Source organism: Allomuricauda sp. ARW1Y1 (genome assembly GCF_013407935.1).
Taxonomy (GTDB): domain Bacteria; phylum Bacteroidota; class Bacteroidia; order Flavobacteriales; family Flavobacteriaceae; genus Flagellimonas.
The window spans coordinates 57672-115342 of the sequence record NZ_JACBZU010000006.1; the positions used below are offsets into that span (position 1 = coordinate 57672).

Below are 57671 nucleotides of genomic sequence, written 5' to 3' on the forward strand. Positions count from 1 at the left end.
TAGATTGTCTGCAAAAGGCTATGGTGAGTCGCAATTGATCAACAACTGTTCCAATGGAGTAAACTGCTCCCAAGAGGAACACCAATTAAACCGAAGATCCATGTTCATAATAAAATAGACGATAATTTTCTGTAGTCATGATTACTGAAAATCAGCGTGTTACAATTTGTGGCACGCTGATTGTGTTATACAAGGTGGATGTAAATAGTTGCATCTAGAACTTAAAACCTTGTAGTATGAAAAAGTTAGTACTCCTTTTAGCAGCGGTTGTTCTTGGAATACCGAGTATCCAAGCCGAAACAATCAACCATGTAGCTACCACAACAAACTTTAGACATGGAAATTCATTCATTTTTGTGGAAGGTGGTGTAACGTTCTCCGTTTACCCCGATGGTGAGTTCGACTTCTACATGGATAATAGAGTAAATGTAGGCGTAGGTGCGCAAATAGGTAATGTTGGAGTCACATTTAACTCTGGATTCAATTATAACCCATTTGTACAATATGATGACTATGGAGCTGTAATTCAAATAGAGAACATCCCTATATTTTATGATTTCTATGGTCGTGTCTCACAAATTGGCGATGTAGATATCTGGTACAACAATGGAAGACTTCGTAGAATCGGTGGAATGCACATATTCTACAATAGAGGCGTCTTTAGTCACTATACAGGATTTATCAATGTGTACAACAGAAGATATGTATATAGACCCTTCCATAGATTCTTTGTAAGACCGGCAGTTGGTTTCTGTAATGTCTATGCAAGACCTTATAGAAGGTATTACACACCTGTAAGATATACGTACTACGCTCCTTACCGACACAACACAAGAAGGGCATATGCCAGCTTGGGCAGGGTGTATCGAAACGATAATAGATATAGAAGAGAGCATATCTATCGTAACGACAGAAGAGTATCCGTTAGGGACAATAACGTTAGAAGAGCTGATTATGGCCGAAGCAATGCAAGGGTTTCCAGAAATGATTCCCGAAGAGGAAATAGCATGGCGAACCGTTCCAGCAATTCGGTACAAAGACAAAGAGTTGAATCTCGAAATGATAGAAGCAATTCTTATAGAAAGTCAAATAATAATGTAACTAGACCGGGAAGAGCAACGGCTTCCAATAACAGAGCGAACCGTTCCTCTTACGAGAGAAGTTCCAACTCCAGAAAAGTGAGTCCAGCTGCCACGGGAAGAACTATCAAACGTTCCGAACAGAGCACCTATAGAAAACCAAAGACCGTATCGAGAACAACTAATAGGTCTGCGGTGAAAAGGGACAACTCTTCGAGAAGGGAAGTTGCCAGAAGTTCAAGGCTCAGTACAAGAAAAAGTACCGCAAGCCGTAAAGAAAGTTCTAGGGCAACCGTAAGCAGAAGCTCCAACGCTCGAAAAAGCAGTGCGAGAACATCGAGCTCAAGAGGTTCTTCCCGAAGAAATAATTAGATCGTTTTTTTAGGTTGGTTAGTTGTTTTACCCCGTAGTTGATTTATTCGCTACGGGGTATTTTTTTTAAGCCATTTGGATAAAAATCCCGTAACGTCCTCAGATATATTAAAGCGGTATAAAATCCCCACATACATCAGCACCACCAAAAAAGACTTGAATGCAATGTTCAGAATGGGATGGAACTGGAACTGGACCAAATCAAACAATACGGCCAACAAAACCAAAGTGGCAAATACCTTAAAGGTAGCCGAAGTAAAAGGCAAAATACCAAATTTCATTTTCACAAAAACCACCTTTACCGTATTAAAAATAAAAATGGAGATAAAACTGGCAGCCGCTGCGCCTTCCAGGCCCCATTTGGGAATCAACAGATAATTCAGGAAAATGGTCAGTGCCGCCAAACAGACCCCAAAGACTAGTACCGTTTTGTAATACTGTGAATTGTATAAAATAGAATTGATATTGCCCAACAGGGAGTCCATCACCTTGGCCAACCCGATCAAAAACACAATCGTAAAGCCGTTTCGATAATTTTCGGGCAACATCAAATACAAATCGTTCAGATTTAGAATGATGAGTACAAACAAAATACCCGATGCAATAAAAAGCGTCAGCGATGTTTTTTTATACAAATTATCCAATCCCACACTGTTTTGGGTATTGAGCAATTCGGCCGTAAGTGGATAGGTAATCTGGTGCATGGCCCGTGATGGCACAATAATCACCGTAGCGATGTAAACCGATACCCCATAATAGGCCACATTCTCTATGCTAATGAACTGATTGAGCATCACCTTATCGATCTCCAACAAAATCAAGGCGGCCGAACCTCCTAAAATAATCAGGAAAGAATAGGACAAAATTTCTTTGGTATATGGTGGAAATGTAAAAACCAATCGGGGCATTCGCAGTCGGAATGCATACAGTTTGATGATAAGAGTCCGTAACAGATAGAGTCCCACCAAGCATTTAAAAAACAGGTCCAGCGAAATCAATTCAAAATAGAAGAGAATCAATAATATGGAAACTCCAATACGGGCAAACACCTCCTTCATAAAATTCCCGAAAACCGATTTGAGATGTACCTTGGCCCACGAATAAAATACCTCAAAATAGCCCATCGCCAGCCCTACAAAGAACACATACCAAAGGTAATCCTTCACCATGGGGTTTACTTGGGACACCCAATTCCCGATAGGTTCGTACCATATCAGTCCAATGAGGGCCACAGGCAGTATTCCCAACAACGGAATCAACAGCATCAAAGTAAAGAACCCATCCTTTTCCGTTTCCAAGTGATTACTGTAATACTTCACCATCGTATTGTGCACCCCGAAAGCCATCAAAGGCATCAAAATAGCACCTGAGGCCAAAATGAAGGTAACCAGTCCATAATATTCATCTGGAAGGATTTTCGTGTACAAAAACAAGGTGTTGATGGCTCCAAAAAAGAACCCCAAATAGGTCACCACCGTATTTTGTATGGATTGTTTTAGTACAACGCCCATTAGATAAATTTAGCCAAAGATTCCGTTAACGCCCTTCGGTGGTAGTGCTCCACTCCTACTGAGTCACAGTTCAAATTCCCTTTTTCATATTTTTGAAATGCCTCCAAAACTACACGTTTTAAGGACGCTACATCCTGGTGCAGGCACATATGCCCAGCTTGGTGCTCCTCTACCATATTACCAGCTTCCCATCCTTTGGGCCCGATGGCCAAAATAGGACGCTTGGTGTTCAGGTATTCAAATAACTTGCCCGGAATAATGCCCCGGGTCTCTTCGGAATCGATTTCCAAAAGCAATAATAATTGTGATTTTTGCTGGGTTTCCAAAACTTTATCATGCGAAAGATACCCCATCTGTCGTACGCAATCCATAAGCCCAAAATCTTCAATGGATTGCAGCACTTCCTCCCCCACTACTCCAGCCAATTGTATCTTGAGTGACTTTTTGAAGCTTTCGTTTTCGGCAATCAATTCCTGTAACGCTTGCCACAACCCCAAGGGATTTCTACCGGTCAACAACGAACCTATATGGGAAACGGTGAAATCGGTATCCAGTTCCATGGGCTGCAGTTCATCATCAAAACCATTGGTAATGACCTTAATGGGTTTGGGCGTTATGGCTTCAAATTCTGATTTTGTGGTATTACTGGTCACCACAATTTTATCCGCTTTCACCAATACGGACCTTTCAAGGGCTTCGTGTTTTAAGCGGGATGATTCGGTCAATCGTAGCTTTTTGTGATATCCAATCGAAGTCCACGGATCTCGAAAATCCGCAATCCATTGAATGTTGTATTTCTTTTTGAGTCCCAGTCCGATCAAATGCAGACTGTGTGGTGGTCCCGTAGTAATGATGGTCTCAATACCCTCGTCCGCAATCACCTTGGCCAAATAGGAAATGGATGGTTTTACCCAAAGTTTGCGAGCGTCCGGAATGAAAAAGTTCCCCCGAATCCACAACAGGAGCTTTTCCATAAAGGAAGGATTCTTTTCCTTGATGATTCCAGCACTGATGGTCTCGGTCTTTTTTTTGGATAACAGCGAAGCCCACCCATAGGGCTCTTTGATGGGCTGTTTCAGAATTTTGATGTCCGCTGGAACCTCATCTACCAATTTGTCATCCACCAATGGATAACTTGGATTTTCAGGAACATACACGATGGGCTGGATACCGAAATCTGGGAGGTATTTGGTGAACTTTAGCCAACGCTGTACCCCTGGTCCCCCTGCTGGTGGCCAATAGTACGCTATGACCAACACGTTACGCATCTGACTTTTCCTTTTTTCTGCGGAACAGGGTGAAACCAAGTCCCCCAACAATAATCAGACCGAGCAATGCATTCGCAGCCAGCGTAATTTGGCTTCCTGTTTCCACCACTTCGGGCTCAAACCTGAACTCGATGTTATGCTGACCTGCTGGAACCTTCATGCCGCGAAGGGCATAATCCACGCGATAATGCTCCTGTGGCGCACCATCTATAAACGCTTGCCAACCCGAAGGATAATGCATTTCGGAAAAGACCGCAAAACCATCATTTGGGTTGTTGGTGGCATAGGTAATATTGTTCGGGCGATAATCCACCAAATCGATACGGGCAGAAGAATCCACTGAATACCGAAGTTTGGTCAATTCGGGATATTCCGAAGTATTCACCACGGCCTGCGTTTTGGAATTGAAATCTTTTAGCTTCAGAATTTCTTCGTTGGCGGAAGAAACCGGTATCAATTGGTCCACAAACCATGCATTGCCGTTGGCATCGGGGTTAACAGCGGGATAGCTGTTTCCCTCCTCATCTTGCTGAATGATGTATTTGACGTTCAGCATGTTCAACACCTGAAGGTTGTTCTGATACAAATGATACTCGAACAAATTTTGCAGCGCCCTTGGTTTGGCGGCATGATAGCCTCCAATGGATTTATGGAAATAGGATGTACGCGCCCCATTAATACCTTCTTGTGGGTCGAACACCCGGTAAATGGAATCGTCCTGCTGGATCATTTGGTCGATTTGATTGGCCTGGAATGGTTGGTTGACCTGTCGCTGGCGTACAAAATCCCCCTCATTCACATACCTCAGGTCCACACCTACCAAATCAAAAAGAATCAAGGCGCCCAAGGCAAAAACCAGTATATTTTTATTGATTTTATCTTTGATAAAGAACCAAAGTACCGCCGCGGCCAATGCCACATAAATAATGGAACGGATGGTGTCGTTGATGTATACCGCTTCGCGATCCCGCTGGATCATGGTCATCAATTCGTCGCCAAAGTATCCGCGATAGGTTTCATCACGGAGTCCTTCAAAATCAAAGAAACCTTTGAGCAAGAAAATCAGAATACCAAGTCCCAAGGAAATAAAGAAGCTCAGTTTTAAAGCTTTTAGCTTTTCTTTTTTATCAACGGAAGATTTGAACAACTCGCGAATCCCCAAAATTCCCAAAACGGGCAAACAAAGTTCCAATACCACTTGAATCGAAGAAACCGCCCTGAATTTATTGTACAACGGGAAATAGTCAATCATAAAATTGGTGAGCAACGGAAAATTTTTACCCCAGGAAAGTAATAGCGATAAAATGGCGCCTGTCAACAACCACCATTTCTTTTTACCATCCACCAAGAAAGCACCCAAAACAAATAGGAAAAATACAATGGCACCCACATAGGCCGGTGCTGCCACGATGGGCTGGTCGCCCCAATACAAGGGCAGTCCACTGGAAAATTCCAGTGCTTTAGAAGGTGATAGCCCTTGGTCGGTCAAATACTCATATGCCTTGGAATCACGCCCTAAATTCTCATTGCCCGACCCGCCGAACAAGCGAGGGGCAAACAAATTGAGCGACTCGGCGATTCCATAGCTGTATTGGGTAATGTATTCGTAATCCAACCCGGTGGACACGGCTTTTTCGCTCCCATCCGGATTAATGGTGAGTTCCGATGTGCCCCGAGTACTCCAATCGGCATATTCTTTGGTTGCCATCAGACTGGTCGCATTCGTGAAAATGGATAGGGCCACGGCCAGTATCAAAATGCCCACGGAGACAAAAAAGTGCTTTAATTCCTTTTCCTTGATGGCATAAATCAGATAAACAAGGCCCATTACCAACACCAAAAGCATAAAATAATAGGTCATTTGGTAGTGGTTGGCACTGATTTCCAATGCCATGGCCAAGGCCGTCAAAATAAAACCGAGGATATATTTTTTTCGGAAAACGAGGACAATCCCCCCTAAAACCATCGGAATATAGCCCAGTGCATGTGCCTTGGCATTATGGCCCACTCCAAGAATAATGATCAAGTAGGTGGAAAAACCAAAGGCTACGGCACCCAAAGCTGCCAATCGAAAATCGACCTTCAAGCACAACAATAGGATATAGAAACCAATCAAATAGAGAAAAAGATAGTCAGCAGGCCGTGGCAAAAACCGAATCAAGCGGTCCAGTTCCTTGATGTAATTATGTGGATAATTGGCACCCAGTTGATAGGTGGGCATACCGCCAAAGGCACTATTGGTCCAATAGGACTCCTCCCCTGTCAAATCCTTGTACGCATCCCGTTCTTGGGCCATACCCTTATATTGGGCAATATCGGACTGAAAAATGGCTTTTCCCTGCAAAACCGGATAAAAATAGACCAGTGAGGCAAGGATGAACAAAGCGATAACACAAATGTGGGTGATAATGGCTTTTGGAGAAAGAGTCATGGATAGGTTTTGATTCGGCAAATATTAATCAATTTCCTCAAAATCTATGTATTCTCCAACTTTTTTTGAGGAGTTGGAACGTCGGGGCGGTTTTTTGGAAATAATGGTCTCCCCTTCCTTAGGTTGCGCAGTATCAAAATCTTGTCGGTTCCCAAACTGCTCATTAAAGCGTTCGTTGGTCTTTTTTACCGCATAATTCAAGAGTTTTGGCGCCAACCACTTCAACAGGAATTTAAGCCCGTAGTATACTAATATGACAATTAAAATCGTTTGTAATAAAACCATATAACCTCAGTTATCGAATCAAAGTTACACTGTTAGTCCCTTAAACCCATCAAACGTATCTTAAAATAGTATTAAAAACCCAGTTATATGGACCTTTCCATGATCAAAAAGTCACTTTTTCTTTTCGTTCTGTTACCCACTTTTTTATCCGCCCAATATACCGATGTCATCAATTCCAACCGACCCGGTAGGGCCGCCAGTGCCTATTCCGTTGGAAAAAACGTGATTCAGGCAGAGATTGGGATGCTCTATGAACAGCAGGACAATGCCGACCTTAACTCGGATTCCAATATTTTTGGGGCCGATTACGCCTTTAGATACGGTTTGCTTTTTGAGGAACTGGAAGTGATCGCCGAAGGATCTTTTATTACCCAGAACATTACATACCCTGATTTTGGAATTGAGGGAAAACTGACCAATTTTTCCAGAAACCGCGTAGGACTGAAATATCTGGTATACGATCCTTATAAAAACCCCGAACGTAACAAGCCCAATTTATATAGCTGGAGGGCCAATAATCTATTCCAATGGAAAAACTTGATTCCTGCCGTTTCTGTTTACGGAGGGGCCAATTTTGTGGTAGGAGACAATCCCTTTTATCCCGGCGAGCCCACGGTTTCGTACCGAGGCGGCATTCAAACACAAAGTAGGCTTTCCCCAAGGGTGGTATTAATTTCCAACATTGCGTACGACCGTATCACCACCGATTTCCCGGAATGGCGATACGCCCTATCGGTCACCCATGCTTTTCGGGACCCACGTTGGAGTGTTTTCTTTGAAGGGCAAGGTATTTCCGGAGAACGCTATTCGGATATCATTTTAAGAACAGGAGTAGCTCGTTTGATCAATCCCAATTTTCAGGCGGATTTTCATTTGGGTTCTGGCTTTAACAACGACCCTTCCCGCATTTTTGTGGTACTTGGTTTCTCCTATCGATTAGATTTCCATAAGGATGAAATGATTCCAGTTGTTGAGCAACAATCGGGCATGAACGGGAAGATTAAGAAGAACGCCAACAAGCGTAAATCCAGAAAGCGCAAAAAAAACCGCAACGGATCTATCGATTTTTAAGTTTTGTCACAACTTCATTTTTCTACTGCAAGTAATATTCATAATATTGGGGATTAATTTGCAACTATGGTTACCGTTCAGCAGGTTCAGTCCAAATCCGACCTTAAGCGCTTCGTAAAATTTCCGTTCAGCCTGTATAAAGGTTCCCCCTATTGGGTACCGCCCATCATCAAAGATGAGATGGCTTCCTTTGACAAAGATGTGAACCCGGTTTTTAAAACGGCCGAGGCCCAATTCTTTTTGGCCCTTAAAGATGGTAAGGTGGTTGGACGCGTAGCGGCTATCATTAATTGGTTGGAGGTAAAGGAACAGAGACTCAAAAAGATGCGCTTTGGATGGTTTGATTTTATTGATGACCTTGAAGTTTCCAAAGCCTTGTTGGACAAAGTCAAGGAAATTGGACAAGCCAATAATTTGGAATTTATGGAAGGTCCTGTGGGCTTTTCCAATTTGGATAAGGTCGGCGTGCTCACAGAGGGTTTTGACCACATTGGTACCATGGTGACGTGGTACAACCATCCCTATTACCAATCGCATTACGAACAGCATGGTTTTACCAAGGAAAAAGAATACCGGGAGAGCAAATTCCCTGCAGCCAATGCAGACCCAAAACTGTTCGCCAAAGCCAATCTTTTGATCAAAAAGCGATATGGCCTCCGCGAAATGAACTTTGAAAAAAGCGCTGAAATTATGCCGTGGGTGGACAAGATGTTCGACCTATTCAACGAGACCTACGCCAAATTGTCCTCTTTCGTAAAGATTACCGATATCCAAAAGGAGTATTTTAAAAAGAAATACATCAGCTTCATCAACCCGGAGTACATCAAATTTGTGGTAGATGCAGAAGATAATCTAGTGGCTTTTGCCATTGTGATGCCCTCTTTTTCCGAAGCCTTGCAAAAGGCCAACGGAAAGCTGTTCCCCTTTGGGATTTTTCACTTGCTCCACGCCCGAAAGCACAGTAAGGACGCTATTTTCTACTTGATCGGCATCCATCCTAAATACCAAAACAAAGGCGTTACCTCCATTATTTTTAATGAGTATTACCATGCTTTCAAAAAGCGCGGGGTGGTGAACTGTATCCGTACCCCGGAATTGGAGGACAATATCGCCATCCAACAAATGTGGAAGCACTTTGACCCCAAGGTCATTAAGCGTCGTAGGACGTATGTGAAGGATATTTAGGAGCCAACCTACAAACCTTTAATGTTGAGCTTACGATTTTAGTGGGGTTTTAAACTCAAGGAAACCCTCGAAAGTTATCACTGCATAAGATTTGTCAAGCTCTAGCCCATTCTCGGAAATTCCCAACCATTATGATATCGGGGCGTCAATAAGGCATCTGCTTCTGTATGGTTGAATCTATTGTTCGCGGCATCCCAAAACAAGCGTTCCCCTGTTTTGTAGGCGATATTGCCCAAATGGCTTACCATGGCGGCATCGTATCCCACTTTGATAGGAGCCTTTAAAATGGATACATCACGTTTTTTAACCGCTTCCAAAAAGTTTTGGGTATGAAGGTCAAAACCGTTCCCACCACCTGTTTGCAACGGGACAGCCTCAATTTTTGGTCCTAAATCTTGGTCCCAATTGGGACGGTCCCGCTCTGGAATCACCTCCCAGCCACCACGGTCCACCACCAAGGTTCCATTATTCCCGATAAAGGCGATACCATGATTTCGTCCGTAATTTCCACCATCAATTCCAGTAGCATGTTCCCATAACAGGGAAAATTCACCAAAATCGTACACCGTTTGCAGGGTATCGGGTGTTTCGGCTGCATCGTTGGGGTACGCAAACTTGCCTCCCATGGCCATTACGGATTTAGGGGCAGAGGCTTTCATCCCGAAAAGTGCGTAGTCAATCAAATGCACGCCCCAATCCGTCATTAAACCACCTGCATAATCCCAGAACCATCTAAAGCTAAAATGAAACCTGTTTTTATTGAAAGGTCGGTTTTCGGCAGGTCCCAGCCACATATCATAATCCACACCACTGGGCACGGGACTGTTGGGCAACACGGGTACGGACTGCATCCAACCTTGATAAGCCCAAGTCTTCACCAAACGAATCTGTCCCAATTTTCCGGAATGCACGTAGTTAATGGCATCCACAAAATGGGGTTCGCTACGTTGCCACTGCCCTATTTGAACCATCCGGTCGCTTCCTTGTACTTTAGCGAGCATGGCTTGGCTTTCCGCTACGGAGTTGGCAATCGGCTTTTCGCAATACACATCCTTGCCGGCATCAATGGCATCGATGAGCTGAAGACAGTGCCAATGATCTGGTGTACCGATAATAACGATATCGGTATCCTCCAATAATTTTCTGTAATCCGAGTACCATTTAGGCTTTTTGATGCCTGCCTTTTCTAAATCCAAGGTTCTTTCCCGAAGTACATTTTCATCCACATCGCAAAGGGCGACCACATCTACCTCACTATTTTTTAACAGGGAAGTCAAATCCGTAAAACCCATGCCCTTGCAACCGATCAAACCTACCTGTATTTTGTCGTTGGGACTTATGGTTTTTCGAATGGTGGCCAACAGCTCGGTGGGAAATACCATGGAGGCTCCCATTCCCGCTACGTACAATCCACTGCGTTTTACAAATTGTCTTCGTGTTCCCATCTTGTTCAAATTTGGGATAAGATACAAAAAAACGTCCCTTGAAGTTATTGCTCCAAGGGACGCGAATTGATTTATTTCTAAAAACGCTTACTTCTTTGTCGTAGGGGCGTTCAACTTTTGGCTCATTTCCATGGAAATGGCAGAGCGGTCGAACTTTAAACGGCCGGCCATGGTTTCGATGACACACGAAAAATCGTTGTCGTTCAATTCCACGATTTTGCCGTGAAGCCCACTTTTGGTGATGATTTTATCACCTTTTTTCAATTCTGAAGCGAATTTTTTCTCATCCTTCTGACGTTTGATCTGCGGGCGAATCATAAAGAAGTACGCCACGGCAAAAATCAAGATCAGCGGTAAAAATTGTCCTAGGTTTTCCATTGAGGTCTTTTAGTTATTTTACAGGACCTGCTGGTGTAGCTCCTGGTGCTTGCACAAATGCCTTAATTCTCAAAAGTTCGGAACCTTTGGCAGTATTTGCGGTAACGGTAATCGTTTTGGTAACCTGGTTTTGTCCAGAACCGTTGAATTTTACCAACAATTCTCCTTTTTCTCCTGGTGCAATGGGATCTTTTGGAGGATTCGGCACGGTGCATCCACAGCTACTTTTGGCATCGGTAATAATTAAAGGAGCGTTTCCTGTATTGGTAAAGGAGAAAACAGTTTCTTGCGCTTCACCTCTTTGGATGGTTCCAAAATCGTGCTCTACTCTATCAAAGGTCATTACGGGTACCATTTTGGCGGCCTCATCCCTGTTTACAGCACTTTCAACATTGTCAGCAACTATCTTTTCAGATGCTTTGTCCTTGCATGATACCCCCATGATGGCGACTACCATGATCAAACTTAAAATTGTTGTTATTCTTTTCATGATTAAAATTTGTTTTCCCAAAATTACGGAATAATTGTTTATTGCAAACCCCTTCCTATTTTTTGAAGCCTTCCATCGGCTTTATACTCCTTTGCCAACTTGTCCAACACTCCATTGATAAAGATACTGCTCTTGGGCGTGGAGTACTCCTTCGCTATCTCCAAATATTCGTTCAGGGTTACTTTTTCTGGAATTGAAGGGAAATTGAGCAGCTCGCAAATGGCCATCTTCAAAACGATGGAATCGATTTCGGCGATTCGGTCGTTGTCCCAATTGGGCGTTTTGCCCTCAATTTCCTTTTCCCATTTGGCATCATTGAGCAAGGTCTTGGTCAACAGGTTATTGGCGAAATCCATATCCTGCTGGTCCTTGAGCAGGGCCGGCAAAAAGAAACGGTCTCCAGAATCGGGCTTGGCCTTTTTGAGGCGCTTTACCAAAAAGGTGTTCACAATGGGGAAATCATCCACCCAGGTCAATTTATCGTCCTCGAAGTAATCATAGATCTTTTCGTTCGGTGCAATGATTTCCTTAAAAAGTTGAATCACCATATCCCTGTCCTCCGCATAATCACTATCTGCAGTGGACATATACTCCTTGTAGATGTCACTGGAGACCATGGCCTTATGGATAATCTTAACGTACTCGTCGTTCAAATACCAATTGTCCAACTTACGCTTGGAAAGTTCATCTTTCAACGCTTGATTGTTCACCAATTGCAATAACAATCGGTTTTTGACGAATTTTTGTGGGTCGGGATATTTGTCCTCCTCCGTGGCCACGTACTTTTTGGAGGAGTGGCTGACATGTTTTTCGGCCAAACGGTGCAATTCCGCCAAAAGGCTTAAAATTAAAAGGTACAGTACATACATGTTTTCAATACTTACCCTTAGGAATTTTTCCTGTTTTTGCAAGGAGTCGTCCTTGGATTGCACCAATGCATAAATACATTGCATCACTTTTACCCTAATGTGCCTTCTGGTTAACATGTTTAAAGAACTTTTAAAGTCATTGTTTGGCTTTCACAGCGCAAAAGTAATCTTATATTTGATTCTTACCTACCAAACTTGCTTTCTTATCAGTTTTATAACGTTTACTTTGTTTGGTATGGTATATATTTGCGGGATTGTCGGCGTATATCGCAGCAAAAACCACCTTTTTCCCCTTTTATGAAGGAACTGAAACACCTAAATAAATACTTCAAAAAATATTGGCTCAAACTGCTTTTGGGCATATTGATTACCATAATCGCCCGTGTTTTTTCCTTGGTGATGCCATCGTATGTGAACAAATCCATACAGGCAGTCGAGGATTTTATGTCTGATGTGATCACCCTTTCCGATGCCAAAGGATTGCTGCTCCAATATATTTTGATCATCATCGGGGCGGCCTTGTTATCGGGACTCTTCACTTTTTTGATGCGGCAGACCATCATCAATGTATCCCGCTACATTGAGTATGATCTAAAAAATGAGGTTTTCGACCATTATCAGTTATTGAGCCTCAATTTTTACAAAAAGAATAGGATCGGTGATTTGATGAACCGAATCAGTGAGGACATCAACCAAGTACGTTTGTACGGCGGCCCGGCCATTATGTACGGCATACAGACCTTGACGTTGTTCGTTTGTTTGGTGCCCTTGATGTTCATTAAAGCCCCTACATTGGCGGCCTACACCTTGCTCCCACTTCCCGTTTTATCGGTTTTGATCTATCAGATCAGTAAAATCATCCATAAAAGAAGTACCGAAGTGCAGGAGTTTTTATCCACACTGTCCACCTTTACACAGGAATCGTTTTCCGGGATTTCAGTCATCAAGGCGTACAGTATTGAACCTAGGATAAACGCCGAACTGCGGACGTTGGCACAAGAGGGCAAGGATACCAGTATGTCCCTAGCCAAGGTGAATGCCTGGTTTTTCCCCTTGATGCTCCTATTGATCGGTATCAGCAACGTATTCGTTATCTATATCGGAGGGCGACAGTACATCAACGGGGAGATTGAGACCATAGGAATCATTGCCGAATTTATCCTGTACGTAAACATGCTCACCTGGCCCGTTGCCGTGGTGGGTTGGTTAACTTCCATAGTACAACGTGCGGAAGCCTCCCAAAAACGAATCAATGAATTCTTGAAGGAGGAACCTTCCATACAGAATCAGGTAAAGGAACCAACGCCCATTGAAGGAGCCATTGAATTTAAGCATGTAACCTTTACCTACGAAGATACCAATATCACCGCGCTCAAAGACGTATCTTTTAAAGTGGAAGCAGGACAAACCGTAGCGATATTAGGGAAGACCGGATCGGGGAAATCGACCATTTTGGATTTAGTGGCGCGTTTGTACGATACCACATCGGGAGAAGTTTTGATAGATGGCGTTCCCGTGCAACAATTGAATTTGGACAGTCTTAGAAGCTCCATCGGGGCGGTACCGCAGGATGCCTTTTTGTTTTCCGATACCATAGAGAACAATATTCGTTTTGGCGATGAAAACGCCACCCATGAAGAGATTGTGGAAGTAGCCAAAAAAGCTGTGGTCCACAAGAATATCGAAGGCTTTGCCAAAAAATACAACACTATTCTTGGCGAAAGGGGAATCACCCTCAGTGGTGGCCAAAAGCAGCGGGTTTCCATTGCAAGGGCACTATTAAAAGATCCCAAGATCTACTTGTTCGACGATTGCCTTTCCGCAGTGGACACAGAAACGGAGGAAGAGATTTTGAACAATCTAAAACAATTATCCGAAAGCAAGACCACCTTGATTGTGAGCCATAGGGTCTCTTCGGCCAAGAATGCGGACAAGATCATTGTGCTGGAGGAAGGAAAAATCATCCAAGAAGGTACCCACGAAGAATTGAACAATACCGATGGGTATTACAAGGAGCTCTACATCAATCAGCTTTCGGGTAAAGAATCATAAAAAAGTTGCTGAATTAGCTTTTTTTTTACATTTTTGGTGACATAATTCATCATTAGCACCAAATACACTATACCATATGGGCCAGAAAGATACAATGGATCAGGAAGAGATTTATTCGAAAGTCTTAAGAGCAGGAAGAAGAACCTACTTTTTTGACGTAAGGAGCACCAAGGCCGGAGATTATTACCTCACTATCACCGAAAGCAAAAAATTCACCCACGATGACGGGTCTTTCCATTACAAAAAGCATAAAATTTATCTGTACAAAGAAGATTTTAGCGCCTTCCGCGAAATTATGGAAGAAATGATGGACTATATCATCGACGAAAAAGGCAGTGAAGTGATTTCTGAGCGCCATCAAAAAGACTTTAAAAAGGAAGAAGATAGCTTTAGTGAGAACGGAACCGCATCATCGGACAATAGCTTTACCGATGTGAGCTTTGATGATATCTAAAAGCACTTCTTTAAAAAAATAAAGCGGCCTGTATTTTTGCAGGCCGTTTTTTATTTTTATCCTTTGGAAGATGACAACCCTAAAAAAGTATAAAAATGGCGAGGACACCGAGTAATATGCTTCCCTTGGGCACCAAGGCACCAGATTTTGAACTTTTGGATACGGTTTCGGACAACACCATGGCATTACAGGAGCTTACGGGAGAAAAAGGAACCGTTGTGATGTTTATTTGCAACCACTGCCCTTTTGTGGTCCACGTTAACCCTATGATCGTAAAGCTGGCCAAGGATTACCAGGCCAAAGGCATAAACTTTGTGGCCATATCGAGCAATGATGTGGAAAATTATCCCCAGGATGCGCCGCATTTAATGAAAGAAAAGGCCAAAGAGGAAGGTTACACATTTCCGTATCTGTACGATGAGACCCAAGATGTGGCCAAAGCCTACGATGCAGCCTGCACCCCCGATTTTTATCTGTTTGATGATGAGATGGAACTGGTGTACCGCGGCCAACTGGATGATTCAAGGCCAGGAAACGGGATTCCGCTTACTGGTGCAGATCTCAAAAATGCCATGGAGGCCGTTTTGCAAGGAAAGAAAATCAGCACCGACCAAAAACCAAGTCTTGGGTGCAACATAAAATGGAAGGCCAATTAACCTCTTTTTTTTGATGGAAACTACTTTACCAAAAACTACCTTGGTCTTGGAACCGGTAACTGAATCGAATTTGGATATCTATTTGACGGTCGGGGTGCGCTCCTACTGCCAACACTATCTGCATTTATGGGAAAACAATGACCCTAACCCATATATTTCCCACGGGCTCACCAAGCAAGTTGTACAGCCGGAACTAAAAAACCCAAATGCGCTCCACTATTTGGTACAATGGGAAAATAATACAGTCGGCATCTTAAAATTGGTAAAGGATTGCGGCATTGACGAACTATCCGACCACGACACCCTAAAGGCCGAAAAAATATATTTGTTGAAGGAATATGCAGGCAAGGGTATCGGTAAAGCGGTGCTTGGTTTTGTGGAAGAAAAAGCTCGGCAACTCAACAAGAAAACCATATGGCTGGATGCGATGCAAAAAGGAAAACCTGTTCTTTTTTACCAAAAAAACGGTTTCAACATCAAGCGGGAGAGCGAAGTAACCTTGCCTAACGTCCGACCGAGCGAAAAAGCCATGTGGATTTTGACCAAGGATCTTTAAACTACCATCCTTCGCGTTTCAAAAAATTTTCGATGTGCGCGCAATGATGGTTGCTGTGCCAAGCGTAACGTGCTATATTTTCTTTAAGGGTCGTTTTCTGGTTACCATCGGGGTGGACAAAACTTCGCTGCAATTGCGCTTCGGAAAGCCCTTTCAACAAATAGACCAGTTTCGCATGGACCGCGCGTAAATGTTCCAACGATAGCTGTATGGGTGCCGTACGTGTATCAAAAAGTTCGGCCCATGCCTTTTCATTATAGGGTTTTATGGTGGGTGTATCTTCGGTAATTGCCCATTTGAAGCGAATGTAACTGTTGTGATGGCTGTCGGAAATGTGGTGCACCAATTGGCGTACGGTCCAGCCTTCGGGCCGGTAAGGCGTATCCAATTGCGCATCGGTCAATGGGCTTACCATTCGGGATAAACGCTCTGGTAGTTGCTCCAATACCATGATCCAAGCATCCATATCCTTTTCACTGATTGCTTCGGGGAGTTCAAACTTTCCGATGGGGTACCGTAGTTGTTCCAATGTATCTTTTTCCATAAGCTAAAAGTAACAAGTTTTAAGGATTAGCCATCCATCCGACCGGCTGTATTTTTAATACACTTTTAACTGATTTTCCCATATTAAACCAAATAATCTAGTAATTTTGTAGGGTATTAATTTTCAAACCTAAAAATCAGAACATATATGGCGACTTTACGATTGGGAGATACTGCTCCCGACTTTACAGCAGTGACTTCGGAAGGCACATTGAACTTTTATGAATACCTTGGCGATAGCTGGGGAGTCCTATTTTCCCACCCTGCGGATTTTACCCCGGTGTGCACAACCGAATTGGGCACAGCGGCCAAGTTTAAAGACGAGTTTGACAAACGAAACGTAAAGATGATGGCCCTCAGTGTGGACGGTGCTGCCTCTCACGTAGAATGGATCAAGGATATCAACGAAACACAGGGAACCGAAGTAAATTTTCCGATTGTGGCCGATGTGGAACGTAAGGTGTCCGACCTCTACGATATGATCCATCCCAATGCCGATGATACGCTTACCGTACGTTCCGTGTTTATCATCGACCCCAACAAAAAAATAAAGCTTACCCTTACCTATCCGGCCTCAACGGGACGTAATTTTTACGAACTGTTGCGGGTCATCGATTCGCTACAATTAACGGCCAACCACAAAGTGGCCACGCCAGCGAACTGGAAAAATGGTGAAAAAGTGGTGGTAAGCCCTGCCATTCCTACCGAAGAGGCGAAAGGCATCTTTACCAAAGGAGTGGAAGAAATCAAACCGTACCTGCGTTTGACCCCCGATCCGACTGCATAATCAATTTATTTTGAAGAAAAAAACTGATTCCCAATAAATTAAACGTACCTTTGGACTCAATTTAATTTTTTTAATTTATATTATGAGTAAAGGAACAGTAAAATTCTTCAATGATTCTAAAGGTTACGGATTTATCACTGAAGATGGTTCAAACACAGATCACTTCGTACACATTTCTGGTCTTATTGACGAAATCAGGGAAGGTGACGTTGTAGAATTCGAGCTACAACAAGGTAAAAAAGGATTGAACGCCGTTAACGTACAAGTTGCGGAATAGACGATATAAACTTTTTTTCTAGATGAGCCCGGGCAATTGCCCGGGCTTTTTTTTGGTCAATTTTTTTTACTCGCTACGCAACCCTTTTGATTTTTGTTTATCTACGAAGTGAACACTGTTTCCCCATAACCATTAAAACCGTATAAATGAACACCTTTTTTGGAGTACTTTCGTTTTTATTGATCGTTAATGCCATGCTATTGGTTTGGAGCGTTAACGGTTCCAAAAAATAATTTTAAATAACGTAAGGGCAATAGGTAGGGTTTTTTATCGTTGGATTGTTAAGCAATAAACACGTAACGACCATGACCACTTTTTTAAGCATTCTTGTTACCTTACTCGCCCTTAACGCCTGCTTATTGTTTTTGAGCGTTAACCGGGCCAAATAAAAAAAGCCTTCATTGCTGAAGGCTTTCTGTTTTTTTAACTGCGTGGGATTGTCTTATTTCACGTTCATCAGCTCCACATCAAAAATCAATGTTGCGTTGGGTGGTATAACCCCTCCGGCACCTGTGCTTCCGTAAGCCAAGTGTGATGGAATCACAAAACGGGCCTTGTCACCCACTTTCAAAAGTGAGATTCCTTCGTCCCAACCAGGAATTACCTGTCCAATTCCCAATACAAAGTCAATAGGCTGCTTTCTTTTGTAGGAAGAATCGAAAACCTGACCATTGACCAATGCGCCTTCGTAATGTACGGATACCGTTTTGCCCTTTTGCGCTTGGGTTCCATTGCCTTTTTGGATGATTTTGTACCGCAATCCGCTATTGGTCTTCTCAAAACCGGCAGCCAATTTTTCCATTTCGGCTTCTGCCCTCGCCTTCTGCTCCGCAATTCGTTTTTCACGGGCACCTTCAAAACTTCTAAACGCTTCGATGGCGTTCCATTTTTTGGCTTCATCCCCTACCCTAACGATTTCCAAGGTTTCTATGCGGTCGCCCTGTGCAATGGCATCCACCACATCTTGACCTTCCTGTACATGCCCAAATACGGTATGCTTATTGTCCAACCAAGGAGTGGCCACATGGGTGATAAAAAACTGGCTGCCATTGGTTCCCGGTCCAGCATTAGCCATGGAGAGCACTCCAGGGGTGTCATGTACTAAATCGGGATGGAATTCATCATCGAATTTATAGCCAGGGTCTCCGGTCCCTGTTCCAGTGGGGCATCCGCCCTGAATCATAAAATCGGCGATTACCCGATGGAATGTTAAGCCATCGTAATAGGGTTTTCCCTGTGGTTTAACACTGTTTTCCATATTCCCTTCGGCCAAGGCCACAAAATTCCCCACGGTACCCGGGGTTTTGTCGTGGGTAAGTTTTACCAATATGTCACCTTTGGTGGTATTGAACTTTGCATAGATTCCGTCTTGCATGGTATGTCTGTTAATCGGTTTGTAAAAACTTTTCTGGTGAAATTCCAAGACTGCAAAGATAGGCGTTTATGCGAAAGCCGGAAAGCTAGGGAATACGACCCGATTCATTTATATGTAAGCGATTTGTACCAAAACAGGGGAATACCAAAACAATACCGCTAAAAAACACTATTTTAGATAGATAACCGAAGCCAATCATTTTTTGGTACAGTGAAACACTAATCGATTTCTTATGAAAAATTATAAACTAATTGGTACAGGATTGGTCTTGATTCTGCTTACCGCATGTGCAGAAAACCTTATTACGATGGGTTGACATTTTTCAGCTTCCAGCTTCGCCCTCTCCATTTGGCCTTATCCTTTTAAAATTTAACTGTAACATATCCCAGAGGTCTGTTACTAATCCATTAGAGGTTCAACTAAAACTTTATTGAAAGATGATTCGAGATAGTTACCATCAGCTTTTCGATGGTAGAAATTTAAGCTTTACCGAATATGGAGATGCACAAGGCTTCCCCATTTTTGCTTTCCATGGATTACCCGGTTCCCGCCTTTGGTTCAACGAAAATGATGAAGTTTCCAACTCCCTTGGGATAAGATTGATTACCGTGGATAGACCTGGATTCGGGAATAGTGACCCAAAACCGAAAAGAAGCTTTCTCGACTTTAGCAAGGATATTGAAGAATTGTGCCAACAGCTCAGCATCAACAGCTATTCTGTTCTGGGTATCTCAGGGGGTGGCGTTTATGCTGCGGCATGTGCATTACAAAACTCCAAAGCAGTCCATAAATGCGGGCTAATTTCCACAGTAGCTCCATTTGAAAATGGGAAGCCGCCCAAAAACATGGCAGCCGAGAACAGGAATGTGTTTATACTAGCACGAAGGTTTCCATGGCTATTGAAACTAATGCTCAACCAACAAAAATACTTGATCAACAAAAAACCTGACCAATATATGGCGGCAATCATGTCAAACACAAAGCACCTTTGTGATTCTGACAGAAAGATTATGGAGAACAAGGAAAATGCCGAATTTATGTTGACCCACATGGGGGAAGCATTTAAAAAAGGGGTCAAAGAGACCGTTAATGAAGCTAAACTATTCTCTAAAGATTGGGGTTTTGATGTAAAGGCAATCAATGTCCCCGTTGAGATTTGGCACGGAACCGAGGATACCCTGTCCCCCATAGAACCTATACGGAAACTGGCCAACAATGTTCCTCGCTCCCAAAAAAGCTTCATTTCGGGCAAAGGTCACTTTTTAACGGAAGAAAAAGAAATCTGGGAAAAAATACTGTTGTCCCTCAAAACAGAGTAACCCTATTAGTGATTGTAGTGCTAAGGCTTCCATAAAGTGTTTACCCCATTTCAATTGCTACTACCAAGGGATTAGTTCCCATCTTCTTGTTAAATTTTAAATGGGCAATCCATATAGGGTTCAGATTAAATATTGTATTTTTCGTCATAGACGTCTACAACGATTGTGTCACTAACCAATACAGATAAATAGAATGGGGAAATCATTTTTCAATTTTAAGCACCTTAAAGGGGATTTTACGGGCGGCTTGGTGGCTGGGGTGGTAGCTTTACCGCTTGCCCTTGCGTTTGGAGTACAATCGGGAATGGGTGCTACGGCAGGTCTGTACGGTGCCATAGCCGTAGGTATTTTTGCCGCATTGTTCGGCGGTACCGAAACACAGGCCAGTGGTCCTACCGGCCCCATGACGGTGGTATCGGCGGCAGTGGTCGCCTTCGGTATTCAAATGAACGGCTCCTTGGACAATGGAATGCATATCATCCTGCTGACCTTTTTGTTGGCGGGGTTGTTTCAAGTGGTTTTCGGTTTTTTGAATATTGCCAGTTATGTAAAGTACTTCCCCTACCCTGTAATATCAGGCTTTATGAGTGGTGTGGGACTTATCATTGTAATTCTCCAGATATTTCCATTGGTCGGGCTGGATTCGGCCAAATCCACCTGGGCGGTTATTCAAGATGTGCCCCGCCTTTTTGAAGAAGCAAATCTATCTGCATTGCTCTTGGGCGCTATAACGATTGTCATTTATTTCCTGTTCCCAAAAATAACCAAGGCCATTCCAAGTGCTTTGGTCGCCTTGATTGGGGCTACATTGGTTGCCTATTTCATGAAAATGGATGTGCCGCTGATTGGTGAGATTCCGGCAGGCCTGCCCGCCTTTCAACTTGGGGGCATTCTAAGTGTAGACCCAAGCTACTTCCCTAAAATCATCGAATACGGTCTGGTGTTGGCCGTTCTGGGGAGTATTGATTCTTTGTTGACGTCGGTTATTGCTGATAATATGACCAAAACCAAACATAACAGTAATCGAGAGCTCATTGGACAAGGTATTGGAAATATGTTGGCCGCAGCCATCGGCGGGATACCCGGTGCAGGAGCCACCAAAGGAACCGTTGTGAACATCAATGCTGGAGGAAAAACAAGATTGTCAGGCATTATTCATGGGTTGTTCCTGCTTACCGTTTTGCTGGGACTTGGAAAGTTGACCGCCTATATTCCCCTTTGTGTATTGGCCGGTTTGCTTATTCCCATTGGCTTTAAAATTGTTGACTTCAAGGGCTTAAAACACCTATTAAAAGTTCCTAGAGCAGATGCCGTTGTACTATTTTTGGTGCTGACTGTAACCACTTTTGGAAGCTTGATTCATGCTGTGGGCATAGGTATCGCCTTGGCTTGTCTGTTGTTCATGAAAAAGTCCGGGGATATTGGAGAAAAAGGTCTCCAAGTGGAACGATTGTCAGATTTGGAAGATGAAAAACCGTGGCAGGATGAAATGGAAATCTACGAAAAGTATAAGGACAAAATCGTTATAAAACACTTGTACGGACCTTTGTTTTTTGGTTTTACATCCTACCTGAAAGATCAGGTAAAAGCCCTGCCGGACGATATCGAATCCGTGATACTCAGAATGGACCGGGTACCTTACATTGATCAATCTGGCCTATATACCTTGGAGGATATTATTTTTGACCTTCGTTCCAAAAACATTGAAGTTATTATTGTTGGACTCAAAGAGCAACCTTGCGACATGCTCAAAGCCATTGATATTATTCCCGATTTGATTCCAGAAGAAGACCTGTTTAAAAATATTGATGATAGTTTCTCCCATTTACGGGAGCAATTCAAATCCTGATGGAAAATTTCCGAATGATGGATAGTAGTATCATTTATTGGCAATAACCTTTTCATAGCTATAAGAATCAGTTTTAGGAAACTACCGGATGTAACATTTTTTGATTTCTGCATCTAAAGCGCAAATTAAATACAGAAATCATGAAAAAAATCTATCTTCTTTTTACGATCTTACTTTCCTGTGCCACCCAAGCACAACAAACCGACCAACCCATTCACGTGCAGGTCAGCGGTAGTGGCGCACCTATTTTGCTCATCCCCGGTTTTACCGTTCCAGGCGATAGTTGGGAGGCTACCGTCAATCAATTGGAGGAAAACTACGAATGCCACGTGCTTACCCTCGCAGGCTTCGGAGGAAAAAGTCCCATCGAATTCCCTTGGCTGCCAAAAATCAATGCATCCATCGAAAACTACATCCAAGAGAACCAGCTCAACGATTTGACCATTATCGGGCATAGTTTGGGAGGGACCATAGCAACTTGGCTTGCCAGTAGGGAAAACAGCCAGATTGCAAAGCTCATATTGGTAGACGCATTGCCGGCAGCCGGTGCGATGATGATACCGAACTTCGACCCTGAAAACCTAGCCTATGAAAGCCCGTATAACAACCAATTGCTGTCCATGAACGATGCTGATTTTGAAAAAATGGCCCAAGGGATGGCCCAAGGCATGAGCTTACGCCCTGAAGCACAAGAAAAGATCAAGGACTGGATACTATTGTCCGATAGAAAAACCTATGTGTACGGCTACACGGATTATTTGAAGCTGGATATGAGGGAGGATCTCAAGAATATTTCCATTCCGGTAACCATCATCGCAGCCGACAAACCCTATGGCAAGGAAATGGTGACACAAACCTACAAAAATCAATACGCTAACTTAGCCCAATATGATTTGATCATCGCCGAAAATGCCGCGCACTTTGTAATGTTTGACCAGCCGGAATGGTTCATGGAACAAATCCAAAACATAATAGCAGCCCACTAAATGGATATAACAAATCAATTTTCCCAAATATATGAGATGCATGCCCCTAAAGTGTATCGGCTATGCCTGGGGTATGCATCGGGGGACGAAGATTTGGCCAAGGAGTGGCAACAACAAACGTTCATAAAGGTGTGGAACCATCGAAATGCCTTTAAGGGCGACTCGTCCCTGAGCACCTGGATTTACAGAATTGCCGTAAATACCTGTTTAAGCGACTTGAGAAAACCAAAGAAACACGTTCCCATCAACGAAGCCATTTTGGAAAATGATGTAACCGATGGGAATTCCGAACAGCGGGACACGCAAATCAAGAAAATGTACCAATGCATCCATAAACTTACCCCAAACAACAAGGCCATCATCCTTCTGGAACTGGAAGATGTACCACAATCCGAAATTGCTGAAATGCAAGGAATTGCATATGGTGCACTTCGAACACGATTGAGCAGAATTAGAAATTCACTTTTAAAATGTATCACCAATGAAAAACGATAATTTATCCCAAATATGGAAAAGTCAAGAAAATGACTTATCCCTCGATAAGCCCGACTTCATCATTAAAAAGGCCAAAAAACAACGCAACGGACAATTCATTACCATCGCAGTGCTATCGGTGACCCTGATAATTTTGATAAGCTTTACCATCACATACGCCAACAGTAACTGGAATAATTTTACGCTGGGCCTTTTATTGATGATTTCCAGTCTCGCTTTTAGGGTCATCATCGAGTTTATAAGTATGTACCGCAAAGAAAGTCGGCTCATTGCGCTAGAGAACCTGGCCTATCAAAAATACCTAAAAACGTATTATCGAATGAGATTGAGGGCAAATTACATCATCACACCCCTTTGTTTTGGTGTGTATATTTTCGGGTTTACCCTGCTTCTACCCTATTTTAAAAAAGAATTTTCTGTAGGATTTTATAATTATATTCTTATTTCTGGAATAGTTTCACTTGTTATTGTAGCTTTGATTATCTTAAACAGTATTGCAAAAGAACACCGTTTTTTAAGGCAATTGAAAGGAAAGTAGGCAAAAACCGTATGGAAAAGACAAAAGGCAGCGCGTATGCACCCCATAAACAGAGAGAGCTATTTTGGTTGCTAGGAACCATAACATTGGTACTCTTGGGACACTTCCTCCTTTTTGGAAAACAGGGGTTCGTGGAAGGTGGGACGGTCGATATCAATATTCACGATACCTATCTCATTTTTCCAAGTGTGGATATGATTTTACTACTGGGCGTTTTCCTGTTTTTGATCGTGTATTCGATGCGAACTGTTGGTAGTGCCTTCAAAAATAGAATTGCCAGTCTTATTTGCATGGCAGCTATTATAGGGTTTATAGCATTATTGACAGGGATACATTCCATAGCACAATCCTTGCTTTTTGAAACTTTGGCAACCGCACTTATTTATGTTCAATTGGTATTATCGGGTTTCTTGGTCTTTATCGGTTTTAAAACTGGGCAACACAGCAGAAAATGACTTGACCCTTGAATGTGGCTCAAATCAGGTTTATATCTATATATATCAGATAGTTTCTTATTGCTTTTTCTTTTCCTCAGGTATTCACTACCTTATCCATACGGGTTCAGGTAATTTTTTGTCCAAAACAACACCTATTCCATGGGATCATTTCCTGAATCCGCCCCACACCGTTTTTCAAGATGTCCTTGGAATAGCTAAAAAACTATAATGAATCAATTTTTACAACAATGGGGCGAAGCAGCCTATACCAGCATTGGCTTTTTTTGGATGGCCTTATGGGCTTTCATTTTGGGGTACGCCATCAGTTCTCTCATCCAGATTTTTTTAACGGAAAAACGTATGCAGCAAACCATGGGAGACGCTGGCGGAAAAAGTGTGCTGCTCGGTACGTTCTTTGGTTTTATAAGTAGTTCGTGTAGTTTTTCGGCCTTGGCCACTTCCAAGTCGTTGTTTCAAAAAGGGGCAAGTTTTATATCCTCCATCGCATTTTTGTTGGCCTCCACAAACCTTGTAATTGAGCTCGGCATCATCATCTCAATTTTTCTGGGATGGCAATTTGTAGTGGGCGAATACCTCGGCGGAATTTTGCTGATTCTTTGCAGTTGGTTGCTCATTCGGTTGATCAACCCCAAGAAACTCATCAAAAAAGCTAGGGAACATCTGGAGGCATCCAGTTCGTCCTCCATGTCCGATAAGCCCTTAACAGAAAAACTTCGGTCCCAGGAAAGTTGGGCCAAGGTAGGCAAGCAGTATGCCATGGAATGGAAAATGGTCTGGAAAGATGTAACCGTTGGTTTTACCATTGCGGGAATTGTTGCCGCTTTTGTCCCAGATTCATTTTTTCAGACACTTTTTATCAACACGGGTAACGGAGAGCAGGCATTTTCATTTCTCACCTTGCTGCAACACGTTGTTGTGGGGCCTGTCGCGGCCTTCCTTACTTTTATTGGCTCCATGGGCAATATTCCCTTGGCTGCCCTTCTGTTTGGAAAAGGAGTCAGTTTTGCCGGGGTCATGGCCTTCATTTTTAGTGATCTTGTGGTTTTTCCCGTGCTTCGCATCAATGCGAAATATTATGGCTGGAAAATGTCATTATTCATCCTCTTTCTCTTGTTTACTTCATTGATAGGCGCATCCCTCCTACTGCATTACGGTTTTGACTTTTTTGGTCTAATCCCAGAGAATGCTGGCGAGCAAATCACAGAAAAGGAACATTTTAAAATCAATTACACTTTTTGGCTCAACTTGGCATTTCTACTGGTTACGGGACTTCTGGTTTACCTCGGATTTGTGAAAGGTAAAAAGGTGAAGCACCACAAAGAGATGGCGCCCAAAAGTCCTCTTCTGGAAAATATATTGAAATGGGCCGCCCTGATTTGTTACGTTTGGTTGATTATCGGTATTCTTTTAAAATTTGGACTTTCGTCATATATTTAAATATTGACCTAAGAACCAATGAACCGTCCAAAAATCAATATTAAAAAAACCCGTTTGGACAAGTCCATTGAGTTTTTGACCTTTTTTCTCCTTCTTGGTGCTGCCTTACTCCTTGCCATTTGGTATGCACAACTGCCGGAAAGGGTTCCAATACACTTTAATTGGCCCACAAAAGACCGGAACGGAATGGACTCAAAAAATGTGCTTTGGGCAGGTATCCTAATTTTTTGTTTACTTACGGTAGGTATTTTTAAACTCAATCAATATCCATGGATTTTCAACTACCCTTTTGAGATACATGAAGGTAATGCCGAACGTCATTATCGGATTGCTACGAGGCTACTTCGATGGTTAAACCTGCTATTGGCCATTTTGTGTATTGTTTTGACCGTCCTATCCCTTCTCGATGGCCTTGAGGTATCGAAACATCAATAAATCAAATATGCAGTACATGTTATATGAAATCTTGAAGACACTTAAATCGAATTTGAAGAAAATTAGACGTAAATAAAACTAAGGTCGTATCTTGACCATAGCTAGAAATGGTTGCCCAATGAAGAAAATCCGTAGCCTCGTATTTGAATACCTACAAATAGCTTTAGCTATTTTGTTGGCCAGTATCGGGTTGAAAGCCTTTTTGCTTCCCAACGGCTTTTTGGACGGTGGGGTTACCGGTATCGCCATTTTATTGGGTGAATTTGTTCCCATCGAAATCTCCTATATTCTCCCGATCATTTCCATTCCTTTCTTTATTCTGGGCTGGCTTACCTTGACCAAAAGGGTGATGATCAAATCCGTAATTTCCGTTTTGGTGCTGGCCGTCGTTATCCATTTTGAAAATTTTGAAGCGGTGACGAACGAAAAGTTGCTCATTGCCATTTTTGGGGGCATTTCTCTAGGAGCGGGCATTGGATTGGCCATAAAAAATGGTGCTGTGTTGGATGGCTCCGAAATATTGGGCATTTACTTGCACGACAAATTCGGTATTCCCATCGGAACCATCATCTTGCTCTTCAATACCGTGCTTTTTGCGATTACGGCATGGCTCATCTCCATAGAAATTGCACTTTATTCCATATTGACCTTTATCATCACGGGAAAAGTAATCGATTTTGTCTTTGAGGGCTTTGAGGATTACATCGGTTTATTGATCGTGAGCCACAAACAAAAGGAAATTCAAGATGAGCTTTTGAACCAAGTGGGATTGGGGATGACCATTTACGGAGGCGTACGTGGATTTGGTAGCCGGGGTGAAATCAACAATGTGGAAGTAATTCAAACGGTGCTCAACCGTATTGATTCCAAAAAGGTACATCGGATAGTGGATACCATTGATGAAGATGCGTTTATCATCGAGTTTGAGGTAAACAGCGTAAAAGGCGGCGTCCTTAGAAAATATCTGAGTCGAGAGAAAACCAGAACCTTGTCACCCGACCTTTACAATAAAGATCTGTAAATCCGTCCCCGCTCCATCAAGACTTTTCAAAAAACCAAGAGTGACGGTAGGCGGCTGGCTAAATTCCATAATTTTTATTGTATTTTTCTACCAAGAACAATTGCCCATTGAAACCAGAGCATCAAAAATACCTGGAGAATTACCTTCAACAATTTTCACATCTAACGGCAGAAGAACTGGAACTACTCCGGTCCCAATTATCCATCAAGGAGTATGGCCAAAAAGAGTTTTTCTTTGAAAGCGGAGAGGTTCAGACCACCATGGGCTATGTAAGTAAGGGATTGCTTCGCAGATATTATATTAACGACAAGGGAAAGTCCATTACCACTGGATTTGTAAAAGAAAACGAATACGCAACCGACTACCCTGCCTTTATCCGTCAAAAACCTTCCAAATATCACATGGAATGCCTGGAACCATGCACCATCATTTTACTTTCATACAAAGATATTCAGCAAGGCTACGAACAATTTAAGAGCAATGAAAGATATGGTCGGCTCATTGCCGAGCAAGTGCTCACCATTCAGACCGACCGCACGGAGAGTTTTCTGTTCGAAACTGCGGAGGAGCGCTATCTTAATTTTGTAAAGAACCATCCCGAGCTACTCAATCGGGTAAGCCTCACCCATTTATCATCCTTCTTGGGGATAGAACGTCAATCGTTGAGTCGAATCCGAAGTAAAATTGCCAAAAAGTAAGTTTGTCACATATGTGTCAGGTTAGGCCGAGCATTGCATCGCATCTTTGTTGCATTAAACAAAACAAGAATAACATGATGCCAAGAAATCCATCCTACACATTGACCTTATTTTTATACGTACTCTTCTCCATAGCAGCGTTCAGTCAACAAAACATACACAAGGATATACAAGAACATACTGAGATGATATTTGACAGCCTTGTAAAGATTCGTCGGGACTTTCACCGACATCCTGAAGTTGGTGGTGAGGAACAGCGTACCTCGCAAAAGGTAATCGAATATCTGAGCTCACTTGGTTTGGAAGTTAAAACTGGAATTGGTGGCTATGGGGTTGTTGGTATTTTAAAGGGAGGCAAACCCGGTAAAAAGATAGCATGGCGGGCCGATATGGACGCTATGCCATCCAATGCGCCCGATGTGGTAGCTTTTGCATCGGAAACTGAGGGGGTTCGTCATATCTGCGGTCATGATGTACATACCACCGTAGCACTTGGGATGGCCACTGTTTTGGCAGCGCAAAGGGAACGGTTGGAAGGAACCATCTATTTTGTCTTTCAGCCTTCCGAAGAAAATATAAAAGGAGCCTTGGCCATGATGGACGATGGATTGTTCCAGTTGATCGACCCCGAAGAAATGTATGCCATGCATGTAACGCCATTCCCTGCCGGTACCATTGCTGTAAAACCAGAGGAAATGTTCTCCGACTACAAAAGGGTGGATATCAGATTCAAGGACAATGGCAATACCGAAGCTTTGACGAAATTCGTCAAAAAGCAGGTCCATGGTCTTGAAAATGTTCCCAAAGACAGCAAATTTTGGAACATGCAGAATATGGGCGACCCAGAAATTGGTATAGCGGGCCCCAAATCCATTTACACCAATTACACTACCGTAGATAACAGAAATTTCAGGGTCAAAGAAACGGAGGAAGGTGTTAAAATCAGTGCTTTTTTAAGTTTTAGCGACAAAAAACAGCGGGATGCGGCCTTGCCCGAACTTAAAAAGCGAATTGACGAATCGGATTTTGCCAATGATTTTTTGGTAGCAGAATTGGTACATGTATTTCCCACGCTGGACAACAACGAAAGACTTGTAAACGAAAGTTTGGAACAATTATCAAGTATCTACGGTGAAGATAGGGTGCTTCGCCTGCATGGGGTGGTAGCTGATGGTAGGAGTGATGATTTTGCCTTTTTTCAGCCCAAAGTGCCCAGTGTGTACTTTTTTATGGGCGGCTCCAATTACGAAAAGGGTATCATCGCACAAACACATTCACCAAATTTTGCGGTTGATGAAAGCTGTATTCGAACTGGGGTCAACCTATTCGCTTCATTGATGGTGGAACGTTTGGAACAATAAGATTGAAGCATACCGAATATCTAATTTAATTGTGGGATAAGCATCTTTTTGATAGCTTTAGAACTATTATCGCTGCCTATGAAAAAGATTACACTGCTTTTTAGTATCCTTGTCTTAACCGTGTTTGCTGCTTTTGGGCAAAGTTCCAACTTTGTAGGGACCTTCATAAACACTTCGGAAAGTATTTCCATACAATTTAAACGGGTGGGCGATGAATATCACGGTATGCTGGCCGCGGTGGGAGCAAGTTTTGCTATCAGGGCCACGGGTACCGACACTCGGCTGAACGGCCAAATCTACGGTTTGGATGGGCCTGTTCCGTTTGAAGCCAATCTATCCGGTTTGCAAATGAGCGTTCGTGCCACGGGATACAATGAACCCTTTTACAAGTATTCTGATCTTCACAATTTGGGCAGTTTCGATTTGACCCCCTACATGAGGGATAATAGCGGTGTTTCGGGGAATACTATAAATGGAACCCCCAATCCACCATCACCTGTAAACACTGACGGTCAATACCCTGAACTTGACAACCAAGGGTTGCTGAACATCATTTCCGGGAGTCAGTTGGTTTTTTACCAGCGTACCTCATACGTAAACGATAGCATGGCCAGTTCCATTACCTATGTGAATTTTTGTGCCAATGGTACTTTTTCAATGAACACGGATGGTTCGTTCAGTGTGGAAGGCGATTATGGTGGCAATGCCCAGGGAGCTTCCTACGGAAATAGCTCTGGCACATGGCAACTGGTGTCGTACCAAGGTTCACCAGCGGTTTATCTTCAATATTATAACGGTGATACCAGCATAAATCCCTTCAACGAAAACGAGGTAAGGCAGGGAAGATGGCGGCGAGGAAACACCCAATACGCATTGCAGCGGAACAAAGTCCGCTGCAATTAAGATTTTTAATGTGAGTAAATAAAGAAATTACTCTCCCATGGCCGCCGCTACGGCAGCAGAAAGTCTTTTGTAGGTTCCATTTTGCAAGCGTTCCCTGATTGCTGAGAAAGCGTCCAAGGTTTCCTCGATATCTTGCATGGTGTGTGTTGCGGTTGGAATCAAACGAAGCAAGATTAATCCCTTCGGAATTACGGGATATACCACAATAGAACAGAAAATCCCATGGTTTTCACGCAGATCCTTCACCAAGGCCATTGCTTCGGGAATACTACCATTTAAGTAAACGGGAGTAACGCAACTGGTGGTTGTACCAATATCGAACCCTCTCTCCTTTAATCCATTTTGAAGTGCGTTCACATTTTCCCAAAGCTTTGCTTTAAGCTCTGGCATGGTGCGCAGCATATGTAATCTTTTTAAGGCGCCTTTTACGTAAACCATAGGTAATGATTTAGCGAACATTTGCGACCTTAAATTATATTTTAAGTATTCCACAATTTCCTTTTGAGCTGCCACAAAAGCACCGATTCCGGCCATTGACTTGGCGAAGGTGGCCAAATAAACATCAATATCATCCTGAATGCCTTGCTCCTCGCCTGCTCCGGCCCCTGTTTTACCCAAGGTTCCAAATCCGTGGGCATCATCTACCAACAATCGGAACTTGAATTTTTTCTTGAGTGCTACAATCTCCTTAAGGATACCTTGCTCACCGCGCATTCCAAAAACTCCTTCAGAAATTACCAAGATACCGCCACCGGTCTCGCTGGCCAGTTTGGTGGCACGCTCCAAATTCTTCTCCAAACTTTCAGCATCGTTATGCTTAAAGGTGAAGCGCTTGCCCATGTGCAAGCGAACACCATCAATAATACACGCATGGCAATCCACATCGTATACAATGATATCGTCTTTGGAAACTAAGGCATCCACTACGGACATAAATCCTTGGTATCCAAAATTGAGCAAATACGCAGCTTCCTTGTTCACGAACTCGGCCAATTCCTTTTCCAATTGTTCGTGATAATCGGTATGGCCGCTCATCATACGTGCGCCCATAGGATAGGCAGCTCCGTGCTCCATCGCGGCTTCCCCGTCCACTTTCTTGATTTCAGGTAGGTTGGCTAAACCTAGATAGTCATTGATACTCCACGTTATAACGTCCTTTCCTTGAAACTTCATTCTGTTGGAAATTGGTCCTTCCAACTTGGGAAAAACAAAATAGCCTTCAGCCTGTGAGGCCCATTTTCCCAAAGGTCCTTTGTTCTCAATGATTCTATCGAATAAATCTCTCATCTACCTTAATGTTAATTCATCTGCAAAAGTATAGATTTTTACGAACCTTGCATAACGAAATTTTCAGATAAAAAAAACGGCGATGAAATTTCATCGCCGTAGTTGAGGTATTATCGGGTACTGGTTTATTTAATATACTTGATTTCCTCGGGTACTTCGGCGTTCTGGATATCAAAGAAGCCTTGATTTTCCATCCATTCGTTACTGTAAACTTTGCTCATGTACCTGGAACCGTGGTCTGGGAAAACTACCACCACATTGCTATCTTCGGTAAATTCTCCTTCGGTATTCAACTGGTACAGGGCTTGGGTCGCTGCACCACTGGTGTAACCGGCGAAAATACCTTCGGTATGGGCCAATTTGCGGGCCATGTGCGCACTTTCACCATCGGTTACCTTTACATATCTGTCAATGGCATTGAAATCGGTGGCGGCAGGTATCAAGTTTTTACCTAAGCCTTCAATTCGGTACGGATATACTTCGTTGTGGTCGAATTCCCCTGTTTCGTGATATTTTTTCAAAACGGAACCGTATGCATCAACACCCAAAACCTTGATGTTGGGGTTTTGCTCTTTCAGATAGCGCGCAATTCCTGAAATAGTCCCTCCTGTTCCGCTACATGCTACCAAATGGGTAATTTGACCATTGGTCTGCTCCCAAATTTCAGGTCCAGTGCTGGAATAATGGGCATCAATATTGAGCTCATTAAAATATTGGTTGATGTATATGGAATTTGGTGTTTCACTATGCAAACGTTTGGCCACCTCGTAGTAGGAACGGGGGTCATCTGCGCTCACGTGCGCTGGACATACATAAACATTGGCTCCCATGGAACGCAACATATCTATTTTGTCAGGTGATGACTTTGAACTTACGGCCAAAATGCACTTATACCCTTTCACGATACTTACCATGGCCAGGCTAAAGCCTGTATTCCCTGAGGTAGTCTCAATAATGGTGCTGCCAGGCTTTAAGATGCCTTTTCGCTCCGCCTCCTCGATGATATGAATCGCAATTCTATCTTTTGCCGAATGTCCCGGATTGAAACATTCCAATTTGGCATAGAAGTTTCCGGTTAGGGGGGCAGTAATTCTGTTTAGCTTAACTAAGGGGGTACTTCCAATTAGGTCTAGGATATTGCTGTGCGCATTTATCTGTTTCTTCATAACTGGTATTAGGTAGGGAACAACACCTTTAAAGATAAGGCATTTGTTCGGTGCAAATGTAACATTTTATTTTTAAAGGGCTTTTCCTTCCAAGTCCAAAATGAACGCATATTCCTTTGCCGTTTCCTTCAAAGCCTCAAAACGGCCCGATGCCCCGCCATGTCCTGCATCCATATTGGTATCCAAAAACAGGAGGTTGTTATCTGTTTTGTATTCTCTTAATTTGGCCACCCATTTGGCAGGCTCCCAGTACTGTACTTGGGAATCGTGCAAGCCCGTGGAGACGTACATATGCGGATATGCCTTGGCCTCCACATTATCGTATGGCGAATAGGATTTCATATAATCATAATATTCCTTTTCGTTCGGATTTCCCCATTCGTCATACTCGCCCGTGGTCAATGGAATGGTATCGTCCAACATGGTGGTGACCACATCCACAAAAGGTACCGCAGCAATGATACCATGATAAAGTTCCGGCTCCATATTGATGATGGCTCCCATCAAAAGTCCACCGGCAGAACCACCCATGGCATATAAATGCTCGGAACTGGTATATTTTTGTTCTATCAAAAATTTACTGACATCAATGAAATCGGTGAAGGTATTTTTTTTCTGCAATAATTTTCCATCCTCGTACCAAGGTCTTCCCAAATATTCGCCGCCACGCACGTGTGCGATGGCATAAATAAAGCCACGATCCAACAAACTCAATCGAATGGATGAAAAATAGGGGTCCATGGTAGCTCCATAGGAACCATATCCATATTGCAACAACGGACTGGTACCATCCAAAGGAGTATCCTTGCGATAGATAACGGAAATGGGTACTTTTTTACCATCCCTTGCGGTAGCCCATAACCGCTCTGTTTTGTAGTTGTTCTTGTCGAATTTGCCTCCCAAGACTTCTTGCTGCTTCATAACAGTCTTGGTTCGTGTTTCCATGTCAAAATCAATAACGGCGTAAGGCTCGCCCATTTCATTGTAGTAATACCGAAGCACTTTGGTATCAAAATCCAAATTCACCGAAGGTCCTGCTACATAGGTTTCGCTTTCAAAAGGCAAATAATAACTGTCTGAACCGTCCCATTTGGCAATTTTCATTTGGCTGAGCCCGTTCCTGCGTTCGGTGACCACATAATAGTCCCTGAAAATTTCAACATCTTCCAACAATACCTCTTCATCATGCGGAATAAATTCTTCCCAATGTTCTGATGAGGTGTTGTTTTCACTCGTTTTCATCAATTTAAAGTTGGTCGCACCATCCCTATTCGTCAACACATAAAAATCACCCTCAAAATGGGAAATGGAATATTCCACTCCTTTTTCACGTGGCGAAAACACCTTGAATTTTCCATTGGGATCATCGGCATCCAAAAAGCGATATTCGGAAGTAAGCGTGCTACTGGAACCGATAACGATATAATCACGGGATTTGGTCTTGTACACGAAAGTGTTGTAAGTGGAATCCTTTTCGTGAAAAACCAGCTCATCTTCATCAGATGAGGTACCCAAAACATGCTTAAAAATTTTATCTGACCGAAGGGTTACCGGATCTTTTTTGGTGTAGAAAAGCGTTTTGTTATCGTTGGCCCAGACGGAACTTCCGGTAGTGTTCTCAATGATATCCGGGAATATTTCGCCCGATTCCAAGTTCTTTATTTGAATATTGTATTGCCTTCTGGATATGGTATCCGTTCCAAAGGAAGCCAATTTGTTATCTGGACTGATGGAAACGCCCCGAAGGTTGAAATATTCGTGTCCTTCGGCCATTTGGTTGCAATCGAACAACAACTCTTCTTCGGCATCCAAGCTCCCCTTTTTTCTGGAATAAATGGGATACTCTTTGCCTTCTTCGTAACGGGTAATGTACCAAAACCCGTCCAATTGATAAGGAACGGATTCATCATCTTCTTTGATTCGGGCCTTCATTTCCTGAAAAAGTTCCTCCTGGAATTTTTGGGTATGGGCGGTCATTTTTTGGAAATAGTCGTTTTCCGCATTCAGGTAATCGAGCACCTGTTGGTCTTCCCTATTGTTCATCCAATAGTAGTCATCGATTCTGACATCACCGTGTTTTTCGAGCTTTGTTGGATGCTTTGGGGCTACAGGCGGAGTAATATTCATGGCTTCGTCTTTGTTGTTCTTGCAAGCGGTGGCAAAAATAAGGCATAAAACCAGAACAGATATTCTTGAAATCATTTGTTTCATGGAAAGTGTTTTGGCCAATTTACTACTTTTGTCCTTACGTTTGACAAATAGTAAAGCACGGCTTGTTTTGATAGTGAACGGACAAGCGAAAATTGTAAAGATATGTTTGGAGATTTAATGGGAATGATGGGCAAAATCAAAGAGACCCAAAAGAAAGTGGAAGCAACCAAGGAACGATTGCATACGGTAATGATCGATGAGGCGTCCTCTGATGGATTGCTCAAAGTGACCTTGACGGCGAATCGTGAGATTAAATCCATCAGTATTGACGATTCTTTATTGGAAGACAAGGAACAACTGGAGGATTATTTGGTGTTAACCCTAAATAAAGCCATTGAAAAGGCTACTAAAATTAATGAAGCTGAATTGGCGGCTGTAGCCAAGGAAGGCATGCCCAACATTCCGGGAATGGATGCTTTTATGAAATAATCGTCGTGAGATATTAGTATTGAGACACTAGATTTTAGAATTCAGTCGTACGTTCGAGTGTTTCCGGAGGAAATGTATCGAGAACCTTTTACTACAATACTTTTTTGATCACAAGAAAACAAATACACTTCTCGATACAATTTTGGCTTCGCCCAAACCACTCGAAGTGACCAACCAATAATATCATGTCAGTTCGAGTGTTTCCGAAGGAAACGTATCAAGAACTTTTTACTGCAACACTTTTTTAATCACAAGGGGACAAATACACTTCTCGATACACTTTTGGCTTCGCCAAAACCACTCGAAGTGACAATTCAGCCCTATCATGTCAGTTCGAGTATTTCCGGAGGAAATGTATCGAGAACCAATCATTTTTTGAAGCTTTTCTTTGATAAATTAGGAAGTTTGTCAAATTCACCTGCTATTAAAGCTTGTTTTTTACTTTTAGACCATTTTTTGATTTGCTTTTCCGTGAGAATAGCCTTGTTCGGGTCTGTAAATTCACAATAATAAACCAACTCTACAGGTCTCCTGGAATACGTGTAGCTATTTTGATATTTTCCTTGTTGATGAGATTCCAACCTACCCGTTAAATCCGAAGTTATTCCAGTATAAAACGTATTGTCAGAGCATTGTAGGATATACACAAAATAGGTTATCATTATGGTTGCTAATTTCTCGATAGAACTTGGGATTTTCTAAAATAGTTAAAATAATCATTCCGAGGAATCGTGTCAGTTCGAGTGTTTCCAAAGGAAATGTATCGAGAACCTTTTAATAAAAACCCTCTTTCAAGATGCGGACAAAAAACACTTCTCGATACACTTTTGACTTCGTCAAAACCACTCGAAGTGACCAACCGGCAATATCATGTCAGTTCGAGTGTTTCCGAAGGAAATGTATCGAGAACCTTTTTATGAAAACCCTCTTTCATGATGCGGACAAAAACACTTCTCGATACAATTTTGGCTCCGCCAAAACCACTCGAAGTGACCATACGATCATCCTATACTTTTCAAAACCTTTAAGAAATGCTGGTGCATGTCATCGGTGTAATCCAAATGGGTGACTATCCGCAGTTTGCCCTGACCCATCCCAATGATGGAGACCTTATTTTTGGTCAATTGCTCCAAAAATGCTTCGGATGACATTTTATGCTCGTTGATTTCAAAAATGATGATATTGGTCTCGATGGGCTCCACCTTTTTGATAAAATCCAGGGTCTGGAGTACCTCGCCTATTTCTTTCGCCTTTTGATGGTCTTCCGCTAGTCGGTCTATATTGTTGTCCAAAGCATAGATGCCAGCGGCCGCCAAATAGCCTGATTGGCGCATACCTCCCCCAAAAACTTTTCGGATGCGAAGCGCTTTGTCGATATGGTCCTGACTCCCCACCAATACAGAGCCAACAGGGCACCCCATACCCTTGCTCAAACATACACTAATGGTATCGAACAACGAGCCGTAGGCTTTTGGGTCTTCTCCTTTTTTCACCAAAGCGTTCCAAAGTCGGGCACCATCCAAATGGTATTTTAGATTGTGCTTATCACAAACGCTGCGGATTTTCCTCAATTCCTCAAAATCCCAACAGGCTCCGCCTCCTTTGTTGGTGGTATTCTCGATACAGACCAAAGTGGTCAATGGGCTGTGATAAAAATCTGGTGGATTGATGGAGGCTTCCACCTGTTCGGCCGTCATCATACCGCGATGGCCGTCCACCAACTTACAGGAAACCCCGCTGTTAAAGCTTACACCTCCTCCCTCGTAATTATAGATATGGGCATACTTGTCACAAATCAGCTGATCTCCGGGCTGGGTATGTAGTTTTATTGCTGTTTGATTGGTCATAGTGCCACTGGGAAAAAAGAGCGCAGCTTCCATCCCAAAATAATCGGCAACCTTGGCTTCCAGTTCATTGACCGTAGGGTCGTTTTTAAACACATCGTCCCCTACTTTTGCATTCATCATGGCCTCCAACATTCCTGCCGAAGGTCGAGTGACCGTGTCACTTATTAAGTTTATTTCCATAAAATTGTTTAGTCCATACAGTCCATTCCAATAGGTGACCCATCGGGTATTGTGGACACTGGAATAAGTTTGAATTCTGAAGGTTCTTTCATAAAGGCGTCAATACGCCTTACCATTTCCGCTGAAATTGGATTTTTCCCATCTGTCAGCAATTGGGTCTTAAGATTGTCCAACGCTTCATTGGCGACGGCATTTACCTGTGGATGAACGGCATTGTGAGCCGCAAGATTCATTAGGTGATACAACACCCTAAAATTAATGGTATGCTGTACTTCTTCTTCGTAGTCATCCCGATGCGAGCGATCTATGGTCGCTTTAATTGTTTCATCCAATACTTCCTTGAGTCCCACTTGATTTTTATCCAAACTCTTTTGCTGAATCAATCGGGAAGCCCGTTCTGGGTGCAACAATAATTCCAACGTCATGTCGGCCGCTGTCTCGGCCACAGAAAGTGCATCAAAACTAACGCCGGTGCGACCCTTGAAAGATTCCCTGGAACGATTAAAACCGATGGCACGTGGCGGAAAGAGGTCCAGTTTATCCTTTGGTACCGCAATGACTTCGGCATCCAACGTTCTCAATATAGACTCCAAAGCTTTTTCCTGAACCGCTTGGTTCACTGGTTTTACCGGGGTTTGTCCACCTCCTTTTACGGCATAGTTATAATCCAATCCGCCGATGACTTTGGAAACTGCTTCGGTTTGGTACCTGTGGAAAAAGTAAATTGGTACGAATACATCTTCGAGTACCGAATACGTCTCTCCAGTCCTTATGTTGTCCACAGAAAAGTTTTGGATTGCCTTTTTCCGGATTTCCAACATTTTTTCCAGTTCTTCACTGGCAATTTTACCATTGTCCCACAAATGGGCCAAGGCGTGGGCACCTCCTTGTGGACGCGCATCCTGATCGGAAATATAGCGCAATCCTTCCTGCTGTGCTTTCTCCAAAATAGCGTTCAAGGCTTCCTTCTCGTTGGTGCCACTGGGGAAGTCGGAATAGGCATAGGCTACGGTAACTTTGTCCCACTCTCCAATACCGGTATCGTAGGCATTTTCAAAACTGATATCTCCTCCTTTGAGCTCAAATTGTGGATGTGGATAATCCATTACAGAAGCCCTGTTATTGGTACTTGCCGCAAAGTTGTGGGCAAACCCGAGGGTATGTCCTATCTCGTGTGCGGAGAGTTGGCGTATTCTTGCAAGGGCCAACTCCAACATGGGTTGATAATTATCATCCCTTTCCGCAAACGGTTGGTTCATCAAAGCTTGTGCGATCATAAAATCCTGACGGATTCGAAGACTTCCCAAGCTCACGTGACCTTTCAGGATTTCTCCTGTTCGTGGATCTACCACGCTGGCTCCATAGCTCCATCCCCTTGTGGAGCGGTGCACCCATTGCACTACATTGTAGCGAACATCAAGAGGGTCGGCATCATCGGGCAATATTTTCATTTGAAAGGCATCCTTATAGCCAGCAGCTTCAAAGGCCTGATTCCACCATTTTCCACCATCCAATAGTGCGGACCGAATGGGCTCCGGTGTTCCGTTATCCAAATAATAAATGATGGGCTCAACAGCTTCGCTAACTTCGGCATTGGGGTCTTTCTTTTGCAAACGGTGTCTTCTAATGAATCGCTTCACCAAGGATTCCTGAACCGGTGTCGCATAATCATAATACGAAAAAGGATAACCGCCACTTCGTGGGTCATATTCCCTTTTTTCAAAATTATCATCCGGTAATTCAATCAAGGAATGGTGCTGCGCAACGGTGACCAAGCTGGGCGTTGGTGTCACGGAACGTATCCATGCACCTTCTGGTTCGCCTTTAAAGGTAAGGATAACATCGAACTCCACATTTTTTGGAAATGCCTTGGTACGGTCAAAGGCCCAAGCGCTTTTGGATTTATCTAAGCTGTACGAACCCTGTTTGCCCCGTTTCAATCGGTTGGAAACCCCATGGGCATCGCGCATCAAAAAGTCCGTGAAATCTATGAGATAACTGCCCTTGGATTCCTCCACGATTTCAAATCCCTCCAAAATGGATTTGGCAAAAGCCTGCTCCACCGATTTTCTTTCCAGTTCATTATCGGTAATGGCCCGGAACTCCAAATTGGGCTGTACCAGTAAGAGTTTTTTGCCTGCCTTACGGAAGAAAACCACCTGTTCGTTGCCCAATTGACCTCGATCTAGGCCAATATCATTGCTGCCGATACCGCTACTGAGGGAATACACATATAAAAAATCCTTCTCCAAATCATCCACTTGCAGATAGATCTTATCAGTGGAATCGTCATAATAAAAATCAAAATAGCCCTTGAATTTCTGAAAATCCTTGGTCTTTTCGAATGTTTGGGCCCCGAGGGAGGTACAAATAAAGTAGCAAAGGGCGATGAGTGTAGTAGTGTTCTTCATGAGCTGGTTGAATTAGTGCCTTAAAAATATGGAAATCATTTTAAAGTTCACCTGCCAAAAAATAGTACGGCGATTAAAAAGGGAAATTCATAAAATCTACCCTGCCCTATTGCAGATTTTTATTTTTTGTGACTTTACTGTTCCCTTTTTCTATTCGAATAGTATTGAAGATATCTTAAGGTCATGTGCCGAAAGAAACTTATTTTTACCTCAAAATAGATTACATGGTAACCACAGATCAGCAGAAAGATCTTATTGAGCGCCTTGGTGCGTTAAGGAGGTATCTTTGACATCGATGCCAAACGTATTGAAATAGAGAACGAGGAAGAAAAAACCCTCGCTCCCGGTTTTTGGGACAATCCGCAAGAAGCCCAAAAACAAATGCAATCCATCAAATCCAAAAAGAAATGGGTAGAAGACTTTGAGGAGGCCAAAACTCTGGTCGGCGACCTTGAGGTCCTTATGGAGTTCCTACAAGCTGGGGAGGTTTCCGAAGAGGAGGTCTCCAAGCAGTTTGATAAGGCCACTGACGCCATCGAAAAATTGGAGTTCCGCAACATGCTTTCGGAAGAAGGTGATGAACTTACCGCCGTGCTTCAAATCACCGCTGGTGCCGGGGGAACGGAAAGTTGCGACTGGGCGTCCATGCTCATGCGCATGTACATGATGTGGGCCGAAAAGAACGGTTATAAAATCAAGGAACTCAACTACCAAGAGGGTGATGTGGCGGGGATAAAAACGGTAACCCTGGAAATTGAAGGGGAATACGCCTTTGGCTGGCTAAAAGGAGAAAACGGGGTGCATCGTTTGGTGCGCATATCCCCTTTTGATAGTAATGCGAAGAGACACACCTCCTTTGCATCGGTGTATGTGTACCCACTAGTGGACGACAGCATTGAAATTGAGGTGAATCCTTCCGAAATCGAAATCACAACGGCACGTTCCAGTGGTGCGGGCGGACAAAATGTGAACAAGGTGGAAACCAAGGTGCAGTTGGTGCACAAACCTACCGGAATTCAAATATCCTGTTCCGATTCCCGTTCCCAACACGATAACAGGGCAACGGCCATGAAAATGCTGAAATCGCAGCTCTATGAAATCGAACTGCGCAAAAAGCAGGAGGCCCGGGCCGAAATCGAATCCTCTAAAATGAAGATTGAATGGGGATCGCAGATTCGTAACTACGTGATGCATCCCTACAAATTGGTGAAGGATGTGAGAACCGGGGAAGAGACCGGTAATGTGGATGCCGTTATGGATGGCGATCTGGATGCATTTTTAAAGGCCTATTTAATGATGATGGGGCAAAAAGAAGAACAAGATTAAAATAAAGACATGATTAAGATTTATCATAATCCAAGATGTAGAAAGTCCAGAGAAGGTCTGGCCATTTTGGAAAAGTCAGGCAAGGCATTTGAAGTGGTCAAATATCTGGATGATGTACCCAGTAAAGAGGAACTGAAGACCTTGATTGCGTATCTGGGCATTGCTCCGATTGACCTAGTTCGAAAAACCGAGGCGATTTGGAAGGAAAAGTTCAAGGGAAAAACGTTGACGGACGAGGAAGTGATCACAGCCATGGCAGAAAATCCAAAACTGATTGAACGACCCATTGTTGTAAACGGAAAAAAAGCGGTTGTTGGCAGACCGCCAGAGAACATTTCCAACTTACTATAAGCTTGATAGCCAGTTACATTTAACACCGTTTCCACGGGTTTTTTCAACCTAAATACTATCTTTATCCCATGAAAAGAAAACAAATCCTCTTCTATATCACTCTTTTGACGGGTATGCTTTGTATAAACGATTTGTCCGCGCAATTTGGCTATGGGTCGCCTTATGGCAACCGCAGTATGTACGGCAGGGGCAGAACCTCAATACCCCAAGCGGGACCTGTGGAAACCCAAAAGGAGGAGACACCCCCAACAGCGCAAGAAATTGTGGATTCACAAATGCCTTCCATCACGGAAGCCCTTGAATTGGACCCTTTTGAACAGGCCGTGGTACGCACCTCATTGGTTCAATCCGTACAACAGCGTATCGAACTTCAAATATTGCAATTGGAACCTCTTAAAATGAAAGAAGAGGTAGAAAAAATCAAAAGGCGTCAAGATGCAGAACTGAAGGCCGGACTTCCCGAAGATAAATTCGAGGCCTTTATGGAGCTACAGGAAAACCAATTCAAGGCCAAGAGGAAAAAAAAGAGAAAAAAGGACAAAAAAGACAAGGGTTAACAATTCTTTAAGGTCATTCGCAGGCTCAATTCCGTTGTTGAGGGATTAATATTTTATGTGCATTTATTTTCTGTCAATTTTGTGGCATAAAAATCAAACTATGCACAGGATATTTATCCCGTTATTGCTTCTGACCCTTACCACGTTTCAAAGTGTAGCACAGCAAAATCGATCATCCATTACCCTTTCTGGGAAGGTTGTCGATTCCGAATCAGGTCAACCCTTGGAGTATGCCACCTTTGTGCTGCAAAATGCGGACAGTCCAGATCAAGTTACCGGAGGCATTACCGACCTTTCGGGTGAGTTTGAAATTGAAACTACTCCCGGTAAATATAATATTCGTGTAGAATTCATTTCCTACAAAACCTATTCCCTTCAAGCACAAACCTATAATTCAGATACCAACTTGGGCACTATCACCCTATCACCAGATGTGGCACAACTCGCAGAGGTAGAAGTAGTAGGTGAAAAAACCACTGTTGAGGTGCGGTTGGACAAAAAAGTATATAACATAGGTAAGGACATCACCACTAGCGGCGGAAACGTCAGTGATGCACTCGGGAACATTCCTTCGGTGTCTGTTGATGTTGAAGGAGGCATCAGCCTTCGTGGAAATGATAACGTACGTATTCTTATCAACGGTAAGCCATCTGCCTTGGCAGGTTTTGGGTCTACCGATATATTACAACAATTACCTGCCGACGCCATTGAAAAGGTCGAAGTAATTACCAGTCCTTCGGCCCGTTATGATGCAGAGGGTACGGCAGGTATTCTTAACATTGTCCTTAAAAAGGAGAAAACCCTTGGAATCAATGGTTCCATCAATGCAACTATTGGTGATCCGTTGAATGCCAGGGTAACCTCCAATTTTAATATCCGGACAGAAAAATTCAATATTTTCAATACGCTGGGATACTTTAAAAGAAAACCCCCAGGAAATGGATTTTTCGACAACAGATATTTGACCGACTTAAGTGATTTTGACCGAATCATTGAAGACAGGGACATCAACCGCGATGATAATGGTTTGAGCCTAAACATTGGAATGGAGTATTTTTTGACCGAGAAGTCCTCCGTAACCGGTAGTTTTTTCTACCGATGGTCCGATGAGAACGATTTGACCGAAAACGACAACCAACGTTTTATGGACGGCGAATTGAGCAGCAGAACCTTTAGGACCGAAAATCAGCTTGAAAACGATAATAGTTATCAAGTTTCCTTTAACTACACCAACCGTTTTAATGATGATGGGCACGAATTGACGGCAGACTTTCAATATTCGTATGACGATGAGGATGTACTGACAGAAATCCAAGAAAGCAATATCGTACCCAACACGGATTTGTTGGCAAGGGAAAATATTTACGAAATCCAGACCCAAGATGATATTTTGGCCCAAATCGATTATGTGTTGCCTATGGGCGATGCACAATTTGAGGCAGGTTACCGTGGTACATTTGAAAAAGAGGTGAGCGATTTTCAGTTGGACACCTTGAACATTGGAACAGGTGAATTTGCAACCAACAGGGATTTGACCAACATTTTTACCTATCGCGAAAACGTTAACGCCATCTACACCCAATATGGAAACAAATATGGTAAGATTTCGATGTTGCTTGGCCTTCGTTTGGAAAACACAGAGCTTATTGGTAGCGTGGATTCCACCATCGATGGCGAAGCATTGCAAGAGATTGTAGGTGAGGATGTGGATTTGAATTTTGATAAGAATTATTTAGGACTTTTTCCAACGGTGAACCTTATCTATGAGATTTCCAAAACTGAAAATATCTCCCTGGGTTATAACCGTAGGATCAATAGGCCAAGAGGGTGGTTCATCAATCCCTTTCCCTCCCGTTCAAGTAGGACCAATGTTTTTCAGGGTAACCCGGATTTGGACCCAGCCTTTGCCAATGCATTTGATTTGGGATATTTGAAGCGTTGGAAGAAATTGACACTTACCACATCGGTGTATTATCAGAGAGAAACCAATTCCTTTGAACGTATACAGGAAGAGACCGGTGAAATCACTTCGGACGGTATTCAAATAATTCGTTCGGTACCCATTAACCTTTCCACCAATGAACGTATCGGTGCCGAAGCTGGAGCCATTTACAACCCAGCCAAGTGGTGGCGCTTAAATGGTAGTTTCAACTTTTTTACATTTAATTCTGAAGGAACTTTTAATGGTGTGGATTTTGGGGCAGAGAACACCAGCTGGTTTGCAAGAATGAGCTCCAAATTTACCTTGCCCAAGAAAATAGACCTTCAGTTGAACTCCTTTTATAGGGGACCCACACAAAATGCCCAAACCGAAAATAAGGGAATTTTCTCCCTTAACTTGGCCATTAGCAAAGATTTGTTCAAGGATAACGCGACCGTTTCCTTAAATGTCAGCGATGTTTTCAACTCCAGAAAGCGAATGTCGTTCACGCAGACCCCTACCTTTACCTCCGATAGTGAATTTCAATGGAGGGAGAGACAGGTGAACCTATCCTTTATTTATAGATTTAACCAACCAAAGGAACAACGTCGTCGTGGACAGGACAGGCAAGGTGGAGGTGATGATGATGAGGGAGAGTATTAAGAAACGGTTTAGTTCCCCCGAAACTTGAACAGGAAAAGCAGCCGAATGGCTGCTTTTTTTATTTTGTCGCTCCGTACATGAACCCAAATTATGGGTCAAAAAAATAGCCTTCGATCATACGAAAGCTAAATAGTGGATAAAAAAAAGGAGCCAAATGGCTCCTTGTATATATTTTATTCTTCGAGTTGGGCACGTTTGGCCTCTCGTCTTTCTTTGAACATTTCCCTAAGGTTTCCAATCAACCAGTAAGGTACCACAAAGGTCAATAGGAATATCATCAACCAAAAACCGATTGTCAAAATTGTTAGAAACGCTAAAAAACCTAAATACTGGTCAAATTCGAACATCTTTACTCCTTTTGTTTTAACAAAGATACTTTCTTCTTATCAAAAAAAGCAAATGCTAGGGCAAAAAAAGTGTATTTATTGCCATCAATTACCATATAAATACCCGATATCCTACCTTTGTGAAACAAAATTTTAAACTATGGGTTTTAGGATTGAAAAAGATACAATGGGCGAGGTAAAAGTACCCGCCGACAAATATTGGGGAGCCCAAACGGAGCGTTCCCGCAACAACTTTAAAATTGGGGCCCCTGCATCCATGCCCTTGGATGTGGTTTATGGTTTTGCCTATCTCAAGAAAGCGGCCGCATTTACCAACCACGAATTGGGCGTATTGAGCCAAGAAAAAAGGGATTTGATTGCACAAGTATGCGACGAAATACTCGAAGGCAAACATGATGACCAGTTTCCATTGGTTATTTGGCAAACCGGTTCGGGTACCCAAAGCAACATGAACGTAAACGAAGTGATTGCCAACCGCGCTCATGAAATTGCGGGTAAGAAAATCGGGGAAGGCGAAAAAACCATCCAGCCCAATGATGATGTGAATAAAAGTCAGTCCTCCAATGATACCTTCCCTACGGGAATGCATATCGCAGCCTACAAAAAAATAGTGGACGTCACCATTCCCGGGGTAGAGCAATTAAGAGATACGTTGCAGAAAAAATCCGAGGAATTCAAGGACGTGGTAAAGATTGGAAGGACCCATTTGATGGATGCCACTCCCCTAACCTTGGGACAAGAGTTTTCGGGCTATGTTTCCCAGTTGAACCATGGCTTGAAAGCTTTGAAAAACACACTTCCCCATTTGAGCGAATTGGCTTTGGGCGGTACTGCGGTAGGTACGGGCCTAAACACCCCTAAGGGTTATGATGTTCTCGTTGCCAAATATATTGCCGAGTTTACTGGAAAACCATTCGTTACTGCTGGTAACAAATTTGAGGCGTTGGCCGCGCACGATGCCATCGTGGAAAGTCATGGTGCCTTAAAACAACTAGCGGTTTCTTTGAACAAAATTGCGAATGATATCCGTATGATGGCCTCTGGACCTCGTTCCGGTATCGGGGAAATCATTATTCCTGCCAACGAACCCGGAAGTTCCATTATGCCCGGAAAGGTGAACCCTACCCAATGTGAGGCATTGACCATGGTCTGTGCACAGGTGATGGGGAACGATGTGGCCATTTCCGTTGGTGGTACGCAAGGACATTACGAATTGAATGTTTTTAAACCGATGATGGCTGCCAATATTTTGCAATCTGCCCAATTATTGGGCGATGCCTGCGTAAGTTTTGATGAAAACTGTGCCGCCGGTATTGAACCCAACCACGAGACCATTAAAACCTTGTTGAACAACTCTTTGATGTTGGTTACTGCCCTTAACACCAAAATCGGGTACTACAAAGCGGCCGAAATTGCCAACACAGCCCATAAAAATGGCACTACCTTAAGGGAAGAGGCCGTTAACCTTGGATATGTGACCCCAGAGGAATATGATGAATGGGTGAAGCCCGAAGATATGGTAGGCAGTCTTAAATAGAGAAATGCCAATCTTACAAATAGAAAAAAGGCCCGTCCAAAATTGGACGGGCCCTTTTATTTATGGTGATAGTGTGTTTACTATTTCAATTCGAAGCTAGATGTACCCAATAGTTTCAATTGGTTGTCATACACATTAACCATGTAGTTTCCTTCTTGGAAATCACCACTTGGCTTATTAATGTAGTCACATACATCCAATGCATCGTTCTCGTAGTAGAAGTTGGTTCCTTTACTGTAGGTTAAGGAGTTACCTTCTTCTGTGGTCTTGGTCAAACCTTCGCCCAGTACATTGCCTTGTGGTCCAAGAACTTCAATGTAGAATTCTCTGTCACCAGCCTCAGCGATTACGTTATCGGCAATGGTAAAGCAAACTTTAAATTTATCGGTAGCTCTGGCTCTTCTGGTAGAAACCAATTTACCGCTGTTTCTTTCTTTAATGGCATCAACGCTGATGGTGCTCAAGTTAAGCGCAGAACCTCTTTCCACGGCATCGGCCAATTGAGTGTTCTGGATGATCAAAGAATCGTTGAAAACGGTTTGTTGCTCCAATTCGGCAAAAGTGCTGTCTCTTTGCATGGCCAACAAGCTGTTGGACTGTGTCAAGGAATCAACTTGCTTTAACAGCTTCTCTCTTTCAGCTTTAAGAACACTTACTTGTCTTCTATATCTTGAAAGTGTAGCGATGTCTGCCTTCATGCTGCTTACAGAATCAATATACTTTGCGATGTTGTCCCTAGCGGCAACCAACTCTTCGTTGGTAGCGTTGCTCTCCAAAATTGCTTTGTCGTACTCAGATTTCAAATTGTTCAAATCCTCTACAACCAATTCCTTCTCTTGGGTAAGGGCTTGTGTAGTTTTCTTTTTATCTTGGTACAGACTTACCGTGTAAATAATAGTTCCCAAAAGAACTACACCCAACAGACCAGCAATTACTTTCAACCCGTTATTGTTATTTTTTGTTTCAGTCATAACTTTTTGTTTTAATTGATTTTGCGTTTAAGGTTTTTAATCAATCATGTTCAGTTTATATACGCATAGTATTTTGGTTTGGACTATTTGGATGAAATATTCTTTTGAAAAAAATTACAATTCTCTCCGTAATCCCTTATTTTTAAGGGTATCTAAAAAAATAAAGATGAAAAGAAAATTCTTGATTACAGCCACAGCATTGCTCCTTGTTCTGAATTCTTGCAAGATGAAAACCGAAAAAAAGGACTCCTCCACCGAAATGGAAGAAACGGTCACTGAAATGACGACCACTACGGACCCTGCCAAAATCACGCCTATTGAACATGCCACTGCTGTAATCGAGTGGGACGGACATACCATATATATAGACCCTGTTGGTGGCGAAGCTGCTTTTGAAGGGCAACCATCACCGAATATGATATTTATTACGGATATACACGGTGACCATTTTAATCCCGAAACCCTAAACGCATTAAATCTGGAAGGGGTGCAAATTATTGCTCCCGAAGCTGTGAAAATGCAAATGGAGGAAAACCTCTCATCCAAAACCACTGTCATCAATAATGGTGAAACCAAGGAAATGGCAGGGTTCACAGTAAAGGCTATTCCCATGTACAACCTTCGTGAAGAAGCCAAAGACTTTCACGTGAAAGGCAGAGGAAATGGCTATGTCTTTACGTTCGGTGATGAACGCATCTATTTTTCGGGCGATACGGAAGATATTCCAGAAATGCGCGCATTGGAAAATATCGACAAAGCCTTTGTCTGCATGAACCTTCCCTACACCATGACCGTGGAAAGCGCTGCGGATGCCGTGTTGGAATTCAAGCCGGACCAAGTGTATCCGTATCACTTTAGGGGAAGACCCGAGGTGAGCGATGTGGAAAAATTTAAAGCGCTGGTAAACCAGGGTGACTCCTCCATTGAGGTGGTGCAATTGGACTGGTACCCGAACGAAGATTACTAGTCAAATGAAATAATGTCCTAACTTCACCGTTAGCATTACGAACTTAACAACCAAATCAAATACACTTTAATATGGTTCCCAAATCCCATGTTCTAGTAGTTTTTGTGCTGATTTTTGCGGCGCAAGCTACCTATGCCCAATGTGATAATTTCTATTCAAAAGTTACCTATGCGCTGAGCCATGGCAAAAAAGCGATGGAAGCCACCAACTTTGAACATCAAATGTATTATGCCGAAAGAGCTTTGACGGCTTTGGAAAAATCAGAAGATTTTATGGCGGAATGCAATTGTGACAAAGCTAAGAACAAAACCTTGGATGCCATGGAAACCTTGGACAAGGCTGTTGAACCGATTGATTGGGAGGCTGGTCGATTCTTTACCAAAAAGGCCGTTGGCGAAATCAATGAATTGATTACCATTATCGACCAATGCACCCTAGGTACGTCCCCTACTGTTGAAGAAACCGTAAGTTTTTCGGAAGAAACCGAAGATGCAGAGCCAACCACCGAAACAGCTTCCGTGGCTGCCATGGAAATGGAAATGATCAAAGTCTTTGAAAAACACGCCGATGACAAGCTCAAATCGGCAGAACAAGCCATTGACCAATTGATAGAGCTTTCCAATTCCATTGGTCCGACTGCTGCTGGGGAAGATCCTAACAGTTTATCGGCGCATCAAAGAGCTTATCTTGAAAAAGCCAAAAGATTATTGGAGGAAGGCATCAAAAATCTCGGTAGAGCAGAATAATTCCTCCATTCCTATTAACGAATCAATTTTTTGTACTTGATACGCTTGGGCATGATATCTGTTCCCAAGCGTTTCTTTTTATTTTCCTCGTAATCCGAGAACGAACCTTCGAAGAAATACACTTGTGAATCTCCTTCAAAGGCAAGAATGTGGGTACAAATTCTATCCAAGAACCATCTGTCGTGGGAAATGATTACCGCGCAGCCCGCAAAGTTTTCCAAACCTTCTTCCAGGGCACGCAAGGTATTCACATCCAAATCGTTGGTTGGCTCATCCAATAGCAACACGTTACCCTCTTCTTTTAAGGTCATCGCCAAATGCAGTCGGTTACGTTCCCCTCCGGAAAGCATATTTACCTTCTTGTTCTGCTCACTTCCAGAAAAGTTAAAACGACTCAAATATGCCCGAGAGTTCACCTGCTTCCCTCCCATCATGATGAGTTCCTGACCATCGCTGAAGTTTTCCCAGATGGTTTTTTCAGGATCTATATTGGAATGTGACTGGTCTACATAGGCCAACTTAGCGGTATCCCCAACAATAAATTCTCCTTTATCCGGGGTTTCTTCGCCCATAATCATTCTAAAAATGGTGGTCTTTCCTGCTCCGTTGGGCCCAATAATACCCACAATACCGGCCTGTGGCAGTTTAAAGTTGAGATTTTCATACAACAATTTATCGCCAAAAGCTTTGCTTACATCCTTGGCCTCGATAACATTCGTACCTAAACGGGGACCATTGGGAATGTAAATCTCCAACTTCTCCTCCATCTGTTTTTGGTCTTGGCTTAGGAGCTTATCATAATTGTTCAAACGGGCCTTTTGTTTGGCCTGTCTTCCCTTGGCCCCTTGGCGCACCCATTCCAGCTCTCGCTCCAATGTTTTTTGACGCTTGCTTGCCTGTTTGCTCTCTTGCTCCAAGCGTTTGGCCTTTTGGTCCAACCAGCTGGAGTAGTTGCCTTTCCATGGGATTCCTTCGCCCCGGTCGAGTTCCAATATCCATCCTGCTACATTATCCAAGAAATAACGGTCGTGGGTCACGGCAATTACGGTTCCTTTATATTGCGCCAAGTGGTGCTCCAACCAATGTACCGATTCGGCATCCAAGTGGTTGGTAGGCTCATCCAATAGCAAAACATCGGGTTCTTTCAACAACAAACGGCATAAGGCTACCCTTCTTCGCTCACCACCAGAGAGTACACTGATTTTTTTATCAGATTCTGGGGTACGAAGCGCATCCATGGCGATCTCCAACTTCGTATCCAACTCCCATGCATTGGAGGCATCAATTTGATCTTGCAGGGCCGCCTGCTTGTCCATCAACTTTTGCATCTTGTCCGGGTCCTCGTATACCTCTGGGAGACCGAACATATCGTTGATTTTGTTGTATTCGTCCAAAATGGCAACGGTTTCGGCAACGCCTTCCTTCACCACCTCGAGTACGGTCTTGTTTTCATCCAATTGTGGTTCCTGTTCCAAGTATCCGACGGAATACCCAGGAGAGAAAACCACATCGCCCTGATAGTTCTTATCTACCCCGGCAATGATTTTCAACAAGGTGGATTTACCCGAACCATTGAGACCCAAAATCCCGATTTTGGCCCCGTAGAAAAAACTTAGGTAAATATTTTTGAGTACGGGGGTATTGGCCGATTTATAGGTCTTGGTTACCCCAGACATGGAAAAAATGACTTTCTTATCGTCTGACATCTACTTTAAATTAAATTGTTTGTGAAAAGAGGCTACACTCGTCCTTTTAAGGCGTTGAACACCCATGCTACGGCAAAAAAACCTATTCCTACGGCAGCGAAACCATATCCTGCCACTTCATCATACTTAAACGCTCCAAGTGCAATCATTCCCAAGCCGACCAAAATCATGATCCAAGTCGCGTAGGCCAGCACTGTATTCTTATTCATTCCCATTGTGTATATTTCTGAAGAGGTTCAAATATCGGAAAAATCGGGATAATGTAAAGTTATTATTAAGGATTATGTTTCAAAAGGAAAGCTTACTCCGCATTTATTCCGTACACTGTCCAGCAACTCTAACAAATCCAAGCTGTTTTGATGTGACCAAAGGTCACTTTCTATGGTATTGTTCCGCAAACATTGGTGCACTTCCAAAATCTCGTAGTAGTACCCGATACCTTTTAAAGGAAGATCAACCTTGGAACTTTCATCATTTTGAATGAAGGTATATCCATCCGCCTCGTGCCATCTGGGATTTAAATGTACTTGTCCTTTTGTACCCGAAATTTCTGCCTCCATTTTGGAATTGCTGGTAAAACCGCTGTAGAGGATGGATTGTGCATTCGGATAATCAAAAATCATACTGGTTTGTAATTCCGTTCCATTTTTGTGGAACTTAGCCTTTGCCATAATTTCAGTGGGCATTCCCAATAAAAGATAGGATAGGAAAATGGGATAAATTCCAATATCCAACAAAGTCCCTGAAGCAAGATTGGGATTGAGCAATCGTGAATCTTCATCCCTATCCAAAGCATAGAAAGCAAAATCGGCATGAATGTACTTGAGGTCTCCCATTTCGCCCGCGTCTACCATTTGTTTCAATTTCTGAATGGATGGATTAAAACGTGACCACATGGCTTCCATCAAAAAAGCCTTATGCTTTTGTGAAGCTTCGACTTGCGCTTCCACCTCTGCCCTATTCACACCGAGCGGTTTTTCACAAAGTACCCCAATACCGTGTTGCAATGCTTTTATAGATAATTCTTTATGGAAATTATGCGGGGTGGCCACGTACACCACATCAACCGTTCCGGATTGGAAAAGTTCGTCATAACTCCCAAAGCTATGCTTGGCGCCATATTCGTTAGCGAATTCTTGAGCCCTTTCCAGAGATCGTGAAGCCACGGCCGTAAGTTCGGCGTTATCGACCAATAAAAGGTCCGAAACAAATTTTCTTGCAATTTTTCCTGGGCCTACAATGCCCCATCGTATTTTGGTATCCATATAGTTCAAAAGTAATGATTATAACTCCTTATCTTTAACCTGCTAAAAGAATTTGACAGAGAATGGATTTAAACTTCAATAAAAACGAAGACCAGAATAAGCTAAAATTGTCCGAGTTGAAACGTAGACTCGCCCAAATAAAACTTGGTGGCGGTAAAAGCCGTATCGAAAAACACCATGCCAAAGGCAAAATGACCGCTAGGGAGCGTATCGAATATCTGTTGGATGATGATGCCGAAGCCATAGAAATCGGAGCATTTGCCGGCGAAGATATGTACGAAGAGCACGGGGGATGCCCATCGGGTGGCGTTGTGGTAAAAGTAGGTCATGTTCAAGGAAAGCAGTGTGTGGTAGTGGCCAATGATGCGACCGTTAAGGCCGGAGCTTGGTTTCCCATTACCGGAAAGAAGAACCTGCGGGCTCAAGAAATTGCCATTGAAAACAAACTGCCCATTATTTATTTGGTGGACAGCGCTGGGGTTTATCTACCCATGCAAGACGAAATATTTCCCGACAAGGAGCATTTTGGACGCATTTTTAGGAACAATGCCGTTATGAGCAGTATGGGCATTACCCAAATTGCTGCGGTCATGGGAAGCTGTGTAGCCGGTGGGGCTTACTTGCCTATTATGAGCGACGAGGCGTTGATTGTGGATAAAACGGGAAGCATATTTTTGGCTGGCAGTTATCTGGTAAAGGCGGCCATTGGCGAGAGTATCGACAATGAAACCTTAGGTGGAGCCACTACGCATTCCGAAATTAGCGGTGTTACGGATTACAAGGCGAAAGATGACAAGGATGCCTTGGATAAAATCAAAAATATTGTGGACAAAATTGGGGATTTTGATAAGGCGGGATTCAACCGTTCCGAAGCCAAGCCTCCTGCTGAAAATCCAAATGATATTTTTGGAATCTTGCCCGCTTCACGAAGCGACCAGTACGATATGTTGGAAATCATTAAACGATTGGTGGACGATTCCGAATTTGAACAGTACAAAGAAGGCTACGGACAGACCATATTGACAGGTTACGCCCGAATCGACGGCTGGGCCGTGGGCATCGTGGCCAATCAGCGTAAAGTGGTGAAGACCAAAAAGGGTGAGATGCAATTTGGTGGGGTGATTTATTCCGATTCTGCCGACAAGGCCACTCGATTTATCGCGAATTGTAACCAAAAGAAAATCCCATTGGTGTTTTTACAGGATGTGACCGGATTTATGGTAGGCAGTAAAAGCGAGCATGGCGGTATCATTAAAGATGGCGCCAAAATGGTGAATGCGGTGAGCAATTCGGTAGTGCCCAAATTCACCATTGTGATTGGAAACAGCTACGGAGCAGGAAATTATGCGATGTGCGGGAAGGCCTATGACCCTAGATTGATTGTAGCTTGGCCCAGTGCCGAACTCGCGGTTATGAGTGGAAACTCTGCCGCTAAAGTATTGCTCCAGATTGAAAAAGCGAGTTTGGAAAAAAGTGGTAAGGCTGTGGACGCCGAAAAGGAAAAGGAACTTTTTGACCAAATCAAACAGCGGTACGACGACCAAATATCGCCGTACTACGCTGCTGCTAGACTTTGGACGGATGCTATTATCGACCCCTTGGATACTCGAAAATGGGTTTCCATGGGCATTGAGGCCGCCAACCATGCGCCTATTGAGAAAGCTTTTAATATGGGAGTGTTACAAGTGTAATCTAATTTGAAACCACACTTGGTGCATTGATCTTAAACAACTCTTGATACACATTCTTTAGGCCCAAACGGAAAACTTTGATGTCCATTTTTTGGTTTGGGGTGCCGTAATCGATGTAAATGGTCGCTTTTAAGTAAGATGGTGTCAAACTCTTGTTTCCTTTATAGTTGATGTTGACTTTCCAAAGTCCGGGGAGGGAACCATCTATGAGGTACTCCTTTATATTGTAGCCCAAATTTTTCTCGTTCATAATCTCGTCGGCATTATCGGCCAAGCTATGCTTCCAAGTGTAATATTGGTTCTCGGGATTGACGAACATCAAATCGAACTCCGCTTCCCCATCACTCCATTCAAAAACCAAACGGGTCCCATTAAAATCTTCTTCGGCAACATACAAGGACTTTTCTCCTCCATCATTTAAAATGGCTTTTCTTTCCAAGGTCAATAGATTGTTGTACTCCCTTTGGAAGATAGTGGCGAAATCATTTTCTCCATCGGGTAAAAACTCTTCATCGACCAAATATTCGTAACGAGCGAAGATGGAAGCGGCTTGTTTTATTTGCCCAGCGGTCCTATAACTCTTGGCCATATCCAGATAGCTTTGGACATAATTCGGCCGTAAAATAAATACCTCCTTGTAAATGTCATTGGCCTTGTCGAAACGCCCTTGCTCTTCATAGAAATACGCCAAGGTTTTTAGCAATACCGGGTTGGTTACCATTCGTTTCCAGTGTTCGTCCAAAATAGCATCTGCCATATCGTAGGCCTTCCATCTTTTTGAAAAGTGTTGGATAGCATCCAAAATAAAGTAGGATGAATTGGAATAGCTGCCTGCATATCGTTCAAAGATTTCTCGGGATTCTACCATGGACTCGCTATTGGCAAATTCTTTTAAATATTCGGGCGCATTTTGTCGGACCTGATTTTCGGTAAGCACTTCACGTTCCAAATAATTGTTGCGCAAACGGGCCTGGTCTACCACCTTTCTTGCGGCTGGGCTTCCTGTTTTGGTGTTGATGACCATCACACCGCCAGCACCAACAAATCCATAGGGGACAGTTAAGGAAAGGCTTTGAATTAAAGCAATACGCTCAGCATTGTTGATATCGAACCAAAGCGGTGTATCCGTAAAAATCAATCCATCAATATCATAAATTACGGGGGCGGAGTTGTTTATTGACCCAAAACCTCTGGCGTAAATATCACCTCCATAAGTACAGTCGCCAGTTACCACGATTCCCGGTATTCTGACTCTGGCGAAATCGAGCAGGCATACGAAAATCGCATTAATATTTTCTTTTGGAACCACATTAACCCTTCCCGCTGCGGTTTCGGTGTCCAAATACCCATAGGCTGTCTTTACAATTCTAGGATTTGTTTTATATTCCTCTGCCAGATCTTGTTGGGACCTTCTTCTACTAGCAGTTACCTCTACCTCGTCCAGATCATTGATATCAGGGAACATTTCCAAATTCAAAATTTGGGTCACATCCTCTACTTTAATTTGAAGAGTTTTAAGACCGGTATAGGAATAGGTGAGAATGTCACCTGTTCTAGCCTCGATACTGTAGTTTCCCAGTTCATTTGAAAAGATGGTCTCGTTGTTTCCTTCAATGGAAATGGCCACATCTTCAATGGGACGGGTTCCATCGGTAATGGTACCTCGAATTGTTTTAAGCTCTGCGGTTTGTGAAAAAGCGCAAGTAGTAATCACCAAAAATAACACCCATAAATTTTTCATAGCAGTCGGATTTTGCTTCTTAAATTATGAAAATAAATGGCTCAATGATACTTTACTTACAAAATTTTAACAACCCAACTAATTGCCTAAATGGGACTTAGGTCGCGGAATCAACAAGAATTCGGTTTGTCTTCCATTAACATATCGAAACCCATCTTCTCCAAAAAAACCTGCTTCTTCCAACATAATACGGATATCCCTGCTCCATTCTGGAATATTCACTGTTGTATTCAGTTCGATGGCGTATGCGGTGTTTGGGTTTAGGGGGTAGTTTTCACCATCATCCTTCAATACGCCGCCTTGTGCGTCCCACATTCCTATGGTGGTTCCGGCAGAATGACCGTAGGACCCCAAGGGATGCGTATAAATGGCAGGTCTGAGTCCTGCATTCTTGGCATCCTGCAAGGCTTTGGCCAAAATATCGTTGCCCACGCGCCCTTTCACCATATTTTGGGTCAAAAAATCCTGCACTCGGTTGCCATCATACAGGGCGTTCACTAAAAATGCTGGTGCCTCGGTTTCTTCTGGTTTCAACACATAAGCCAATTCTTGGCAATCGGTATTGAGGCGCAAATAGGTGATGCCAAAATCGCAATGTAGCAAATCACCTCGCTGAATGACTTCATCGTCGGGCCTACCAGAAAATGAATACAGATGTCCCACCAGTTCTTCGCTGGTACGTTGCACATCTACCGTAGGGTGAAACCAAGTTTCCAAGCCCAAATCGGTCACTTTTTGACGCATCCACCATTCCACCTCGGTAGTCGTGGTGACGCCAGGGGTGATGACCTTTTCGGAAAAAGCCTCTGCAATAATATCGTGGGTGATATCTACCAATTGATTAAAAATGGCCATTTCCCGTGGGGTACGGGTTTCTATCCAACGTACGGCCAATTGTTCTGCCGACACTACTTTTGAGTGGTGTTTTTTAGGCAAATTGGCCATGAATTCATCGTAATCGGTCTTATCCAAACCGTCAGCAATGTTGTGGTCTTTTGAAAAATTCAGTCCGATTTTATCGGGATTCCGTTCGGTAATCAATTGCATCAATCGCTTCCACTGGTCCGGTTCCTTTTCCTTGTCCCAGGCAGATTTAATGCTCTTCCCTATATCATAGCGGGCCACAGCCAGCTTTTCGATGGTATTCTTTTCCTTGTCCCTGTAAAATAGAATTATGGTCCTGCGCCTCGCATTCAGCCATGTGGCCGGCAACATGGTCTTCAGTACCGGGTCCTCATTGTATTCCCTTGAAATCAACACCCACATGTCCATTCCTGCCTGGTCCATCAACTGAGGCAATAAATTATTGAAACGTTCTTCCAAGATTTCATCGATAACCCTTGCCCTTTCCACTTCGGGAAGGATTTGTTGGGAAATGGCCATAAATGGCAACAGCAGTAGTACTAAAATGGTTTTTCGCATGGTTGATTTTTTGAAGTTTTGAATGTACGAAACTTAGCTAAGTTGTTCCAATATTTTTTTTCGGTCGATTTTTTGGGTCTTGGTTTCAGGGAACCGTTGTAGACCATAAATCTGTTTGGGAATTTCATATTTGGAGAGTCCTGGCAATCGTTTCATTTGCTGAAAGAGGTTTTCTTTGTCCACCGAATCAGCCTCTATGATCAGTACGAGCTTTTGGCCAAGCGCTTCATCAGCCTGTCCAGCCACAAAGAATCGGGAGGCTATCAAGGACGATAGCTTTTCCTCTATTTGTTCGGGAATCAATTTGATTCCTCCGGAATTGACAACAGAATCATACCTGCCCAC

General features: G+C 43.1%; 54 protein-coding genes (2 of these 54 cut by a window edge). 31 read left to right on the forward strand and 23 right to left on the reverse strand.

Annotated features, from left to right (window positions below):
- Both GGE08_RS14250 and GGE08_RS14255 read left to right on the forward strand, forming a co-directional pair.
- Positions 1–118: the final stretch of an OmpA family protein gene (locus GGE08_RS14250; RefSeq protein WP_179385559.1), read on the forward strand. Its footprint begins 1799 nt before the window's first position; 118 of the gene's 1917 nt are visible here — the last part of the coding sequence; the start codon falls outside the window, past its left edge; its stop codon occupies positions 116–118.
- 118 nt (positions 119–236) lie between these two features.
- Positions 237–1451, forward strand: a complete 1215-nt coding sequence (locus tag GGE08_RS14255; RefSeq protein WP_179385560.1) for a hypothetical protein — start codon at positions 237–239, stop codon at positions 1449–1451.
- A gap of 50 nt (positions 1452–1501) precedes the next feature.
- Here the strand turns inward: GGE08_RS14255 and GGE08_RS14260 are convergent, their stop codons facing one another.
- Genes GGE08_RS14260 through GGE08_RS14275 form a run of 4 tightly spaced genes read right to left on the reverse strand, consistent with a single transcriptional unit; the run spans position 1502 to position 6946 of the window.
- Entirely contained in the window at positions 1502–2962 is a 1461-nt protein-coding gene (locus GGE08_RS14260; protein ID WP_179385561.1) for a lipopolysaccharide biosynthesis protein, read from the reverse strand.
- Positions 2962–4230 (reverse strand): glycosyltransferase, encoded by a 1269-nt coding sequence (locus GGE08_RS14265; protein WP_179385562.1) that lies wholly within the window; start codon positions 4228–4230, stop codon positions 2962–2964. Before GGE08_RS14265 ends, GGE08_RS14260 begins: the two co-directional genes overlap by 1 nt.
- Positions 4223–6661, reverse strand: coding sequence for a YfhO family protein (locus tag GGE08_RS14270; protein WP_179385563.1), 2439 nt, complete (start codon positions 6659–6661; stop codon positions 4223–4225). The genes GGE08_RS14265 and GGE08_RS14270 overlap by 8 nt, the downstream gene beginning before the upstream one ends.
- Positions 6662–6685: 24 nt before the next feature.
- The gene (locus GGE08_RS14275; RefSeq protein WP_179385564.1) at positions 6686–6946 is read right to left on the reverse strand and encodes a DUF4834 family protein; all 261 of its coding nucleotides are present in this window, start codon (positions 6944–6946) and stop codon (positions 6686–6688) included.
- A gap of 87 nt (positions 6947–7033) precedes the next feature.
- Between GGE08_RS14275 and GGE08_RS14280 the strand changes: the two genes are divergently transcribed.
- Positions 7034–8017, forward strand: coding sequence for a transporter (locus tag GGE08_RS14280; RefSeq protein WP_179385565.1), 984 nt, complete (start codon positions 7034–7036; stop codon positions 8015–8017).
- A 66-nt stretch (positions 8018–8083) separates the two neighbouring features.
- Positions 8084–9202, forward strand: a complete 1119-nt coding sequence (locus tag GGE08_RS14285; RefSeq protein WP_179385566.1) for a GNAT family N-acetyltransferase — start codon at positions 8084–8086, stop codon at positions 9200–9202.
- 101 nt (positions 9203–9303) lie between these two features.
- Here GGE08_RS14285 and GGE08_RS14290 read toward each other — a convergent pair whose 3' ends face one another.
- From GGE08_RS14290 to nusB, 4 genes are all read right to left on the reverse strand, one after another.
- Positions 9304–10647, reverse strand: a complete 1344-nt coding sequence (locus tag GGE08_RS14290; protein ID WP_179385567.1) for a Gfo/Idh/MocA family protein — start codon at positions 10645–10647, stop codon at positions 9304–9306.
- A gap of 87 nt (positions 10648–10734) precedes the next feature.
- Positions 10735–11025 (reverse strand): preprotein translocase subunit YajC, encoded by a 291-nt coding sequence (gene yajC, locus GGE08_RS14295; RefSeq protein ID WP_179385568.1) that lies wholly within the window; start codon positions 11023–11025, stop codon positions 10735–10737.
- A 13-nt stretch (positions 11026–11038) separates the two neighbouring features.
- Complete coding sequence (locus GGE08_RS14300) at positions 11039–11515, reverse strand: DUF1573 domain-containing protein (RefSeq protein ID WP_179385569.1); 477 nt, start codon at positions 11513–11515, stop codon at positions 11039–11041.
- A gap of 38 nt (positions 11516–11553) precedes the next feature.
- The gene (gene nusB / locus GGE08_RS14305; protein WP_179385570.1) at positions 11554–12501 is read right to left on the reverse strand and encodes a transcription antitermination factor NusB; all 948 of its coding nucleotides are present in this window, start codon (positions 12499–12501) and stop codon (positions 11554–11556) included.
- Between the two features lie 180 nt (positions 12502–12681).
- On the opposite strand from nusB, the gene GGE08_RS14310 reads away from it, so the two are divergent.
- The 4 genes from GGE08_RS14310 to GGE08_RS14325 all read left to right on the forward strand — a co-directional run bounded on the left by GGE08_RS14310 (position 12682) and on the right by GGE08_RS14325 (position 16102).
- Positions 12682–14436, forward strand: a complete 1755-nt coding sequence (locus GGE08_RS14310) for an ABC transporter ATP-binding protein (protein WP_179385571.1) — start codon at positions 12682–12684, stop codon at positions 14434–14436.
- A 76-nt stretch (positions 14437–14512) separates the two neighbouring features.
- On the forward strand, positions 14513–14890 hold the full coding sequence (locus GGE08_RS14315) for a PUR family DNA/RNA-binding protein (RefSeq protein ID WP_179385572.1): 378 nt from the start codon (positions 14513–14515) through the stop codon (positions 14888–14890).
- A 95-nt stretch (positions 14891–14985) separates the two neighbouring features.
- Positions 14986–15546: a thioredoxin family protein gene (locus GGE08_RS14320; RefSeq protein ID WP_179385573.1), complete on the forward strand. Its 561-nt coding sequence runs from the start codon at positions 14986–14988 to the stop codon at positions 15544–15546.
- 13 nt (positions 15547–15559) lie between these two features.
- A complete protein-coding gene (locus GGE08_RS14325) occupies positions 15560–16102 on the forward strand; it encodes a GNAT family N-acetyltransferase (protein ID WP_179385574.1) in 543 nt (180 codons plus the stop codon).
- Between the two features lies 1 nt (position 16103).
- Here the strand turns inward: GGE08_RS14325 and GGE08_RS14330 are convergent, their stop codons facing one another.
- Positions 16104–16646 (reverse strand): YfiT family bacillithiol transferase, encoded by a 543-nt coding sequence (locus tag GGE08_RS14330; RefSeq protein ID WP_179385575.1) that lies wholly within the window; start codon positions 16644–16646, stop codon positions 16104–16106.
- Positions 16647–16793: 147 nt separating this feature from the next.
- Between GGE08_RS14330 and GGE08_RS14335 the strand changes: the two genes are divergently transcribed.
- Positions 16794–17432 (forward strand): peroxiredoxin, encoded by a 639-nt coding sequence (locus tag GGE08_RS14335; protein WP_179385576.1) that lies wholly within the window; start codon positions 16794–16796, stop codon positions 17430–17432.
- An 82-nt stretch (positions 17433–17514) separates the two neighbouring features.
- A complete protein-coding gene (locus GGE08_RS14340) occupies positions 17515–17709 on the forward strand; it encodes a cold-shock protein (RefSeq protein ID WP_127142008.1) in 195 nt (64 codons plus the stop codon).
- Positions 17710–18151: 442 nt separating this feature from the next.
- On the opposite strand, the gene GGE08_RS14345 is transcribed toward GGE08_RS14340, so the two are convergent.
- Positions 18152–19084 (reverse strand): peptidylprolyl isomerase, encoded by a 933-nt coding sequence (locus GGE08_RS14345; RefSeq protein ID WP_179385577.1) that lies wholly within the window; start codon positions 19082–19084, stop codon positions 18152–18154.
- 437 nt (positions 19085–19521) lie between these two features.
- Here GGE08_RS14345 and GGE08_RS14350 point away from each other — a divergent pair, with 437 nt between their 5' ends.
- From GGE08_RS14350 to GGE08_RS14405, 12 genes are all read left to right on the forward strand, one after another.
- Positions 19522–20403, forward strand: a complete 882-nt coding sequence (locus GGE08_RS14350; RefSeq protein ID WP_179385578.1) for an alpha/beta fold hydrolase — start codon at positions 19522–19524, stop codon at positions 20401–20403.
- 193 nt (positions 20404–20596) lie between these two features.
- Positions 20597–22252: a SulP family inorganic anion transporter gene (locus tag GGE08_RS14355; RefSeq protein WP_179385579.1), complete on the forward strand. Its 1656-nt coding sequence runs from the start codon at positions 20597–20599 to the stop codon at positions 22250–22252.
- A 140-nt stretch (positions 22253–22392) separates the two neighbouring features.
- The gene (locus GGE08_RS14360) at positions 22393–23238 is read left to right on the forward strand and encodes an alpha/beta fold hydrolase (RefSeq protein WP_179385580.1); all 846 of its coding nucleotides are present in this window, start codon (positions 22393–22395) and stop codon (positions 23236–23238) included.
- Positions 23239–23733, forward strand: coding sequence for an RNA polymerase sigma factor (locus tag GGE08_RS14365; RefSeq protein WP_179385581.1), 495 nt, complete (start codon positions 23239–23241; stop codon positions 23731–23733).
- Positions 23720–24271 (forward strand): hypothetical protein, encoded by a 552-nt coding sequence (locus tag GGE08_RS14370; RefSeq protein ID WP_179385582.1) that lies wholly within the window; start codon positions 23720–23722, stop codon positions 24269–24271. Before GGE08_RS14365 ends, GGE08_RS14370 begins: the two co-directional genes overlap by 14 nt.
- 11 nt (positions 24272–24282) lie before the next feature.
- Positions 24283–24726: a hypothetical protein gene (locus tag GGE08_RS14375; protein WP_179385583.1), complete on the forward strand. Its 444-nt coding sequence runs from the start codon at positions 24283–24285 to the stop codon at positions 24724–24726.
- 210 nt (positions 24727–24936) lie between these two features.
- Entirely contained in the window at positions 24937–26166 is a 1230-nt protein-coding gene (locus tag GGE08_RS14380; RefSeq protein ID WP_179385584.1) for a permease, read from the forward strand.
- Positions 26167–26184: 18 nt separating this feature from the next.
- Positions 26185–26601, forward strand: a complete 417-nt coding sequence (locus GGE08_RS14385; RefSeq protein WP_179385585.1) for a hypothetical protein — start codon at positions 26185–26187, stop codon at positions 26599–26601.
- 118 nt (positions 26602–26719) lie between these two features.
- Positions 26720–27622, forward strand: a complete 903-nt coding sequence (locus GGE08_RS14390; RefSeq protein ID WP_179385586.1) for a YitT family protein — start codon at positions 26720–26722, stop codon at positions 27620–27622.
- 107 nt (positions 27623–27729) lie between these two features.
- Positions 27730–28320 carry a Crp/Fnr family transcriptional regulator gene (locus GGE08_RS14395; RefSeq protein WP_179385587.1) on the forward strand — a complete coding sequence of 197 codons (591 nt, stop codon included), beginning with the start codon at positions 27730–27732 and terminating at the stop codon, positions 28318–28320.
- A gap of 74 nt (positions 28321–28394) precedes the next feature.
- Positions 28395–29681: a M20 family metallopeptidase gene (locus GGE08_RS14400; protein WP_179385588.1), complete on the forward strand. Its 1287-nt coding sequence runs from the start codon at positions 28395–28397 to the stop codon at positions 29679–29681.
- Positions 29682–29759: 78 nt separating this feature from the next.
- A complete protein-coding gene (locus tag GGE08_RS14405; protein ID WP_179385589.1) occupies positions 29760–30584 on the forward strand; it encodes a hypothetical protein in 825 nt (274 codons plus the stop codon).
- Between the two features lie 27 nt (positions 30585–30611).
- Here GGE08_RS14405 and GGE08_RS14410 read toward each other — a convergent pair whose 3' ends face one another.
- From GGE08_RS14410 to GGE08_RS14420, 3 genes are all read right to left on the reverse strand, one after another.
- Positions 30612–31871, reverse strand: a complete 1260-nt coding sequence (locus GGE08_RS14410; RefSeq protein ID WP_179385590.1) for an aminotransferase class I/II-fold pyridoxal phosphate-dependent enzyme — start codon at positions 31869–31871, stop codon at positions 30612–30614.
- Between the two features lie 125 nt (positions 31872–31996).
- Positions 31997–33037: a PLP-dependent cysteine synthase family protein gene (locus GGE08_RS14415; RefSeq protein WP_179385591.1), complete on the reverse strand. Its 1041-nt coding sequence runs from the start codon at positions 33035–33037 to the stop codon at positions 31997–31999.
- A 72-nt stretch (positions 33038–33109) separates the two neighbouring features.
- Entirely contained in the window at positions 33110–35248 is a 2139-nt protein-coding gene (locus GGE08_RS14420) for a S9 family peptidase (protein ID WP_179385592.1), read from the reverse strand.
- Between the two features lie 102 nt (positions 35249–35350).
- Between GGE08_RS14420 and GGE08_RS14425 the strand changes: the two genes are divergently transcribed.
- Positions 35351–35677, forward strand: a complete 327-nt coding sequence (locus GGE08_RS14425; protein ID WP_179385593.1) for a YbaB/EbfC family nucleoid-associated protein — start codon at positions 35351–35353, stop codon at positions 35675–35677.
- A 368-nt stretch (positions 35678–36045) separates the two neighbouring features.
- Here GGE08_RS14425 and GGE08_RS14430 read toward each other — a convergent pair whose 3' ends face one another.
- The 3 genes from GGE08_RS14430 to GGE08_RS14440 form a co-directional block, all read right to left on the reverse strand.
- Positions 36046–36339, reverse strand: coding sequence for a GIY-YIG nuclease family protein (locus GGE08_RS14430; protein WP_179385594.1), 294 nt, complete (start codon positions 36337–36339; stop codon positions 36046–36048).
- A 339-nt stretch (positions 36340–36678) separates the two neighbouring features.
- Complete coding sequence (locus GGE08_RS14435) at positions 36679–37704, reverse strand: threonine aldolase family protein (RefSeq protein WP_179385595.1); 1026 nt, start codon at positions 37702–37704, stop codon at positions 36679–36681.
- Between the two features lie 8 nt (positions 37705–37712).
- A complete protein-coding gene (locus GGE08_RS14440) occupies positions 37713–40115 on the reverse strand; it encodes a zinc-dependent metalloprotease (protein ID WP_179385596.1) in 2403 nt (800 codons plus the stop codon).
- 224 nt (positions 40116–40339) lie between these two features.
- Between GGE08_RS14440 and prfB the strand changes: the two genes are divergently transcribed.
- The 5 genes from prfB to fumC all read left to right on the forward strand — a co-directional run bounded on the left by prfB (position 40340) and on the right by fumC (position 46817).
- Positions 40340–41441 (forward strand): peptide chain release factor 2 gene (prfB, locus tag GGE08_RS14445; protein ID WP_179385597.1). Its coding sequence is split into 2 segments (ribosomal slippage): positions 40340–40402 and positions 40404–41441, totalling 1101 coding nucleotides; the frame shifts between segments, so codons are not numbered across the junction.
- A 9-nt stretch (positions 41442–41450) separates the two neighbouring features.
- The gene (gene arsC / locus GGE08_RS14450; protein ID WP_179385598.1) at positions 41451–41792 is read left to right on the forward strand and encodes an arsenate reductase (glutaredoxin); all 342 of its coding nucleotides are present in this window, start codon (positions 41451–41453) and stop codon (positions 41790–41792) included.
- A 68-nt stretch (positions 41793–41860) separates the two neighbouring features.
- Positions 41861–42349 carry a hypothetical protein gene (locus GGE08_RS14455; protein ID WP_179385599.1) on the forward strand — a complete coding sequence of 163 codons (489 nt, stop codon included), beginning with the start codon at positions 41861–41863 and terminating at the stop codon, positions 42347–42349.
- Positions 42350–42449: 100 nt separating this feature from the next.
- Complete coding sequence (locus GGE08_RS14460) at positions 42450–44933, forward strand: TonB-dependent receptor domain-containing protein (RefSeq protein ID WP_179385600.1); 2484 nt, start codon at positions 42450–42452, stop codon at positions 44931–44933.
- Between the two features lie 486 nt (positions 44934–45419).
- Positions 45420–46817, forward strand: coding sequence for a class II fumarate hydratase (gene fumC / locus GGE08_RS14465; RefSeq protein ID WP_179385601.1), 1398 nt, complete (start codon positions 45420–45422; stop codon positions 46815–46817).
- 80 nt (positions 46818–46897) lie between these two features.
- On the opposite strand, the gene GGE08_RS14470 is transcribed toward fumC, so the two are convergent.
- Positions 46898–47788, reverse strand: coding sequence for a hypothetical protein (locus GGE08_RS14470; protein WP_179385602.1), 891 nt, complete (start codon positions 47786–47788; stop codon positions 46898–46900).
- Positions 47789–47954: 166 nt separating this feature from the next.
- On the opposite strand from GGE08_RS14470, the gene GGE08_RS14475 reads away from it, so the two are divergent.
- Positions 47955–48755, forward strand: coding sequence for an MBL fold metallo-hydrolase (locus tag GGE08_RS14475; RefSeq protein ID WP_179385603.1), 801 nt, complete (start codon positions 47955–47957; stop codon positions 48753–48755).
- A 71-nt stretch (positions 48756–48826) separates the two neighbouring features.
- Complete coding sequence (locus tag GGE08_RS14480) at positions 48827–49501, forward strand: hypothetical protein (RefSeq protein ID WP_179385604.1); 675 nt, start codon at positions 48827–48829, stop codon at positions 49499–49501.
- A 14-nt stretch (positions 49502–49515) separates the two neighbouring features.
- Here the strand turns inward: GGE08_RS14480 and ettA are convergent, their stop codons facing one another.
- The 3 genes from ettA to GGE08_RS14495 form a co-directional block, all read right to left on the reverse strand.
- Positions 49516–51207, reverse strand: a complete 1692-nt coding sequence (ettA, locus tag GGE08_RS14485) for an energy-dependent translational throttle protein EttA (protein WP_179385605.1) — start codon at positions 51205–51207, stop codon at positions 49516–49518.
- Positions 51208–51239: 32 nt separating this feature from the next.
- Positions 51240–51422 (reverse strand): CAL67264 family membrane protein, encoded by a 183-nt coding sequence (locus tag GGE08_RS14490; RefSeq protein WP_090297015.1) that lies wholly within the window; start codon positions 51420–51422, stop codon positions 51240–51242.
- Positions 51423–51488: 66 nt separating this feature from the next.
- Positions 51489–52472 (reverse strand): Gfo/Idh/MocA family protein, encoded by a 984-nt coding sequence (locus tag GGE08_RS14495; protein WP_179385606.1) that lies wholly within the window; start codon positions 52470–52472, stop codon positions 51489–51491.
- A 62-nt stretch (positions 52473–52534) separates the two neighbouring features.
- On the opposite strand from GGE08_RS14495, the gene GGE08_RS14500 reads away from it, so the two are divergent.
- On the forward strand, positions 52535–54163 hold the full coding sequence (locus tag GGE08_RS14500) for an acyl-CoA carboxylase subunit beta (protein ID WP_179385607.1): 1629 nt from the start codon (positions 52535–52537) through the stop codon (positions 54161–54163).
- 1 nt (position 54164) lies between these two features.
- Here GGE08_RS14500 and GGE08_RS14505 read toward each other — a convergent pair whose 3' ends face one another.
- From GGE08_RS14505 to GGE08_RS14515, 3 genes are all read right to left on the reverse strand, one after another.
- Positions 54165–55904: a carboxypeptidase-like regulatory domain-containing protein gene (locus GGE08_RS14505; protein ID WP_179385608.1), complete on the reverse strand. Its 1740-nt coding sequence runs from the start codon at positions 55902–55904 to the stop codon at positions 54165–54167.
- A 78-nt stretch (positions 55905–55982) separates the two neighbouring features.
- On the reverse strand, positions 55983–57326 hold the full coding sequence (locus tag GGE08_RS14510; RefSeq protein ID WP_179385609.1) for a M24 family metallopeptidase: 1344 nt from the start codon (positions 57324–57326) through the stop codon (positions 55983–55985).
- A 33-nt stretch (positions 57327–57359) separates the two neighbouring features.
- Positions 57360–57671: the 3' portion of an AMP-binding protein gene (locus GGE08_RS14515; protein ID WP_179385610.1), read on the reverse strand. Its footprint extends 762 nt past the window's final position; the window shows 312 of its 1074 coding nt (coding positions 763–1074); its start codon lies beyond the right edge, outside the window — the gene reads right to left on this strand; the stop codon is at positions 57360–57362.

What these genes read in the sequence shown, in the direction of transcription:
- yajC (WP_179385568.1), bottom strand. Translation starts at nt 11,025, where the DNA reads ATGGAAAACCTAGGACAATTTTTACCGCTGATCTTGATTTTTGCCGTG.
- GGE08_RS14270 (WP_179385563.1), bottom strand. Translation starts at nt 6,661, where the DNA reads ATGACTCTTTCTCCAAAAGCCATTATCACCCACATTTGTGTTATCGCT.
- GGE08_RS14275 (WP_179385564.1), bottom strand. Translation starts at nt 6,946, where the DNA reads ATGGTTTTATTACAAACGATTTTAATTGTCATATTAGTATACTACGGG.
- GGE08_RS14425 (WP_179385593.1), top strand. Translation starts at nt 35,351, where the DNA reads ATGTTTGGAGATTTAATGGGAATGATGGGCAAAATCAAAGAGACCCAA.
- GGE08_RS14440 (WP_179385596.1), bottom strand. Translation starts at nt 40,115, where the DNA reads ATGAAGAACACTACTACACTCATCGCCCTTTGCTACTTTATTTGTACC.
- GGE08_RS14350 (WP_179385578.1), top strand. Translation starts at nt 19,522, where the DNA reads ATGATTCGAGATAGTTACCATCAGCTTTTCGATGGTAGAAATTTAAGC.
- GGE08_RS14400 (WP_179385588.1), top strand. Translation starts at nt 28,395, where the DNA reads ATGATGCCAAGAAATCCATCCTACACATTGACCTTATTTTTATACGTA.
- ettA (WP_179385605.1), bottom strand. Translation starts at nt 51,207, where the DNA reads ATGTCAGACGATAAGAAAGTCATTTTTTCCATGTCTGGGGTAACCAAG.
- GGE08_RS14510 (WP_179385609.1), bottom strand. Translation starts at nt 57,326, where the DNA reads ATGCGAAAAACCATTTTAGTACTACTGCTGTTGCCATTTATGGCCATT.
- GGE08_RS14405 (WP_179385589.1), top strand. Translation starts at nt 29,760, where the DNA reads ATGAAAAAGATTACACTGCTTTTTAGTATCCTTGTCTTAACCGTGTTT.
- GGE08_RS14460 (WP_179385600.1), top strand. Translation starts at nt 42,450, where the DNA reads ATGCACAGGATATTTATCCCGTTATTGCTTCTGACCCTTACCACGTTT.
- GGE08_RS14335 (WP_179385576.1), top strand. Translation starts at nt 16,794, where the DNA reads ATGGCGACTTTACGATTGGGAGATACTGCTCCCGACTTTACAGCAGTG.
- GGE08_RS14505 (WP_179385608.1), bottom strand. Translation starts at nt 55,904, where the DNA reads ATGAAAAATTTATGGGTGTTATTTTTGGTGATTACTACTTGCGCTTTT.
- GGE08_RS14380 (WP_179385584.1), top strand. Translation starts at nt 24,937, where the DNA reads ATGAATCAATTTTTACAACAATGGGGCGAAGCAGCCTATACCAGCATT.
- GGE08_RS14415 (WP_179385591.1), bottom strand. Translation starts at nt 33,037, where the DNA reads ATGAAGAAACAGATAAATGCGCACAGCAATATCCTAGACCTAATTGGA.
- GGE08_RS14375 (WP_179385583.1), top strand. Translation starts at nt 24,283, where the DNA reads ATGGAAAAGACAAAAGGCAGCGCGTATGCACCCCATAAACAGAGAGAG.
- GGE08_RS14300 (WP_179385569.1), bottom strand. Translation starts at nt 11,515, where the DNA reads ATGAAAAGAATAACAACAATTTTAAGTTTGATCATGGTAGTCGCCATC.
- GGE08_RS14355 (WP_179385579.1), top strand. Translation starts at nt 20,597, where the DNA reads ATGGGGAAATCATTTTTCAATTTTAAGCACCTTAAAGGGGATTTTACG.
- GGE08_RS14320 (WP_179385573.1), top strand. Translation starts at nt 14,986, where the DNA reads ATGGCGAGGACACCGAGTAATATGCTTCCCTTGGGCACCAAGGCACCA.
- GGE08_RS14360 (WP_179385580.1), top strand. Translation starts at nt 22,393, where the DNA reads ATGAAAAAAATCTATCTTCTTTTTACGATCTTACTTTCCTGTGCCACC.
- GGE08_RS14345 (WP_179385577.1), bottom strand. Translation starts at nt 19,084, where the DNA reads ATGCAAGACGGAATCTATGCAAAGTTCAATACCACCAAAGGTGACATA.
- GGE08_RS14470 (WP_179385602.1), bottom strand. Translation starts at nt 47,788, where the DNA reads ATGACTGAAACAAAAAATAACAATAACGGGTTGAAAGTAATTGCTGGT.
- GGE08_RS14280 (WP_179385565.1), top strand. Translation starts at nt 7,034, where the DNA reads ATGGACCTTTCCATGATCAAAAAGTCACTTTTTCTTTTCGTTCTGTTA.
- GGE08_RS14365 (WP_179385581.1), top strand. Translation starts at nt 23,239, where the DNA reads ATGGATATAACAAATCAATTTTCCCAAATATATGAGATGCATGCCCCT.
- GGE08_RS14325 (WP_179385574.1), top strand. Translation starts at nt 15,560, where the DNA reads ATGGAAACTACTTTACCAAAAACTACCTTGGTCTTGGAACCGGTAACT.
- GGE08_RS14410 (WP_179385590.1), bottom strand. Translation starts at nt 31,871, where the DNA reads ATGAGAGATTTATTCGATAGAATCATTGAGAACAAAGGACCTTTGGGA.
- arsC (WP_179385598.1), top strand. Translation starts at nt 41,451, where the DNA reads ATGATTAAGATTTATCATAATCCAAGATGTAGAAAGTCCAGAGAAGGT.
- GGE08_RS14430 (WP_179385594.1), bottom strand. Translation starts at nt 36,339, where the DNA reads ATGATAACCTATTTTGTGTATATCCTACAATGCTCTGACAATACGTTT.
- GGE08_RS14390 (WP_179385586.1), top strand. Translation starts at nt 26,720, where the DNA reads ATGAAGAAAATCCGTAGCCTCGTATTTGAATACCTACAAATAGCTTTA.
- GGE08_RS14480 (WP_179385604.1), top strand. Translation starts at nt 48,827, where the DNA reads ATGGTTCCCAAATCCCATGTTCTAGTAGTTTTTGTGCTGATTTTTGCG.
- GGE08_RS14290 (WP_179385567.1), bottom strand. Translation starts at nt 10,647, where the DNA reads ATGGGAACACGAAGACAATTTGTAAAACGCAGTGGATTGTACGTAGCG.
- GGE08_RS14500 (WP_179385607.1), top strand. Translation starts at nt 52,535, where the DNA reads ATGGATTTAAACTTCAATAAAAACGAAGACCAGAATAAGCTAAAATTG.
- GGE08_RS14495 (WP_179385606.1), bottom strand. Translation starts at nt 52,472, where the DNA reads ATGGATACCAAAATACGATGGGGCATTGTAGGCCCAGGAAAAATTGCA.
- GGE08_RS14260 (WP_179385561.1), bottom strand. Translation starts at nt 2,962, where the DNA reads ATGGGCGTTGTACTAAAACAATCCATACAAAATACGGTGGTGACCTAT.
- GGE08_RS14340 (WP_127142008.1), top strand. Translation starts at nt 17,515, where the DNA reads ATGAGTAAAGGAACAGTAAAATTCTTCAATGATTCTAAAGGTTACGGA.
- GGE08_RS14310 (WP_179385571.1), top strand. Translation starts at nt 12,682, where the DNA reads ATGAAGGAACTGAAACACCTAAATAAATACTTCAAAAAATATTGGCTC.
- GGE08_RS14455 (WP_179385599.1), top strand. Translation starts at nt 41,861, where the DNA reads ATGAAAAGAAAACAAATCCTCTTCTATATCACTCTTTTGACGGGTATG.
- GGE08_RS14385 (WP_179385585.1), top strand. Translation starts at nt 26,185, where the DNA reads ATGAACCGTCCAAAAATCAATATTAAAAAAACCCGTTTGGACAAGTCC.
- GGE08_RS14435 (WP_179385595.1), bottom strand. Translation starts at nt 37,704, where the DNA reads ATGGAAATAAACTTAATAAGTGACACGGTCACTCGACCTTCGGCAGGA.
- GGE08_RS14330 (WP_179385575.1), bottom strand. Translation starts at nt 16,646, where the DNA reads ATGGAAAAAGATACATTGGAACAACTACGGTACCCCATCGGAAAGTTT.
- fumC (WP_179385601.1), top strand. Translation starts at nt 45,420, where the DNA reads ATGGGTTTTAGGATTGAAAAAGATACAATGGGCGAGGTAAAAGTACCC.
- GGE08_RS14265 (WP_179385562.1), bottom strand. Translation starts at nt 4,230, where the DNA reads ATGCGTAACGTGTTGGTCATAGCGTACTATTGGCCACCAGCAGGGGGA.
- GGE08_RS14255 (WP_179385560.1), top strand. Translation starts at nt 237, where the DNA reads ATGAAAAAGTTAGTACTCCTTTTAGCAGCGGTTGTTCTTGGAATACCG.
- GGE08_RS14420 (WP_179385592.1), bottom strand. Translation starts at nt 35,248, where the DNA reads ATGAAACAAATGATTTCAAGAATATCTGTTCTGGTTTTATGCCTTATT.
- GGE08_RS14285 (WP_179385566.1), top strand. Translation starts at nt 8,084, where the DNA reads ATGGTTACCGTTCAGCAGGTTCAGTCCAAATCCGACCTTAAGCGCTTC.
- GGE08_RS14475 (WP_179385603.1), top strand. Translation starts at nt 47,955, where the DNA reads ATGAAAAGAAAATTCTTGATTACAGCCACAGCATTGCTCCTTGTTCTG.
- nusB (WP_179385570.1), bottom strand. Translation starts at nt 12,501, where the DNA reads ATGTTAACCAGAAGGCACATTAGGGTAAAAGTGATGCAATGTATTTAT.
- GGE08_RS14370 (WP_179385582.1), top strand. Translation starts at nt 23,720, where the DNA reads ATGAAAAACGATAATTTATCCCAAATATGGAAAAGTCAAGAAAATGAC.
- GGE08_RS14490 (WP_090297015.1), bottom strand. Translation starts at nt 51,422, where the DNA reads ATGGGAATGAATAAGAATACAGTGCTGGCCTACGCGACTTGGATCATG.
- GGE08_RS14315 (WP_179385572.1), top strand. Translation starts at nt 14,513, where the DNA reads ATGGGCCAGAAAGATACAATGGATCAGGAAGAGATTTATTCGAAAGTC.